This window comes from Paenibacillus phytorum (genome assembly GCF_013141715.1).
Taxonomy (GTDB): domain Bacteria; phylum Bacillota; class Bacilli; order Paenibacillales; family NBRC-103111; genus Paenibacillus_E; species Paenibacillus_E phytorum.
In genome coordinates, this window is sequence record NZ_WHOA01000098.1 from 1 (window position 1) to 57,671 (window position 57,671).

General features: G+C 43.4%; 57 protein-coding genes, 6 pseudogenes and 1 riboswitch (1 of these 64 running past the window's edge). Of the genes and pseudogenes, 13 read left to right on the forward strand and 50 right to left on the reverse strand.

Going from position 1 to position 57,671, the window contains the following annotated elements:
* Nucleotides 1–78 precede the first annotated feature (78 nt).
* On the reverse strand, nt 79–708 hold the full coding sequence (locus GC098_RS14795) for a class I SAM-dependent methyltransferase (RefSeq protein WP_171643917.1): 630 nt from the start codon (nt 706–708) through the stop codon (nt 79–81).
* 335 nt (nt 709–1,043) lie between these two features.
* Here GC098_RS14795 and GC098_RS14800 point away from each other — a divergent pair, with 335 nt between their 5' ends.
* Complete coding sequence (locus GC098_RS14800; protein WP_216625281.1) at nt 1,044–1,475, forward strand: SRPBCC family protein; 432 nt, start codon at nt 1,044–1,046, stop codon at nt 1,473–1,475.
* Nucleotides 1,476–1,747: 272 nt separating this feature from the next.
* Here the strand turns inward: GC098_RS14800 and GC098_RS14805 are convergent, their stop codons facing one another.
* Complete coding sequence (locus tag GC098_RS14805; RefSeq protein ID WP_171643919.1) at nt 1,748–1,894, reverse strand: hypothetical protein; 147 nt, start codon at nt 1,892–1,894, stop codon at nt 1,748–1,750.
* Nucleotides 1,895–1,910: 16 nt separating this feature from the next.
* Nucleotides 1,911–2,639, reverse strand: a complete 729-nt coding sequence (locus GC098_RS14810; RefSeq protein ID WP_171643920.1) for a MerR family transcriptional regulator — start codon at nt 2,637–2,639, stop codon at nt 1,911–1,913.
* 229 nt (nt 2,640–2,868) lie between these two features.
* Here GC098_RS14810 and GC098_RS14815 point away from each other — a divergent pair, with 229 nt between their 5' ends.
* Nucleotides 2,869–3,729 (forward strand): Hsp33 family molecular chaperone HslO, encoded by an 861-nt coding sequence (locus GC098_RS14815; RefSeq protein ID WP_216625282.1) that lies wholly within the window; start codon nt 2,869–2,871, stop codon nt 3,727–3,729.
* A gap of 303 nt (nt 3,730–4,032) precedes the next feature.
* Here the strand turns inward: GC098_RS14815 and GC098_RS14820 are convergent, their stop codons facing one another.
* The 9 genes and pseudogenes from GC098_RS14820 to GC098_RS14860 form a co-directional block, all read right to left on the reverse strand.
* Nucleotides 4,033–4,476 carry a cell wall hydrolase gene (locus tag GC098_RS14820; RefSeq protein ID WP_171643922.1) on the reverse strand — a complete coding sequence of 148 codons (444 nt, stop codon included), beginning with the start codon at nt 4,474–4,476 and terminating at the stop codon, nt 4,033–4,035.
* Nucleotides 4,477–4,648: 172 nt separating this feature from the next.
* Nucleotides 4,649–5,038 carry a YmaF family protein gene (locus tag GC098_RS14825; RefSeq protein ID WP_171643923.1) on the reverse strand — a complete coding sequence of 130 codons (390 nt, stop codon included), beginning with the start codon at nt 5,036–5,038 and terminating at the stop codon, nt 4,649–4,651.
* A 139-nt stretch (nt 5,039–5,177) separates the two neighbouring features.
* On the reverse strand, nt 5,178–5,678 hold the full coding sequence (locus GC098_RS14830) for a (2Fe-2S)-binding protein (RefSeq protein WP_171643924.1): 501 nt from the start codon (nt 5,676–5,678) through the stop codon (nt 5,178–5,180).
* Between the two features lie 3 nt (nt 5,679–5,681).
* Entirely contained in the window at nt 5,682–6,515 is an 834-nt protein-coding gene (locus GC098_RS14835) for an FAD binding domain-containing protein (protein WP_171643925.1), read from the reverse strand.
* Nucleotides 6,502–8,829, reverse strand: a complete 2,328-nt coding sequence (locus GC098_RS14840) for a xanthine dehydrogenase family protein molybdopterin-binding subunit (RefSeq protein WP_171643926.1) — start codon at nt 8,827–8,829, stop codon at nt 6,502–6,504. Before GC098_RS14840 ends, GC098_RS14835 begins: the two co-directional genes overlap by 14 nt.
* Nucleotides 8,830–9,079: 250 nt before the next feature.
* Nucleotides 9,080–10,111 (reverse strand): FUSC family protein, encoded by a 1,032-nt coding sequence (locus GC098_RS14845; protein ID WP_246358619.1) that lies wholly within the window; start codon nt 10,109–10,111, stop codon nt 9,080–9,082.
* Nucleotides 10,112–10,164: 53 nt separating this feature from the next.
* Nucleotides 10,165–11,728, reverse strand: a pseudogene (locus GC098_RS14850) (GMC family oxidoreductase).
* Nucleotides 11,729–11,818: 90 nt separating this feature from the next.
* On the reverse strand, nt 11,819–12,028 hold the full coding sequence (locus GC098_RS14855) for a hypothetical protein (RefSeq protein WP_171643927.1): 210 nt from the start codon (nt 12,026–12,028) through the stop codon (nt 11,819–11,821).
* Between the two features lie 4 nt (nt 12,029–12,032).
* The gene (locus GC098_RS14860) at nt 12,033–12,431 is read right to left on the reverse strand and encodes a hypothetical protein (protein WP_171643928.1); all 399 of its coding nucleotides are present in this window, start codon (nt 12,429–12,431) and stop codon (nt 12,033–12,035) included.
* A gap of 182 nt (nt 12,432–12,613) precedes the next feature.
* On the opposite strand from GC098_RS14860, the gene GC098_RS14865 reads away from it, so the two are divergent.
* Together GC098_RS14865 and GC098_RS14870 are read left to right on the forward strand one after the other, a co-directional pair.
* Entirely contained in the window at nt 12,614–13,732 is a 1,119-nt protein-coding gene (locus GC098_RS14865; protein ID WP_171643929.1) for a mandelate racemase/muconate lactonizing enzyme family protein, read from the forward strand.
* A 31-nt stretch (nt 13,733–13,763) separates the two neighbouring features.
* Nucleotides 13,764–13,910, forward strand: coding sequence for a hypothetical protein (locus tag GC098_RS14870; protein ID WP_171643930.1), 147 nt, complete (start codon nt 13,764–13,766; stop codon nt 13,908–13,910).
* 329 nt (nt 13,911–14,239) lie between these two features.
* Here GC098_RS14870 and GC098_RS14875 read toward each other — a convergent pair whose 3' ends face one another.
* From GC098_RS14875 to GC098_RS14895, 5 genes are all read right to left on the reverse strand, one after another.
* Nucleotides 14,240–14,590, reverse strand: a complete 351-nt coding sequence (locus GC098_RS14875; RefSeq protein WP_171643931.1) for a DoxX family protein — start codon at nt 14,588–14,590, stop codon at nt 14,240–14,242.
* A 22-nt stretch (nt 14,591–14,612) separates the two neighbouring features.
* On the reverse strand, nt 14,613–15,032 hold the full coding sequence (locus GC098_RS14880; protein WP_171643932.1) for an SRPBCC family protein: 420 nt from the start codon (nt 15,030–15,032) through the stop codon (nt 14,613–14,615).
* Nucleotides 15,029–15,358 carry an ArsR/SmtB family transcription factor gene (locus GC098_RS14885; RefSeq protein ID WP_171643933.1) on the reverse strand — a complete coding sequence of 110 codons (330 nt, stop codon included), beginning with the start codon at nt 15,356–15,358 and terminating at the stop codon, nt 15,029–15,031. Before GC098_RS14885 ends, GC098_RS14880 begins: the two co-directional genes overlap by 4 nt.
* 346 nt (nt 15,359–15,704) lie before the next feature.
* Nucleotides 15,705–15,851, reverse strand: a complete 147-nt coding sequence (locus GC098_RS14890; protein ID WP_171643934.1) for a hypothetical protein — start codon at nt 15,849–15,851, stop codon at nt 15,705–15,707.
* Nucleotides 15,852–16,090: 239 nt separating this feature from the next.
* On the reverse strand, nt 16,091–16,585 hold the full coding sequence (locus GC098_RS14895; protein WP_216625285.1) for a hypothetical protein: 495 nt from the start codon (nt 16,583–16,585) through the stop codon (nt 16,091–16,093).
* A gap of 100 nt (nt 16,586–16,685) precedes the next feature.
* A riboswitch (SAM riboswitch) is annotated at nt 16,686–16,815 on the reverse strand.
* Between the two features lie 579 nt (nt 16,816–17,394).
* On the opposite strand from GC098_RS14895, the gene GC098_RS14900 reads away from it, so the two are divergent.
* A complete protein-coding gene (locus tag GC098_RS14900; RefSeq protein WP_171643935.1) occupies nt 17,395–18,102 on the forward strand; it encodes a DNA alkylation repair protein in 708 nt (235 codons plus the stop codon).
* A gap of 602 nt (nt 18,103–18,704) precedes the next feature.
* On the opposite strand, the gene GC098_RS14905 is transcribed toward GC098_RS14900, so the two are convergent.
* Nucleotides 18,705–19,472: a sugar phosphate isomerase/epimerase family protein gene (locus GC098_RS14905; RefSeq protein WP_216625283.1), complete on the reverse strand. Its 768-nt coding sequence runs from the start codon at nt 19,470–19,472 to the stop codon at nt 18,705–18,707.
* Nucleotides 19,473–19,569: 97 nt separating this feature from the next.
* Nucleotides 19,570–19,866: a DUF2975 domain-containing protein gene (locus GC098_RS14910; protein WP_171643936.1), complete on the reverse strand. Its 297-nt coding sequence runs from the start codon at nt 19,864–19,866 to the stop codon at nt 19,570–19,572.
* Between GC098_RS14910 and GC098_RS14915 the strand changes: the two genes are divergently transcribed.
* On the forward strand, nt 19,865–21,319 hold the full coding sequence (locus tag GC098_RS14915) for an aminotransferase-like domain-containing protein (RefSeq protein WP_171643937.1): 1,455 nt from the start codon (nt 19,865–19,867) through the stop codon (nt 21,317–21,319). The two genes, GC098_RS14910 and GC098_RS14915, sit on opposite strands and share 2 nt — an antisense overlap.
* Nucleotides 21,320–21,463: 144 nt before the next feature.
* On the forward strand, nt 21,464–22,372 hold the full coding sequence (locus GC098_RS14920) for a DMT family transporter (protein WP_171643938.1): 909 nt from the start codon (nt 21,464–21,466) through the stop codon (nt 22,370–22,372).
* A 109-nt stretch (nt 22,373–22,481) separates the two neighbouring features.
* Here GC098_RS14920 and GC098_RS14925 read toward each other — a convergent pair whose 3' ends face one another.
* The 3 genes from GC098_RS14925 to GC098_RS14935 are packed head-to-tail and all read right to left on the reverse strand — an operon-like array spanning nt 22,482 to nt 24,198.
* Complete coding sequence (locus GC098_RS14925) at nt 22,482–23,303, reverse strand: alpha/beta fold hydrolase (RefSeq protein WP_171643939.1); 822 nt, start codon at nt 23,301–23,303, stop codon at nt 22,482–22,484.
* A gap of 54 nt (nt 23,304–23,357) precedes the next feature.
* Entirely contained in the window at nt 23,358–23,780 is a 423-nt protein-coding gene (locus GC098_RS14930) for a MarR family winged helix-turn-helix transcriptional regulator (RefSeq protein WP_171643940.1), read from the reverse strand.
* A gap of 31 nt (nt 23,781–23,811) precedes the next feature.
* Nucleotides 23,812–24,198 carry a phosphotransferase gene (locus GC098_RS14935; RefSeq protein WP_171643941.1) on the reverse strand — a complete coding sequence of 129 codons (387 nt, stop codon included), beginning with the start codon at nt 24,196–24,198 and terminating at the stop codon, nt 23,812–23,814.
* A 109-nt stretch (nt 24,199–24,307) separates the two neighbouring features.
* Between GC098_RS14935 and GC098_RS40025 the strand changes: the two are divergent.
* Nucleotides 24,308–24,970: pseudogene (locus GC098_RS40025) on the forward strand (DUF2278 family protein); the annotation flags it as partial.
* Nucleotides 24,971–25,006: 36 nt separating this feature from the next.
* Nucleotides 25,007–25,324: a lamin tail domain-containing protein gene (locus GC098_RS40030; RefSeq protein ID WP_312880136.1), complete on the forward strand. Its 318-nt coding sequence runs from the start codon at nt 25,007–25,009 to the stop codon at nt 25,322–25,324.
* Between the two features lie 68 nt (nt 25,325–25,392).
* Here the strand turns inward: GC098_RS40030 and GC098_RS14945 are convergent, their stop codons facing one another.
* Together GC098_RS14945 and GC098_RS14950 are read right to left on the reverse strand one after the other, a co-directional pair.
* The gene (locus GC098_RS14945) at nt 25,393–26,466 is read right to left on the reverse strand and encodes a YncE family protein (protein WP_171643943.1); all 1,074 of its coding nucleotides are present in this window, start codon (nt 26,464–26,466) and stop codon (nt 25,393–25,395) included.
* Nucleotides 26,467–26,795: 329 nt separating this feature from the next.
* The gene (locus GC098_RS14950) at nt 26,796–28,124 is read right to left on the reverse strand and encodes a PASTA domain-containing protein (protein WP_171643944.1); all 1,329 of its coding nucleotides are present in this window, start codon (nt 28,122–28,124) and stop codon (nt 26,796–26,798) included.
* A 289-nt stretch (nt 28,125–28,413) separates the two neighbouring features.
* Here GC098_RS14950 and GC098_RS14955 point away from each other — a divergent pair, with 289 nt between their 5' ends.
* On the forward strand, nt 28,414–29,877 hold the full coding sequence (locus GC098_RS14955; RefSeq protein WP_171643945.1) for an oligosaccharide flippase family protein: 1,464 nt from the start codon (nt 28,414–28,416) through the stop codon (nt 29,875–29,877).
* Nucleotides 29,878–30,044: 167 nt separating this feature from the next.
* Here the strand turns inward: GC098_RS14955 and GC098_RS14960 are convergent, their stop codons facing one another.
* From GC098_RS14960 to GC098_RS15035, 16 genes and pseudogenes are all read right to left on the reverse strand, one after another.
* The gene (locus GC098_RS14960; protein WP_171643972.1) at nt 30,045–31,013 is read right to left on the reverse strand and encodes an MraY family glycosyltransferase; all 969 of its coding nucleotides are present in this window, start codon (nt 31,011–31,013) and stop codon (nt 30,045–30,047) included.
* Nucleotides 31,014–31,029: 16 nt separating this feature from the next.
* Nucleotides 31,030–32,265, reverse strand: coding sequence for a hypothetical protein (locus GC098_RS14965; protein WP_171643946.1), 1,236 nt, complete (start codon nt 32,263–32,265; stop codon nt 31,030–31,032).
* A gap of 222 nt (nt 32,266–32,487) precedes the next feature.
* A complete protein-coding gene (locus GC098_RS14970) occupies nt 32,488–33,039 on the reverse strand; it encodes a GNAT family N-acetyltransferase (RefSeq protein ID WP_171643947.1) in 552 nt (183 codons plus the stop codon).
* Nucleotides 33,040–33,228: 189 nt separating this feature from the next.
* Nucleotides 33,229–34,308, reverse strand: coding sequence for a serine hydrolase domain-containing protein (locus GC098_RS14975; protein WP_171643948.1), 1,080 nt, complete (start codon nt 34,306–34,308; stop codon nt 33,229–33,231).
* 301 nt (nt 34,309–34,609) lie between these two features.
* Nucleotides 34,610–36,438: pseudogene (ltrA, locus tag GC098_RS14980) on the reverse strand (group II intron reverse transcriptase/maturase).
* A gap of 772 nt (nt 36,439–37,210) precedes the next feature.
* Nucleotides 37,211–37,594, reverse strand: a complete 384-nt coding sequence (locus tag GC098_RS14985; RefSeq protein ID WP_171643949.1) for a hypothetical protein — start codon at nt 37,592–37,594, stop codon at nt 37,211–37,213.
* 404 nt (nt 37,595–37,998) lie between these two features.
* On the reverse strand, nt 37,999–38,862 hold the full coding sequence (gene sigJ, locus GC098_RS14990; protein WP_171643950.1) for an RNA polymerase sigma factor SigJ: 864 nt from the start codon (nt 38,860–38,862) through the stop codon (nt 37,999–38,001).
* A 149-nt stretch (nt 38,863–39,011) separates the two neighbouring features.
* Nucleotides 39,012–39,416: a DUF6220 domain-containing protein gene (locus tag GC098_RS14995; RefSeq protein WP_171643951.1), complete on the reverse strand. Its 405-nt coding sequence runs from the start codon at nt 39,414–39,416 to the stop codon at nt 39,012–39,014.
* A 69-nt stretch (nt 39,417–39,485) separates the two neighbouring features.
* A pseudogene (locus GC098_RS15000) lies at nt 39,486–39,674 on the reverse strand (sigma factor); the annotation flags it as partial.
* A 58-nt stretch (nt 39,675–39,732) separates the two neighbouring features.
* The gene (locus GC098_RS15005) at nt 39,733–40,917 is read right to left on the reverse strand and encodes an NAD(P)/FAD-dependent oxidoreductase (RefSeq protein WP_171643952.1); all 1,185 of its coding nucleotides are present in this window, start codon (nt 40,915–40,917) and stop codon (nt 39,733–39,735) included.
* 235 nt (nt 40,918–41,152) lie between these two features.
* Nucleotides 41,153–41,500, reverse strand: coding sequence for a VOC family protein (locus GC098_RS15010; protein ID WP_047685110.1), 348 nt, complete (start codon nt 41,498–41,500; stop codon nt 41,153–41,155).
* A gap of 30 nt (nt 41,501–41,530) precedes the next feature.
* On the reverse strand, nt 41,531–41,788 hold the full coding sequence (locus GC098_RS15015) for a tyrosine-type recombinase/integrase (RefSeq protein WP_246358620.1): 258 nt from the start codon (nt 41,786–41,788) through the stop codon (nt 41,531–41,533).
* 681 nt (nt 41,789–42,469) lie between these two features.
* On the reverse strand, nt 42,470–44,005 hold the full coding sequence (locus GC098_RS15020; RefSeq protein WP_171643953.1) for a serine hydrolase domain-containing protein: 1,536 nt from the start codon (nt 44,003–44,005) through the stop codon (nt 42,470–42,472).
* 265 nt (nt 44,006–44,270) lie between these two features.
* Nucleotides 44,271–44,675, reverse strand: coding sequence for a DUF6223 family protein (locus tag GC098_RS15025; protein WP_171643954.1), 405 nt, complete (start codon nt 44,673–44,675; stop codon nt 44,271–44,273).
* A 3-nt stretch (nt 44,676–44,678) separates the two neighbouring features.
* On the reverse strand, nt 44,679–45,098 hold the full coding sequence (locus GC098_RS15030; protein ID WP_171643955.1) for a VOC family protein: 420 nt from the start codon (nt 45,096–45,098) through the stop codon (nt 44,679–44,681).
* Between the two features lie 340 nt (nt 45,099–45,438).
* Nucleotides 45,439–45,915 (reverse strand): DUF6220 domain-containing protein, encoded by a 477-nt coding sequence (locus GC098_RS15035; protein ID WP_171643956.1) that lies wholly within the window; start codon nt 45,913–45,915, stop codon nt 45,439–45,441.
* Nucleotides 45,916–46,380: 465 nt separating this feature from the next.
* On the opposite strand from GC098_RS15035, the gene GC098_RS15040 reads away from it, so the two are divergent.
* The 3 genes from GC098_RS15040 (at nt 46,381) to GC098_RS15050 (ending at nt 48,631) form a co-directional block, all read left to right on the forward strand.
* Nucleotides 46,381–47,067, forward strand: a complete 687-nt coding sequence (locus GC098_RS15040) for a response regulator transcription factor (protein WP_171643957.1) — start codon at nt 46,381–46,383, stop codon at nt 47,065–47,067.
* Entirely contained in the window at nt 47,064–48,182 is a 1,119-nt protein-coding gene (locus tag GC098_RS15045; protein WP_171643958.1) for a sensor histidine kinase, read from the forward strand. Before GC098_RS15040 ends, GC098_RS15045 begins: the two co-directional genes overlap by 4 nt.
* 182 nt (nt 48,183–48,364) lie before the next feature.
* The gene (locus GC098_RS15050) at nt 48,365–48,631 is read left to right on the forward strand and encodes a helix-turn-helix transcriptional regulator (protein ID WP_171643959.1); all 267 of its coding nucleotides are present in this window, start codon (nt 48,365–48,367) and stop codon (nt 48,629–48,631) included.
* 486 nt (nt 48,632–49,117) lie between these two features.
* Here GC098_RS15050 and GC098_RS15055 read toward each other — a convergent pair whose 3' ends face one another.
* The 10 genes and pseudogenes from GC098_RS15055 to GC098_RS15095 all read right to left on the reverse strand — a co-directional run.
* Nucleotides 49,118–49,297: a hypothetical protein gene (locus tag GC098_RS15055; protein WP_171643960.1), complete on the reverse strand. Its 180-nt coding sequence runs from the start codon at nt 49,295–49,297 to the stop codon at nt 49,118–49,120.
* 1,041 nt (nt 49,298–50,338) lie between these two features.
* Nucleotides 50,339–50,557, reverse strand: coding sequence for a hypothetical protein (locus tag GC098_RS15060; RefSeq protein WP_171643961.1), 219 nt, complete (start codon nt 50,555–50,557; stop codon nt 50,339–50,341).
* A gap of 387 nt (nt 50,558–50,944) precedes the next feature.
* Nucleotides 50,945–51,405, reverse strand: a pseudogene (locus GC098_RS15065) (IS6 family transposase); the annotation flags it as partial.
* Nucleotides 51,406–51,532: 127 nt separating this feature from the next.
* Nucleotides 51,533–51,778: pseudogene (locus tag GC098_RS15070) on the reverse strand (transposase domain-containing protein); the annotation flags it as partial.
* A gap of 112 nt (nt 51,779–51,890) precedes the next feature.
* Nucleotides 51,891–52,895: a serine hydrolase domain-containing protein gene (locus GC098_RS15075; protein WP_171643962.1), complete on the reverse strand. Its 1,005-nt coding sequence runs from the start codon at nt 52,893–52,895 to the stop codon at nt 51,891–51,893.
* Between the two features lie 146 nt (nt 52,896–53,041).
* Nucleotides 53,042–53,314: a protein tyrosine phosphatase gene (locus GC098_RS40035; RefSeq protein WP_376773883.1), complete on the reverse strand. Its 273-nt coding sequence runs from the start codon at nt 53,312–53,314 to the stop codon at nt 53,042–53,044.
* Nucleotides 53,315–53,630: 316 nt separating this feature from the next.
* Nucleotides 53,631–53,819 (reverse strand): hypothetical protein, encoded by a 189-nt coding sequence (locus tag GC098_RS15080; protein WP_171643963.1) that lies wholly within the window; start codon nt 53,817–53,819, stop codon nt 53,631–53,633.
* 169 nt (nt 53,820–53,988) lie between these two features.
* Nucleotides 53,989–54,354: a group I truncated hemoglobin gene (locus GC098_RS15085; RefSeq protein WP_171643964.1), complete on the reverse strand. Its 366-nt coding sequence runs from the start codon at nt 54,352–54,354 to the stop codon at nt 53,989–53,991.
* A gap of 261 nt (nt 54,355–54,615) precedes the next feature.
* Nucleotides 54,616–55,401 (reverse strand): DUF817 domain-containing protein, encoded by a 786-nt coding sequence (locus tag GC098_RS15090; RefSeq protein ID WP_171643965.1) that lies wholly within the window; start codon nt 55,399–55,401, stop codon nt 54,616–54,618.
* 351 nt (nt 55,402–55,752) lie between these two features.
* Nucleotides 55,753–57,671, reverse strand: the final stretch of a protein-coding gene (locus GC098_RS15095) for a discoidin domain-containing protein (protein WP_171643966.1). Its footprint extends 2,368 nt past the window's final position; the window shows 1,919 of its 4,287 coding nt (coding positions 2,369–4,287); its start codon lies beyond the right edge, outside the window — the gene reads right to left on this strand; it ends in the stop codon at nt 55,753–55,755.

Here is a 57,671-nt window from a genome sequence, read left to right on the forward strand (position 1 = left end):
ATTTTTTTTCGTACTCAGTGGGATACTTTTTTCTATAAGGCTATGTTTTAGAATAGTGTTGAAAATATATGATTATCTTTATAGTTTTTTCTTACATTTTACAATTATAAAATTTACTGGAGGCTTATTTTTCATATTCTTACTTGGCTCGTCAATTTCTGAAAACTCTACCAGTCCATATTTTTCAAATTCTTGTTTTATGGAGTCAGAATCATAAAAAAACATTTTTACGCCTTCCATTATCTCGAAATAGTCTTTATCCAATTGTTTGCCCTTTCCAAACATTGGGGCTTTTTTTGAAACAGTTGTAAAAATCATATATCCATTTGGCTTTAACTGATTATAGCAATCTTTAATAAACTTATCTCTCTCACGATTATTCAATAAGTGAATAAGTGCATAGCAAAATATACCGTCATAGAGTTTGTTATCAAAAGGCATGTCAGTTACTGAACCATGAAAAATACTAATATCAAGCCCGTTTTGCCTCGCCAAATCAATCGCTGTTTTTGAAATCTCAATACCTGTTACATTTATTCCATTGTCAATAAAAACCTTTGCATTTCTGCCATATCCAATACCTGGTACCAGTATGTCCTTAACATTCCTTTCAAGGAAAAAGTCCTTTGTCACGATTGCGGAGTCTGTAGGTTCAAATCCCCACATCGTTTGTTTTTCTATAAAACTTGATTCCCAGAATTCCGTCATATCTCTATCTCTCCTTTATGTCTTTTTATAATTGGGATGCTATCTTGCTTCCCCAATTCAGTTCTTCTATATTACATTCGGGCGACTAAAACCTAATTTTTTTATCAGAAAACGTATAATCATGGATATTGACAAGAATACTTCCTGCTGAGGCTTCTCGTAACCACTGCGGATTGATTGTTTAACATACCGATTGGTTTTATTTCAGCTGCCATTATTTTACCTCCTGTCGCATTTTTACGATACTTCTCTTTCCTCATGTTGTAATATTTCATATTGGAACGATTATATTGACCATTAAATTTAATAAAGAAAGGTTTGAGATTATGAGCAACATGTTATCCATTGACAAACAAAGAGGAATTGTTGCAGCAGCAGATACTGTTTGGAATGTCTTAACTGACCCTGATTTTATTAAACAATGGCTGGGAGTCACAATCAAGACTGATTGGAAGATTGGCCATCCGATTTCCTTTTCATTCAGTTGGGATGGCAAAGTTTTCGAAGATAAAGGACATCTATTGGAGTTGGAAGCTCCCAAAGTTTTCTCGTATGACTACTGGAGTGGTCTCTCCGGCACAGATGACACCCCTGAAAACTATTCAATCATCAAATTTACGTTATTAAACCAAGATAACATAACAATAATAAAATTAAAACACAGTAACTTTTGTACTTGGACTATGTACGAACATTCAGATAAGAACTGGGAAGAAACATTGGACAGTATAAAGAAAATTGCTGAAAGAGCATCTTTAATCAACTGACCCGCACTTGATCTTGAACTATCATGCCCGATAGCTTAACGAGGCTACCGATCATTCTCGCGGCAGCCTCGTTGTTGTTTTAATAAGCTTTCGTTATCGTTAGTTTAGCAACCAGCCCAAACTTGTACTTCTATGTACCTTTCCGATCCATTATTACCCTGAGGATTCCATTCTTGAGGTAATCCAAACTCATTTATTACCTGGTAAATCTCATTTAACGTATATACCTGACCTCGGTACTTCTTCCCATCCTGGTATAAGAATTTCATTCCTCAATTATATTCACTAATTTCAATATTCTGCCCATTTTTAGCGGTAGATTCAGACGCCATGCTCGTCGCTAACGCTCCTGCGAGCGGACTGAAGCCCTGACCTAAATAGTTTCCAGCGATGTGCTCTACCGCAGTAGTTAGTTGCACTGCCCAAATCCCTAGTTCAAATAAATGATACAGCTTTCTTAATATACTCGTAGAGCTCGCCATCAATTCCATGTTGTACTGCGTCTTCTGGATTCTCACTATAATACTGTTCTGCCGATTGTATAAACTCAGCATCTGCAGGAGCAAAGGAGTCTACTTCTTGCTTCCAACGTTCCGCTAAAGAAGCGACTTCAGGATCATCCGGAAGTTTGCCCATATTTTTATATTTACGGAATTCAGCAATGAGTCGCTTCCCTTCTGCAAAACTTTTCTCCAGCTCATTCTCGCCTAATGATTTGAACAGATTTTTTATTTCTTCTGCTTGCCCCGGCTTAAAATGTGGGCTCTGAATGATCCTCATCATTTGCATTGCCATCATAAACCGTTCGCTTGATACCGATTGCCCTGAATCTAACAGTTCAAATATATCATGCAAACGAACACGTAACTCTACCAGTATGCTTATTTGCTCGTTTAATCGGGAAAGCTGCATCTTCAGCATATCTGTTAGATTATAATCAGGGTTATTAATCATTACTTTGACTTCCTCTAGAGCAAACCCCAGCTGCTTAAGCGATATAATTTGATGCAACCTAGTAACATCAGCATCTGTATATAGGCGGTGCCCGGATTCGGTAACCCGGGATGGTGAGAACAATCCGATCTGATCATAATGATGCAGGCTTCGTATGGTTAGACCTGTTCGTTTTGCGATTTCTCCTATCTTCCAACTCCGATTCTCCATACAGATCCCTCCAATAACTTTAACTGCGTTGTATCCATGTACGCATTATTCTTAATAAAATTCATCAGGTTCAGAATAACAAGAATAACCATAAAGGCAGATCTTATAACAATCTTTGGATAGCACGTAAAAAAAACGCCTTGAACCTGACGTTACGTCAGGATTTATACTATAAAGTACCCTAGTAAAAACATCAACATAAGAAATCATGGAGAGGATTTTGATTCAAATGGATAATTACTTAATTAAAACATTAGCCTATAATAAACAAGCCCGCATCCTATTTGTGGAAAATACTGATCTGATCAGAGCTGTTTGCAATCATGATCAGATGAATAAACTCCTTAAAACCGCACTTGGCAAAACCGTATCCGTCGCAAGTATGCTAACAGGAATTCTAAAGGGCACTCAACGGATTAGTCTAAAAGTAAAAGCTAGCAATCATAATTATAAAATCTTTGCAGATGTCGATTCTATGGGAAACGTACGCGGTTATATTAGTGATGAATTATTAAACGCGCCTTCAGACTATTTGAACAATTTATCGATCGAACAGTTGATAGGTGCTAGAGGATGTATTCAGGTCACGACCGATATAGGAATGAACAACGTATTTACAGGTATCACAGATATGCCATACGGGAATATTGTTGATGATATGTCACATTATTTTAAACAAAGCGAACAGACTCCTTCATGGTTTTCAGTACACATAGTTTTCAATGAAAAAAACGAGATTGTGTTAAGCAGGGGAGTTATGGCCCAACTGCTTCCGGGCGCTCCGGTTCGTCTTATTCATAGAATAAGAAACGTAATATCAGATCATCAATCGTACTTGATAGATCCAGAAAACAGCAAGACTTTTAAAGAACTTCCTTACTCGATATTTGAAGACATCTACACTGTAGGCATTGAGCCCGTACGTTTGTTTTGTGGATGCTCTAAAGAGATCCTATATCCCATGCTATATGCCTTGGACAAGGAAGAACTGGCGAATGCCTATGAAAATAACAGTCTATTGGAGATTGTGTGCAATGTATGTGGAAAAAAACATACCTTTGATTCAAGTGATATTGCGAGCCTTATTTAAACAACGGTCAGCATTTAAGTGAACGTAGCCTGCTTGGGCTGCGTTTTGCGTTTTCAAGAGATATCGCTCATCCCCCCCCCCGTCCATCTCCTCTTAATGACAGAGATTTCTAGGGTAATCTGTAATTTTTTCTCAACGTGTGCATTATTCCACTAAACTGCCCGTTCGTAAATGAAAAAGCAGGTCGCCACGGCGACCTGCTTAAGTTGTTCCATGTATCTATCGTTTCTTGAAGCCATAGAACGGGACCATTCCCCTCCCATTTATGGAGTGATGACTTGAACTTGTATACGTTAATAAAAATTAAAACGTATTATATACATTTTGACATTCTTTCGCGGTTGGCTCATAAAAACAGTGCTTCTTGTATCGTCCTGCATGTGGCTGATTATACCAGGTCGGCGGACATGGCGCGGGATTTTCGAACGTTCCCGGTCGAAAATACCAGAGGGAAAATTTGCCCGGCCAAAGCCGCTCCCCATTCACAGCCCGCCGCGCCAGACGGCGTTCTCTCTCTCTTGCGTTTTGATAATACATGCCATGTTGCAGCGCTTCGAATGCATGCGGCTGGTTGATCATTTGGGGAATTGTCCGAAGTCCTTTAAAATCGGAGCAATTCGCTCGTATTCGGTTAATGCCAACATTTCCAACAAGCAGCATACCCGTTTCGCCTTCGCCCACAGCTTCGGCTCGAAGCAACCTTGCCAACATATCAATATCCTGTTCCCTGGCTTTTACAACTGCCAACGTCTCACCTCTTTAGACATATCATATTGTATGTGAAGCGGATGTGTTACTCTGGCATTTTGTTGTGACTTGTCGGAAGTGATCATTCTCCCTATTTGGCCATAGAATTGCTGCAACAACTTTTCGGAAATTGTCTATAAATGAATAGTTTAGTTTGCCCACTCCTGACAGCCTAACCAACTTCATTTCCTGTGGTTCCTTTATAATGATGAGTATGTGGATGCATGCCGCTTATAGTTGTAAATCCTTCAAAATAATGAACATGCCCTCCAGTGGGAAGATCGATTGCCGGGCCTGTTGCTCCTTCAATAATATGAGTGTGACCGTCATTCATGGAAGTAACAGTATGATAACGATGAAAGTGAGGGACGCCTGTCGGAGCTGGTTCAGTAAGGCCAACGTATTCGTGTACATGCCCATCGTTTAATGAAGTAATTCCTGAAAACATATGCCGATGCAAATATGGCCTGCCATCCCAAGAAGTAATATACAATCCATGCGAATGATCTGATAATGAGTCGTTTGAGTGAAATACAAAACCTGTTACAGGTATCTTTTCCATGTCTTAACTCCTTTATCTCAGTTTACTCAAACTATGAATGTTTAAAGGAATTTGACCTAGGTATCCACACAAGTGATGAAGTATTCTCAGAAAAAGTGGTTTTATTTTATAGTGATTTTTTCAAACCTCCATGCCTACTTCAATCCCCAAACGATTTTGGTTCTATACGACTATTAAAAGCAAAGATCGTTTTCATTACTTCATGAATTTCTACATAAGACGTGCACCTGCAAATGTTGGACTCAAGCCATAACTGAACCATTTCCTCGTTTGCATTTGGATGTAAATTCGCCAATCCATGACAGTTCATAATAAACCCGGGAGTGCAGTATCCGCATTGGAACGCCTGCTTTTGAACAAAGGCCTGTTGTACAGGAGAATGTTTCAATCCCTCAATCGTTGTTATATGCTGCCCTTCCGCTTCCACTGCGAGTATGAGGCAGGCTTTCATTGGGAGATCGTTAATCAATATTGTACAAGCGCCACAATCGCCATTGTCACAACCGGGTTTACTCCCTGTCAAACCGAGACCTTCTCGAAGCACATACAGCAGAGTATCTGCACCTCGTGCCTGTATAGTCTTTCTTTCTCCGTTAATTTGAAATTTCACTGGATACACACTGTTTTCCTGTAGTGACATACTTTACCTCCCTTCTAATTTTTTTACTGTTTCGAATAACGTATTCTTGAGTACAAACGTTCGATAATCGGCAGAGCCTTCCGTATTATTTAAAACCGGAGCCGGAAGGTTCCAGATTATTTGATCAATTCTCTCTGCTAAGGACAATCTTGAGTTGTTTAATATTTGTTCGATTTCATTAGATCGAAAAGGGAATGCGCAAACGCCGCTAAATGCTATGCGAATCTGTTTTTCCTTTTTTAACGCAGCCACGGTAACGAGAGGATAGCCTACATTACCAATTTGCCTTTTTTTGAAATGAATATATGGCAAAGATAAGTATTCACGATCTGTAATAGTTTGTAATAGAAATTCATTCTTCTCCAATCTCATTCGTTGTATAAAAGCATGATGAATATGAATCTCTTTTATCCCTTGTGGTCCTGCTATGACCATTCTACTATCTGCCAACAGCAGCGGGAGGACAGCCTCCCGATAATAGATTTCACCGCAAATGTTCCCTCCGAGCGTAATTTTATTCCGTGCCGTTTGATCCGCGACTCCCTGGGCAGCTGCTTTGAGTAGCGGGAACAGATTCGATGCGGATAAACTCGATAACGAGACACAAGATCCGATGACCAGACCATCTTTTTGTAATTCAGAAACGTTACTCTCTGGTATAGCCTTCAAATCGACAACTGCTCTTGGGTGAATGAAATTTCTACGGGCAAATGTAATAATTTCAGTTCCACCTGAAAAAAACAGAGGATTTTTCCCCTGCGTTTGCAGATACTGAAATAATTCCACGGCCTTTTGAACTGAAGTAGGTTTATAATATTCAAAATCAAAAGGAATCATGGACCGTCCTCCAGATCACTTCAGGCGTTAGAGGTAATTGATTAAGTCCTACGCCGATGGCAATCGACAAGCTGTTCGCCAATGCGGCAGGCATTCCAATCACACCATGTTCGCCGATTCCACGCAATCCGTAAGGCGCTTCTAAATGAGGAGTCTCGACAAAATCAACAAAGTACTCCGGCTGCTCTCCATAGCGAATCAACTTGTATGTCCGTAGCTGCGGATTTAATATGCTCCCACTATCATTACTAAGAAATACTTCCCGACTGGCTAGACTCAAGCCTATACTCATACCGCCGGTGATTTGGCTCCGGGCAAATTCTGGATTGATCACCTTACCAGCGTCGATGACAGTTGCCGCATTCATGATTTTATAGGTATACTCTCTCGTGTCCAATTCTACTTCAACTGCCTGCGCGCCTACCGTCCACTCAGGACCGGGGTTTCCTTTACCCGTATCCGGATCCAGTAACGTTAAATTTCGCATGGTGTAACTCCCGCGTCCGATTACCTGTCCACCTATCGTGTGGCCATCAGGGAATTTATATCCATTGGCGATTTTCTCAACTTCTATCCCGATGTCGGAACCATTTTTGAAGAATACTCTTCCCTTACCAACATCCAACTCGTCCGGAGAGCATTCTAGTACTTGAGATGCTATATCTTTTAGCTGTATGATGGCATCCTCAGCTGCTGCAAGAACGGCATTCCCAACTAAGAATGTGCTTCTACTTGCCACAGTTTTCCAATGTTGGGGATCAAATTCGGTATCCACACTCATGGAAATATGTATCATCTGATCATCCATGCGCAACCGTTCAGCTAATATTTGAGTAAGTGCTGTCCTCGTACCTTGACCGAATTCTACGGCTCCACATAACAGATTGATACTTCCGTCGGGATTAAACATAACAATAGCCCCTGCCCCAGCATCTGTCGGCGTACTTGAATTTTTCCAAAAACAGCTCACTCCTTTCGCCTTAATGAAGTGACCTTCTTGCTTTATTATGGGCGAGTTATCCCAAAGGATTAACGTTTTCAATTTTGCAATGCACATGGGCAAATTGCCCACGTTACTTCTGTCCAGAATGGTTTGTGTCGGCGTGGTATCCCCTATTCCGATAGCGTTTATGAAACGAAACTCTAAAGGATCCATATCCATTCGTTCCGCCAATAAATCCATGCATCTTTCCATCGCGAATGTTAGCTCCGGATGACCGAATCCGCGAAATGACGTAGCATATGGATGGTTTGTATACATACATAAAGAGTCGCAATGAACATTATCAATCCTATAGGGCCCCGTACAATCGCTGGCTCCCGCTTTACTCATCACTGCTCCCCGATCCGAATAGGCTCCACTATCATATAAATATAGTATTTCCGCTGCCATAAGTTTCCCTTCGTGCGTACAACCAAGTCTAATTTTAGCGTCTAGTCCAATATGAACGGGGGAGGAAATCATATCCTGTTCTCTGGAATTGACGAGTTTAACGGTTTTTCCTCCAACAGCACTGGAAGCCAAATAGGCGAGAAATTCCAACTGAATGGCGGCTTTTCCACCAAACGATCCTCCGACCAAAGGTGTATGAACGATAACTTTTTGAAGAGGAATGTGAAAAGAATGACTGATTGTTCTTCGGATGACATAGGGGGATTGTGATGCGGAAGAAATAATCACTTTTCCCTCAGGTGAAATTTCCGCAGTACAGCATCGTGTTTCCATAGCTGCATGGTCTGACTGTGGTAAGGTAACGTGAACATCCATGATATGATCACTATGGTTCCAACCTTCCTCCATATTCCCTTTACGTATTTTAGTTCGGTTAGCAATATTTGTTCCAGGCTCCGGGTAGACCTCTTCTTGGCGTTTGTAAGTGGCAAGATGCTCATGAAGGAGAGGAGCACCTTGTTGATAGGCTTCCATTGGGGAGTGGAGGACAGGTAAAAGTTCATAATTCACTTTGATTAGTAATGCTGCCATCTCAGCAGCGTATTCTTGTTCCGCGACGACAATTGCAACGGGTTCACCATAATATCTGACTTTATCAATTGCAATGGGGGGGCGGTCTTCTAAAGGTGAACCCGTTAGAATTGGATGATCTTTGCCTATAATGACTGCTTTCACACCTGGAACTTTTCTGGCCTCCGACGAATCAATGGATATGATTTTTGCATGGGCGTGAGGACTGACCGCTAATTTGGCGTGTAGTAATCCAATTTTCGAAAAGTCATCCGCATATTTGGCTGTTCCGGTTACCTTTTCCCAAGATTCCTTCCTAATCGTGCTTTTTCCAATTGATCGTTCGTTCATAGTCCCCTCCTCTAACTAATGAATATTTCACATTTTCTCCTATAGTCCATATATATTACAGATCTATTGACCATATTAATCCAGCCATAAATAAAAGACCTTATCAATCCTGTTACTGATCCTGTTCGCTCCACTTGCGTTTCAAAAAAATAATAAGCCAGATATTCCTTTGTGTAAGGAATATCTGGCCTTTAACGGGAGCTTTTCGTTAAACGTATTTCATTTTTTGCATATGTTTATCCTTCAGTCACTAATTGCTGAACTTTTGGAAATCTTGAATAATCTGGTTAGCATTATTATACAAAGCAAGAGGGTACTGATATTTCTCAAGAGTGAAAGGTGTTTTGATAATAGGGACAGGAGTACAAGAAGTGAGGTTGGAATTGGTTATGTTATCGAGATGTGAATTCCATTCTTTCACATGTAAGGCAATGGTGTATAAATGGTCCGCCCAAATCTTTTGATCCTCTGTAATCCAGTGCTCACTTTCGGACCAGTCAGTAAAAATCCGTATCATATCTGAGAGATTGGCAAAGCCCAGACGGAGTTGTAGCAAATGCTGAGTTTGCCGCTTTAAAGTATCACGTTTTACTGAAGCGAAAAGATTATAACAAAGACTTTGATTCGCCTTATCCATCTCGGTCGTAGCTTGATGCAGTTCTTGGAATAACTGTTGAATTTCTTTTTTCATGTCCCGTGATTCCGTCGAGGAGCAACCGGCTTCAACCCATTGAGCAGTCTTGAAAAAACACGTAGTTAAATGGTCCGCAAATTTGCTCATATGGCTTTTAACTTTATTAACGGAATCGGGTGGGAATAGTAGTATGTGGATTAGCAAAGCAACTGCAGCTCCGATAACAGTATCACGAATGCGATCAAAAGGATAAGTAGGCATCTTATTTTGAAAGTACATGACTAACAAAATGCTAAGAGCAACTTGACTCATCACGACATTATCTAACCTTAATAACTTGACAATTATGGATCCCAGTATGATCATCAGTCCAATATTCAAGCCAGTTAACCCCATATATGGAGCTAATGAGGCAGTGAAAGCAACGCCGACAATCGTACCTAGGATGCGCTGCCAAGCAAATTTGATGGATTGGCTAACCGTTGTCTGAATGCATAATATTACTGTAAGCGGGGCTAGGTATGGATGATTCGATCCAGCCCATCTAGCTAATTCCCATGAGAGTGCCGCTGCTAAAGCGGTTTTCCATACAAATCCTGTATCGCTAATAATAGATTTTATTTGAACGTTCATTTCAATTAAACCCATCTTTTAATTTAGTTTTTCCATTAACATTATCTGAACGTATACAAAAAGGACGGCTAAACCGACCTCGCCCTCAACAATTCAAACTGTTTTGCTTTCTCTTTAATGTATTCCGCAGTTCTCAGAGCAAGAGACATCACCGTATTCGTAGGATTCCCGGCGCCCGAAGTTACAAAAATACTCGCATCGCATATAAATAGGTTAGGAATGTCATGGGTTTGTCCAAAAGAATTGACCACTGAAGATTTCGGGTCATTCCCCATACGGCAGCCCCCCATCATATGAGCGGTGTCAGGAACGACGTATTCGACTTTCCCACCCGCCGCCTCGAGTATTGTACTCATATTACAGACCGCATGTTCAATGAGTTTCTGATCGTTATCACCATAACTGAATGTTACTTTTGCGCGCGGCAAACCGTACTCATCTTTTTCATCCACTAGCGTGACCCGGTTCATTGGACTCGGTAGTACTTCGCCTACCAAAGTAATTCTCCCGTAATAATTATAATTCAATAACGTCTCCCTGAGACGCTCCCCCCATACGGGTCCACCTTCCATTTGTGAAATGGCTTTGGAAAACTCGACCGGCCTCGATCCATGAGAATGAAGGGTATAACCACGAGTAAAGTTGTTTTTGGGATTAGTACGGTAAAAATCTTGAGTTGTAGCTAACACGGGTGTACCCTTATACATTCTGATTTCATCCTCAAATCTGGCATAGACGTCTTGAGAGCTGTGAACCATGATAGATTTCCCAACCCAACCGCTACTATTGGCTAGCCCATCCGGATACTGAGCATTTGCAGAGTTAAGAAGCAATCGGGGCGTTTCTACAACAAAGGCAGACAAAATCACGATTTTAGCTTTTTGCTCATAAGTTGTTCCCTCATGTACGAAGGCGACTCCTTTCGCTACCCCATCTTTTCCCATTAACACCTGCGTCACCATGCAATCGGCCAACACTTCTGCTCCAGCTTTGATTGCTTTAGGAATATGAACGATGAGTGTGCTGAATTTAGCGTCAGGCATACATCCTTGATTGCAGAAGCCTCGATTGATGCATGGAGGACGGCCTTCAAACGGTGCAGAAAGTATAGCAAGTGGTGCTACAGCAGAGCGGATCCCAAGCTTCTCACAACCGTTCATAAACATATAAGCGTTCGGACTTAGAGGCTCCCTTCCCCCATGGAAAATGCTTAGGCCCAGATACGGCAATTTCCTTTTCGGTTCTGGCATAGTAAGGCTCTAGATCCTCATAGCTTATCGGCCAATCATCCGCAACACCATCCATTGTCTTCGCTTTAAAATCTGCATCATGAAATCGTAAAAACACAGCCGTAAAGTGCACCGTCCCTCCGCCGATACCCCGACCGGAATTGTTGTGCCCCATCGTTAAAGGGTTATTTCCATCCACGATTCGAGTATCCTGCCATCCTAAGTTTTGCATAGACAGCTCATCACTTGCTAAATCTTTTTGAGTATCACGAAATGGACCCGCATCCAGGACGACCACACTCATTCCGGCTTCGCTCAATTCTTTGGCGAGCACGCCTCCGGCTGCCCCTGCCCCAACAATAACTATATCTACTTCTTCATTCATATATTTTCGTTTCATCATTGTTCCGGTTTCGCCTCCCATGGATCCAATTGTCCCAAATTAGTGCGTAAGTGTGATTGCACCCCCTGTTCGATTGCCTGAAGTCCTGACCTAATAGCTCTGGGGCCTCAGAGACGCCGGCTTTTCAACGCTCACCAAAAGTGAACTGATTCGTCTAACCATTTCAGCCTCGATGGCCGTAAGAAAATGAAAGCTTTTGTTCGATTTCAAACGGGAAGTTACAATCGTTTGGGTATGGTCATCCCACTCATCCAACTCATTCATGACATCGTAAAAGAGGTAGTAGCTTTGCTTTAGCATAGAATCACCTCACCTCCCAATACATTGCTATCAACCCGAGAACACTCATAGCGGAGAACAATAAAGGAAGCATAATTGGCGGGCCGATGAGAAAGTTGCGTAACGCCCATCCCCCAACCCGAACCCCTACTCCCCGAAAATGGAAATAGAAACCAACCAAGCCAAATAATACGCCCAACCACATTAGAACCAAAAACAAACTATGCAGCCAATCAGCATTATACCAGGTCAAAATCATGCCCGTTATAAAAAAAATGGGAGCTGAAATGACGGGCACCCACATTGATTTATGGTGAAAATTTTGCCGATAATGAAACATCGTCACTTGGATACCGAGAGCTAAAAATGCCAAACTGACGAACAGAATGAGAGTCCGATCAATGGACCATATGTGCCAATTCATGCTATACCTCGTTTCATAAACAATATATTCGCAACTAATTATTTCCTGCTTCTCGAAAAATTATTACATATATTAACAAAGGCTGTGTCTCTACGGACGTAACTTTAATTTATTGTATAATTATCCCTTTTTTAATAAATCATACTTGTACAACACATCATAATTTGAAAGGGTATAACTCCTTGCTGATTCGTAAAATCGAAACATTTCCACTCTTCTATCTTCTTCCCAAGCCATATGGGGATGCCAACGGTTTGAAAACGTATCGTACTTGTTATCTGATCCGGATAACGACTGACATAGGTGTCGAAGGTTGGGGAGAATGCGTTGATTGGCTGCCAACCTTACATAAAGGCTTTCAAGAACGAATAATTCCCTATCTGATCGGTAAGTCAGTAGCTGATAGGATTACCTTGGTCCGGACATTGAAAAAATGGCATTCTCGTTCGGCTGCTGCTGTTAGTATGGCATTAACAGAGATTATGGCCAAAACGTGCAGTTTATCTGTGTGTGACCTTTGGGGAGGCAAGTTTCGAGAGAAAGTGCCTATATATGCTTCGTTTCAGTCCTATTCAGAAGATGCAAATTGGCAAAAGCATTCCCTGAGAGCTATTGAGCAAGCAATCATTCAAGGATTTGACAAGATTAAGGTAAAGATAGGTGGAAAATCAATCCTCGAAGACCAACAGCATATCGAGATGGTTCAGACATTGTTACAAGGAAAGATCGATTTGGCGTTGGACGCCAATCAAAGCTATGACGTAACTGCTGCTTTACGCTGGCAGTCTCTGCTCGATACTTGGCCTAATCTTCTATGGTTTGAAGAGCCGCTGGAGATCGGACGCATTGCTGAATACGTATTGCTAAGAAAGCGTTTGTCTGCTCCGCTGGCCGGCGGTGAGAATATCGAAAAAGCAGCAGATTTTGTCCCTATTTTTCTCCAACAAGCTCTGGATTTTATCACTCCAGATCCTCTGCATGTGACTGGCATTGACGGTTACAGGGAAACATTAAGCCTTGCTAGAAGTTTTGGAATCCGCGTAACACCACATTCATATGATGGTGCATTATCTCGCCTATATGCCATTTTCGCTCATTCTTGTTTGGAGCCTTGGGGCAAGATGGAAAAAGACTCAATCGAACCTTTAGAATGGGACGTAATGGATAATCCTTTTGCAAAATTAATTCCAATTCAACCATCAAATAGTGAAATCTCTGTACCTTGTGGGAGTGGAATTGGGCTCGATATTGACATTGAGATGCTAGCTTTCTATCAATGGGACGGAAATAGTTATGGATAAATTCAAAAACAATTTGTGAGGAGAATAACGGATGCCAACAAAGTTATCGACGAGCCCTTCTACCCTTACAGTTGCAGAGGCGATTTTGGAACAACTTCGTCTATGGAATGTCAAACGGAATTATGGCGTAGTTGGGGATGCTGTTTCCTCCGCAGCTTCAAACTCGCTGTCCCTATAGGTATAAAACACAACCCACGGGTTCTCCTCTGGATCGGTCACCCAAATTTTATCCTGAACAGTATTGCAACAGGACGTGTTCATTTCATCGAAAGAACTGGTTTTGCTTAGTACTCGCCATGTTGACGCCTCATTTTGGGAAATGAAAAAGAGCCCTGCATAGTGGGCTCTCCTACATTTTGCTATAATAGATTTGCATACTCACCTTTGGTGGAAAATAGGCTCTTCGGAAAGGAATGTGAATACTTTCCAATCACTATTTGCGTTTGGAGGGTTTTGACATGTTCAGTACAATGGCGGCCCATTTGTTGCCTTTGATCCGCTTTTTCTTCATGCTACCTGGTGCACGACTACCAGAGTCGCTGCAATCAAAGTAATCACAAAGGCCGGTATCGCACTTCCAACAGGATGCTTGACTCTGAAATGTGAAAGGCATGCCACCAGCATCGTAATGCCAATCCAAATGCCAGCCCATACGGCTGCTACCGGATTCCAGTATCCGATAACAAGTCCGACTGCCCCAGCTAGTTGAACGAGCCCAGTAACAACTCGAAACCATTGCGGCAGTTTAATCGACTCGAACATTTCAACAAAATTTTTCGCACCAGCCAGCTTGCTTCCGCCGCCAAAGGCCATGGAGACGAGCAGAAAACTTTGTAAAATAACGAATATGATATTCATAAGGCTCTCCTTCCATTTACAACTAGGCCAATACCTTTTCAAGCTCGCCGCACCATTTACCCCAGCCATACCTAGCGCCTTCGAGACCTTGAGCATTGGCGAATCCGGTTTGTTCGAGATGAAGGTTAACCTTTCCGTCCCCTAAATCCTGCAGCGTCCAGGTGACCGTGTGATTCTCCCCTCCGCTGGCCCAAGTATAGGACACCCGGTTTGGTGCGTCCACGATAAGCACTTCGCCGTCAATAATGCCATCCCAATATTCGGACGGCTGAGTGCGAAACTGAAAACGGTGTCCTACGACGGGCTCAAAATCATTATCCATCGCCTGACCATTGTGGATGTTGACCACCCACTTGGCAAGCTTGCTTGAATCGGTTAAGGCGGACCAAAGCTTCTCGATCGATGTCGTGTACTGAAAATCCAAGGATAATACTAAACTCATTCTTCTTCCTCCTCTAATAGTTGGTGCAAGCGCAACATATTCGTACTCCAGAACTTGCCGTAGAAAGCCACCCAATCTTGAATTTCTCTGAGTGGAGAGGCGTTTAGCCTAAATCGCGTTTCTCTGCCGACTTTTCGGTCAAGTACCAGTCCGGCTTCTTTAAGGATTGTCAAATGCTTGGATACCGCTGTACGGCCCATTTGAAACTGTGCCGTTAATTCATGAAGCGGTATCTCCTCTGCCTCTGCTAACAGACGAATTAGTCGTCGCCTAGTCGGATCTGCAATCGCGTCAAAAACATCCCGCAATTGGTTGTTCTCGCTCATAACGCCCCCTCCTAAAAATCTTATTTTCTGCATTATAAATCAATTGATGTACGAAGGGACCGCCGTTTATTTCATCACCTCCTCATAATTGTTTCAAGTGAAACTTATTCAGGTTCCAAACTTTCCAAATGGCTAACTCCTAATTGGACACCATTTAGTGACACTTTTATTATAGGTCACCATTTGGTGTCGTGTCAACTATTGATTTTATGCCATTTGGCTCCTTGATTACATGTTAAAAAGCCTCAGTGCGATAATGCCCGAGGCAAGCTTCTTCACTATCGTTCCTCGTTAGCGACATAACAAAAATCTTTAAAATGGAAAATTAGTTAAAGGTTTATTTGTTTCAATCTGGATCTAAATGTTCTTCTAATATAACGAATATTTTTCCGTCATTGACTACAACCATATTTGCCCAATCTGCTGAAACAATACCGACAAATAAAGTAGAAGAAATTAAAAAAGAAAAAAATAAGCTTATTTTAAGTCGCATTTCACCCTCCCACAATTCTGCCCGTTGAGAAGGCTACCTTTCTACGCTGTCGGCAGCCTTCATTTGATCTTATTGAACTAAAGTTCTCCATCAGCTCATTATCGTTTTCCGTTCCGGTTTCGTTTTAATATCATTAATAACGTAATAATTACAAACTAAACAACCCTATCGCCTTGATCTGTCCGATGGTTCCGATGCTAATCAAGTCTTCCAAATCTTCACCTGGTTTGTCGATTTTTTTAGAAATAGACGTACGCTTGCGTATGGTCAAATAAGTATGCTCGATCCCAGAAGTATCTTTGATCCTTGTTATTTTTTGATGCCCGTCCAAGTTTTCCATTTAGATCCATTAATGCAGACTCAATTAATTCGGATCTTACGGGTCCCCATGCCTCTTGTTTTTTTCGAACATAGTTCAAGCTCTCAACCAAGGTCAAACCTTTTATTCGCTGAAAAGGAGCAGCCCACAAAACCGTATCACACTTCATGCTTTTACAAGGGATCGCAAATTCTCTTAACCCACATGCTCCCGTCTTTGTAGAGATAGCAATTAGCCCACAGACATAATCTGTGCTGTGTTCAATTAAGAGCTTTTTTGAAAGCTCACTGTCAAATCGAAAACATTCTATTTGGGTAATCTTACAATGCTGCAAACTTTCAAACGAAAGACCTATAACCGAATTATGGTTTAAAATCTCTTTGGCTGGCAGATTGTCAGGTATCGTGATCGCCATCATGTCCCTCCTATTACACTAGTTTAGTTTGTTAATGCAAACAAAAATGACCTTCCCTGGAATTAGAGAAAGGTCATAAAAATTCAAAGTCATATCCTCACTCTTATCTCCCAGATTCGCTTAAGTACAGCGTCTCCGCAAGAATTAGCACCGTGCATTCCTTGTTTAACAAAGGTTTGTCGGTTGCCGGGTTTCATCGGGCTAGTCCCTCCACCTGCTCTTGATAAGAAAATTCAGCATATTCAATTATTTCAATAATACTATAAAGTTCTCTGATGTCAAGGGATTTAACACTCCCTGATCAATCAGCAATAAATGATAAATCTTATGTGATTTTCGCCTCATCTTTGATGTTTAAAACTCTCGTTCTTCGTAGCGTAACGCTGCTGCATAGCTGCTACCCCAGTCTTTTTTCTGGTTTAAGCCATGAAACGTCATATCCCGACTTACTTATAATATCGAGTACGTCTTGGAATTCTATAATGTTTTCACCAGTCCAGCCATTTTCACATATAAGTATTCCTTTTCACCTACAATAATTTTTCTTGTCTTTTTCTTCATAATCTGAACACCTATTGAATTTGTTTTAGTTTTTCATACATAATTTATTCAAGATAATCACTACAGTATCCTGCTCGTTAGCACAATGACCTGGTCACAATCCGGTTGGGTGGTGCGGATATCTCCGACTGAATCTGCTTCCTGCTCAGATGGAAGTGCCATTATAAATACTTACAAAATCTGATATAGTCTTAATAGATAGCATAAACCTTAAGGGAAAACCTCCAATTAGAAGGAAGTGTTAAACAATGAATGTAGAAATGGTTATGCAGGAGCTTGAAGCTCTCGGCAAGGAACGAACCAAGAAAATGTACGTATCCAATGGCGCGCACGAACCGCTTTTTGGCGTGGCTACAGGCGGTATGAAGCCCATCGCCAAGAAAATTAAAATAAATCAACCTTTGGCTGAGCAGCTTTACACCACAGGGAACTACGACGCAATGTACTTTGCCGGCATAATTGCTGACCCAAATGCAATGACTGAAGCGGATTTTGAGCGTTGGATGGATGCGGCTTATTTTTATATGCTGTCCGATTATGTTGTAGCAGTAACCTTGGCAGAAGCAGATATTGCTCAAGAAGTTGCCGATAAATGGATCGCAAGCGGCGAAGAACTAAGAATGTCAGCGGGCTGGAGTTGTTACTGCTGGCTTTTGGGTAATCGCCCGGACGGTGAATTTTCCGAAAGCAAAATTGCCAATATGCTTGAAACTGTGAGAAATACGATTCACGATTCTCCCGAAAGAACTAAAATCGCTATGAATAATTTTATTTACACAGTGGGGGTATCCTATTTGCCGCTCCATGATAAGGCGGTCAAGACCGCAAAGGCAGTAGGCCTAGTAGAAGTCAAACGGGACAAGAAAAAAAGCAGTTTCCTACATGCTTCCGAAAATATTCAAAAGGGAGTAGATAAAGGACAACTTGGTTTCAAACGCAAACATGTAAGGTGTTAAACTATGGCTTCGCCACAAGAAACGATTTGGGCAGCCAAGTCATTCATGCTTCTCCCAGAAAATCCGATCCACCTGCCCGTAGCATTTCTTTCAGCTTATGGGGCTTTGTCAAGAATGTACCACCAGTAACCTCTTCGGAAACGAGAATAGACGTTTAAAGTAACATTGTCCTTTTCGTAGATGATATGGTCACCAAGTGTTTCCTTATGCCTCCAGCCCCGTTGAGTCAAAAAAACTGTGATTTGTTGTTCGAATGGTCCTCGTCTCCCAATTAATTTACTGGCATCTGATGTAAGGGGTACTAAACGTGCATTACCAGTCTCTATGGAAAGTATTGCCTTTGGTAAAGAGAAGGGGTACTCCTTTGCCAGTGCAAGTATTGTCAAGAAAATCGAAAAAATGATCAAGCCAGACCAAATGACTAACTTTCTCTTAGGCAAGTAATGTCCCCCCTCCCGATCTACCGGCAGCCTTGTTCTGGTCGTTTATTGACCTATAGTCACCGTAACTTCAACACAGGGGCAATTTAGAAAAAACTTTGACTACAGACATGCTGTAGTCGAAGTTTTACATATTTCAAATTATCTTACGCATAAGTTCATCTATGCTTTTAACCCTAATTTTGCAAGATTGACAAAGCTGATCTCCAAACTTTCGAAAGGATTGCGGTCATAACAGTCGTCCTGCTCGACCGCGGCCCACTCCACTCCGATCTCTTCGCATGCTTGAATAATCCCTTTGAAATTCATATTACCTTCGCCGACTTCCGAAAAACGCTGTTTCCGATCTGGTGTCACAATCATGTCCTTGAAATGAACAACTTTCATTCTTCCTTCCATCTTGCGAATCCACTCGATTGGATCGGCCCCACCAGCTTGCACCCAATAAACGTCCAGCTCGAAATTCACGCTATCTGGGTCCGACTCCTCAAATAAAATCTCCATGCCTGTTTTTCCGTCATATTTCGCGAACTCAAAGTCGTGGTTATGATAGATGAACTTTAACCCGGCACTTTGCAGCTGTCTCCCAAATTCCGAGGCTTGTTTTGCGAAAGTGGCGTAACCTTGGCTGTTTTCGCGAAATTCCGGCGGGAGGCCGCCTAAACCGACATATTTGCAATTCCATGCTTTATGCTTCTCGATGACGGTATCCATATCGTTCAACAGCTCGTTGTACCCGATGTGCGTCGCGCAGATCGTCAAGCCTTCCTGATCAGCAAGCGCTTTAAATTCTTGAATGTCGATCGGTCCGACACCGGAAGCTTGTACGGCCTGGTACCCCATTTGCTTTACTTTTTTCAAGCTTTCGCTGATGTCCTTTGGGGTTTTCAGAAAGCTGCGAAGAGTATACAATTGCGCGGCGATTTTCATTCATCTCACTCCATTCGTCAAATTTGAGTCATTTCATATATATCATGGAATGGGGCGCAGAGCCACAATAAATAAAATCATGAACTCTTACTGGAGCTTAAACGGAACATCTGTGCAGAGCTGAGGAAATTCGTTGTCTTTTCATCTTAAAAAGAAAAAGACAGGAATAATGAACACTTTCCGAGAAAGCTTTGTTCTTGTCAAAATAGCTTAAAAATCTTAACGCCTGATACAATGCAACGAAATACGCTATCGTCGTTACATACACCCCTGTTAAAACGGGATATGTCAAATAACCCGCTTCCGGAACCACACCCCGGCAAAAAATCCCGGGGCGTGGTTCTTTCTTTTCCCTCCCCAGCTGTGTCATCATGAATATAGGAGTGATGTACATGTTTAATGACTTCAAGATCACGGATGACCGACCGGTCTATATCCAGGTGAGAGATTACTTGAAACGTCTGATTATAAAAGGATCCCTGCAAGCCCATCAGAAGCTTCCCTCCACCCGCGAGCTCGGCTTGCTGCTCGCCGTCAGCCGCAACACCGTTATTTCCGCCTATGCCGAGCTGGAGGGGGACGGATTCGTCTATGCGGTTCAGGGGAAAGGCAGCTATGTTGCAGCAGTTTCCGCTCCCCCGGGCGCAGCCGCCCCATCTTACGAAATCGATTGGCAAACACGTATAAACGGATATGCGCGGCAAGCAGTAGAACTGGACCGGATGAAACGCGGCATTAGCGCAGACAAAAGCGTCATTTCCTTTACCAGCATTGCGCCCGACGAGAAGTTGTTCGATCTGGACAATGTAAAGCGCGCTTTTCTAGACCGAATAGCGATGGAGGGGGGCGTACTGCTGAATTACGGCTACGCGAAAGGTTATAAGCCGCTTATCGATTATTTGCTGAAATATATGGAGCAAAAGGGCGTCGATCTTAGCGGGAAAGATATGCTGATAACGAGCGGCTTCACGGAAGCGTTCGATATCGTTATGTCCGCCCTTCGCAGGAAAGACGGCGGATCAGTCATTTGCGAAAACCCGACCCATTACACCGCCATCAAAAACTTGAAACTGAACGGCTTCGACATTACTGGCATTCCGATGGAGCGTGACGGCATCAATCTGACCGAGCTAGAACGTGCATTGAAGGAACAGGCTTACGATTGCGCATATTTCATCCCGTCCTACCACAATCCTACTGGCATCGTAACGTCCCCTGAGAAAAGACTGGCGATCATGCAGCTCATGGCCCGTCACCGCATCCCGGTCATCGAAGACGGCTTCAACGAAGAATTGCGTTATTCGGGTTCGCATGTGTCCCCATTAATCGCAACGGCCGGACAGGGCAATGGAGTAGTTTATATCGGGAGCTTCTCCAAAGTGCTCTTCCCTGGCCTCCGGGTTGGCTGGGTTCTGGCGGACTGCCGGCTGATCGATAACCTGGAGAGCATCAAACGGGCTCGCAGCATTCACACCTCGACACTTGATCAATCGGTGCTCTTTCAATATCTCCATAACGGCAATCTGGAGAAATATTTGAAAAAAGCCCGTGCCGAATATAAACGAAAATACGAGTGGACGAAGCATTGCTGCGAAATGCACCTCCCTTATAAAAGACTATCGGGAGACGGAGGCCTGCATCTGTTTGTCGAATTCGATGAGTGTTTCGATACGACGGCGCTGCTTAACGCGTGTTCCAGCCAAGGGGTAATTTTTACGCCTGGCGATATGTTTTACACAGACGGCGGAGGAAGGCATACGATGCGGCTCGGATTCTCGAGAGTGCCGGATGATGATATCGGAAAAGGGATTGAAATTATCGGCCAGACGGCCAAACAACTTATGTGATAACTAGGTGTGCACATGAAAGTTGGCGTCATTATGGGAGGCGTAATCATCATGCAAAGGTGCATCATATGAATCTTTTCGTAGATGGTTACTTTAAAGTATCGAGTGCATTTTCGTATGAAATAAAATTTCGGGGTGATTGTAATGAAAAAAACGACAAGCGGCTGGATCAATGGTTTCCTAGGCGTACTCATCTTCAGCGGCTCGCTACCCGCAACACGCGTGGCTGTGGTGGATTTTGATCCGTTGTTCCTCACCGTATGCCGCGCCGCAATCGCTGGCGTGCTTGCGGGAGCGCTTCTCCTCGTCTTCCGGCAACAACGGCCTGCCCGAAGCGACATAGTTCCGCTATTGGTGGTAGCACTCGGCGTGGTAGTGGGTTTCCCGCTGCTGACAGCCTTGGCTCTTCAGTATGTCACATCCGCGCATGCCATTATCTTCATTGGACTTCTGCCGCTTGCGACGGCGATCTTCGGCGTACTGCGCGACAGTGAACGCCCCCAACCAACCTTTTGGATCTTCTCAGTTATAGGCAGCTCCCTTGTGGCAGGATTCGCCCTAACTCAGGGGTTTACATCTTCGCCGGTCGGCGATGCGTTCATGCTGGCTGCTATCATCGTGTGCGGTCTCGGTTATGCGGAAGGGGCGCGGCTGTCACGGAAGCTAGGGGGCTGGCAGGTGATCTCCTGGGCGCTCGTTCTGTCGCTTCCCGTTATGTCACTGCTCTCGTTTTATTACATGCCGGACTCGTGGGCAGGTATAGGTCGTTCCGCTCTCTTCAGCCTTGTTTATGTCTCCCTGTTCAGCATGCTCATCGGCTTTGTATTCTGGTATCGTGGTCTTGCCCAGGGCGGCATAGCGGCGGTCGGACAATTACAACTCCTCCAGCCTTTCTTCGGCCTGCTGCTTGCGTCTCTCGTATTGCACGAGTCAGTCAGTTGGTCTATCGTTGCAGTGAATATCGCCGTTGTACTGTGCGTGGCGGCCGCACGGCGGTTTGCAGCAAGAAAGTTTTCACCGTCAACTCCGATATCGCAGAGCAATGTTAAGTGAATTTGCATGAATTTAGTGGGTCTATGAGATTACATGGGCCTCCATATCCGTCCTCCGGATGTTGATTATACACTACTCTAAGGTGTGCTATCTTAGCCTAGCGTCAATTTTAAAATCTTTTTAACCAGTCCATGATTGTATCTACTGATTCCATATATCTCTGCCCTACGAGCACGCCGGTATGAGTTGTGTTCCAAAGCCCTTTATATGCAGCACGGAGGTGCTCCGCTGTCACCTTACCCCGGCGGTCGTCATCCTCACTGTTTACTGCTTTGATGACCAAGCACGGGCAAGAAATTGAACTGCTGTCTATTGATATACCCTTTGTTTCGATTGAAAAGGAAAAAGCGCTAAATGCCTTTGATGACTCCATTGTCAGATACTTTCTTTGAAATTCAATGTCATCTGCCGTTTCATCTATGCTTGTAAGCTCTTCACGGGCTGGGGCAGGCAATATGATGTCGGGTGTCATCTCGGCTAATTCTTTGTATGGTACTACTTCATAAACTTCTTTGCTTATGACTGAATCGATCAACACCAACCCTGAGATATCGACGGTTTCAGCCAACTTCTGGCTCAAGATCCCCCCCATGCTAAATCCGATAAGAATCGGTGAAACACCACAGTCAGCGATAACCTCTTTTATATCCTCCAAATAATCCTCGAAAGTTATCTTAGTCATATCCTTCAGCCTGCTTTTGTAGTGACTTCTCAAGTTCATGACATAGCATTTCCACCCTTCACTGATAAAGTGAGGAATGTATTTGCTCCACATCCAACTTCCTGAGTAGGCACCGTGTACAAAAAGTAAAGGAGGCCTTTTTTCAGTTGCTTTCGGGAGGTTTTCCCCCTCAAATATCTCTAAAAATAAATCGTTTTCCCCAATGTATTTCTCCGTATGATCGGGCAATTCTTTCGTAAAATCTTTCACGATTATTTCCTCCTCAACATTTAGTTTGATATCAAACTATTTATTTAAAAAAATTTAAAAGTTGTAATAAATCTTTTTTAAAACGTTAAGCAGATCTTCTTTTTCTTTTTCAGAGATGTTTAAGTAAAACACGTCTAACATTTCTTTAGATATTGATTCAAAGATCGGTTTCAGTTCACTCCCCTTATGGGTTAAAGCAACATAAACAACCCTCGTATCCTCTCTGTCCCTTTCCTTTGTCACATATCCGAGCCGGACCAACTTGTCAACAAGTGCTGTGACTGTAGATTTATCCTTATTAATCCCTTTTGAAATGTCCGCCATAGTGAGTCTGGGCTTCTTAAATAGCTCATAGATGATATCCCCATGCGAAGTGCCAATACCGTCTATCCCATACTTCACCATCTCTGCTACAATAAACCGATTAACTTTCTCTCTAATTTTGGAAATTAATGAAATGGCATCTCTACTTTTCATAACCACATTATAGTTTGATATCAAACCAATGTCAAATGTATTTAGTACGCTTCACACCACATGATTTAGAATTATGCTGCCCATTAGTGGAGCTAAGGCTGCTGAACGTCCCACGGCAGCCTTTGTCAATCGGCACATGCCCCCGGCTAAAGGATAACCCTATGAACCGGCCAAGATCCTCTCCAATTCCAGATAGGCTAGCGAACTGCCAATCGATCACGGCGAGCCTTCCTTTTTGTAAACGATCGGAATTCAACAGAATATTAAATTCATAAAAATCCTGATGCGCAAACGTTCTCGGCAGACGCTCTAGTGTTATCAGACAGTCGTTGATTGATCTTTCCAAGCTAAATTGTCTAGAATGGCCGCCAGTTTGATCGAATCCGCATTCGATATCGTGTTTTTGTATGTGTATCATGGTTTACAAAAAGTTACAACGAATAAAAAAAGGAATTATTCCCCTTATGTGGAAAGGTTAATTGAGAGAACAACGGACATTTTCGAGTCCGGATTAAAGGAGGAATATTATGCCTATCCATCCCTACGGATTGCTCAAATGCAAAGCACACGACCGGCGTCTCGGCACAAACGAGAACCCGCATTACCAGGTGCACGCTATCGCTAATAACGAACACTTCCGCATAGCGATCAATGTCAAGTCGCAGCTGAGCCCGTCCGAGCTGTTGTACTGTACGATTGAACATTTTCAGCATGTCACGACGGCCGAATTGTCTGCTATGCCATTTGGTTTTTCGCCGTTGGCAAGCAAGCCTGACGGAAAGGCACTCGATTATATTCGTAGCAATCTGTTCGATCGCCGCAACATGTTACCGCTTGCCTTCAATATACCAGGAAGAGACAACGATCTGAACGAGAAGCTTGACTTCTACATCAGACGCGCGATGGAAACAGATGATGCCGTTCTGTATGCATTCGGTGAAAGATGGGGTCCTGAACCCGGCAAGGCGGACAAAATTTTTGGATTCAAACCCGGCAACGGTATTCACGATATTCATATGAATCAAGGTAACAGCGGCACATTTACGAAAGACGACGGTGTCTACCAGGACGGAGGGCTGCTGATTCACTTCCCGTCGGAAGACAGGTGGATCGCCGTATTCCTCGCTTTTCAGTCCCAGTCATGGCACACCGACGATAATTCGGGACACGCAATCACTGGCCCTGTGGAGGAACCAGTACCTAATACCGACATAACGCCTGTTCAGGTGGAAGGCGGCAGCATTCGAATCGCAGGGGTCCTCGTGCAGACTGAAGACGGCAGTTACGAAACGGTCACACTGCTGAATGCTTCCAATCGGGCCGTAGACTTAACAGGGTGGGTAATCGCAAACAAGGCTAAGCAAAAGTACAAGATTCATGGCATCATCGAACCCGGACAGTTTATGTCCATCCCAGTTGCTGACCCTGCATTCTTCCGAGACAATGGTGATATTATTACTCTACTCGACCGTAGCGGCCTAAAAGTCGCCGGAGTCTCATATACGAAGAATCAAGTGAAACCAGGCTGGACGATACTCTTTTGAATTCATACAAATAGAAGAACCGCCTTCCAATTAATAGTTTGGAAGACGGCTCTTTATTTTTTGCGGACCTAATCCTGAATGACCGTAATATTAGTTTCCCCGCCTGAATAGATTCGGCTTGTTCGGGGGTTAAGCACCGTGGCACCTGATCTCTTGGTGAGGCGAAGAATTGCGATACGATTCAGAGTGCTGCCGTTATAGACATTAAGCGGAGCTGCTCCGGTCTCTCGAAACTCCGAAATGAATAAATGGTTCGTACGCGTGTTGATCAGCATATTTGTTGAAGAAGGAATAGTTAACGTTCTGATCACACGATCCAATCTGCCATCAATGACAAACATCCGCCCCTTTGTTGATATTTGTGCGCTTGATACATAGATTCGGTTCGTCACAGGGTTAAGTGTAATTTCACTTTGAAATCTGCCGAGCTGAATATTGTGTATTCGATTCGTTCGCAGTTCTAATACAGAACAGAATCGGCTTAGGTTGTTTGCAATATAAAGGCGGTTTGTCCTCGTATTTAAGGCCGGAGTTATGACTGGATTTCGCCCCACTTTGACAGATGTCAGAATGTTATTCGTACTTCCGTCAATAACTGATACTGTATCTTTGCTGGTGTTCGTCACATAAATTCGGTTCGTTCTTTCATCAATTGAAATTTCTGAAGGACGTCCAATAAAAGGGATTCTCTGTTGGATCTTGTTGGTACTCCCGTTCAGAACGGCAACGTCGGCCTTTTTAGACGATAAGGATATTGTCGCTATATAGATCAGATTTGTTCGGGAATTAAGCGCGATTTCATCGCAGCGTTCACCCACTTTAACTGTTGTGATGATCCGGTTCGTGCGGCCGTTAATAACGGAAACAGTACCATCAAAGAAGTTAACAAGATAAATACGGTTCGTTCTCGTATTGACTGCCATTTGGAAAGGCAATTGTCCCGTTTTCAATGTTGCTATGATTTTGTTTGTGTTCCCATCCAGAACACTCAAATCGTTGTCGCCATGTAAAAAGTACACGCGATTCGTCACCGGATTAACGACGATGTTGGAGACTGGGCTTTTTACAGGAATAGTTGCAATTATGCGGGGTATTTGCGTATTGACTCGAGGCTTCAAGACGTGCCAAGATTTTCGCTTCATTCTGTCTCCCCTTCCAGTAGGCCGATACTTCATTCAGTATATTCATACTGTTCTGAAAGGGAACTGTATAGCAACGTATCCACAAGAAGTCCGAGGCACAAGAAAGTCCGCCCAAATTTCGAGTTCTTGTTTCGTGGAGGAATGGACTTTAATGATATAGAAATTTGCAAAAGGGCTGCCCCCTCAAGCTTATGAACTTGCTTGGGAGCAGCCCTTATTTTTATAATTCTAACTTGCTAATACCCTGACATCTTTGGGCTAGATTTCAGCACCAAGCTTAAGTTAATTTTGCTATCAACTTTCTTCGTTTAGCAGCAACCGCCTCCTATTTATTTCCCTTTGCTCACCCAGAACGTGATGCGGTCGCCATTTTTGACGGCAGTTCCGGGAGTTAGGTCTTGCTTAAACACGACCCCCTTAACGGCGACATTCGACTCCAGAATAAACTGGTATCGAAGCCCGGAGGCAATTGCCATCTTCTCGGCATCCTCCCTTGCATGAGTGACCAAATCAGGAACGACGCCAGCCTTTGCTTGTACCTCGCCATCGACTGTCGGCTGAACATCGGCGTCAATAGGCATCCGAGTCGGCGCGCCCGTTTGAGCCGGCATCCCGGGTGTCGATGCTGCAGGCTTAGATGTCTCGTTACGATTCATTGATACCTCTGTAGAAGCGGGCGTCGGAATTGTCTGCGGCTTAGAGCCGTTCACAAGGTCCGGGTGCGGACGCAGTGACAGCCAGAGCAGTAGAACGAGCACACCGAAGATGGCCGTAGAAAGCAGACGCCACTTGCGCAGCTGGAACGATTCGCGGAACAGCTCGCTGAGTTTCGCCATTTTGCGGTTAGTAGTCGTACTTATGCGCGCCTGAAGCTCCCTGTACTCATTTACGGCGGATTTCCACTTCTGTCCGTTTGACGACTTCATATCGTTAACCGGTAATGCCGAAGTAAGAAGTTGCGTCTTCCTCTCGCCATTGATACCGAGCAGTACTTCCAGTTCCTGTTGAAAATCAGCAAGCGTGCATGTCCCTTCATACGCCTTGCAGGCCAAATCTACGGCACGTTCCCGAGTTATATTCGAGAAATCCGCAAACGACCGATTCAGATCGAATGAGTATGCACTAATAGAGGATGTCGGGATATCCGTTTTGGCACACAACTGGTACAGAAGTAGAGCCAGCCCAGGCACACCGCGTCGTCCGTTCTTCCCTTCCGTCCAATAATTCATGATCCGCAACCGGCCATTATCTTCAATCCATAGATTCTCCGCGTCAACCGAACATTCTAGCAGTCGATTGAGGCGAGTTTCTCGAATGCCCTTGGCCAGCTCGTACACATACGTGAGCGCCTTGTGACCTGTTATCTCCAAATCGCTCAGTCGATCGGACAAAGGACTTCCCGTTAACGCTTGAAGAATAACAAACAACGTTCCGTCTTCTGAACCTGCGTCCAGAATATGCATGAAATGCTCGTCGGACATCTGGGATGCTTTTCTCATCCATCGCAAGGATTCCTGATGCGCTGATTCGTCTGTCTCTTGGCAAGTATATAGAAGAACATCGCGTTTGAAGGTCAGATCCATCCCTCTTAACCACAACCCGTTCGCCATCCTCTTGATCGGTTGATTGAGCGTATAGCGGTTACCGATGATACCCATGGGCATCCCCCCCTTATACGCATAGTTATTCGCTTATCATCCATATTTTACGTCACTACTGGTTGTAATTCCCAAAAATCAGCAGATGTTGAGCTAACTGAATCCCCTGCCTTTTTTACTTACGTAATGCCCATATTTCTCTTACAGGAATTAGCAGCCCTTCATATGCAATGAATTTCTTTATTTTACTCCGTTTTCCTTCAAATTCTTGGTTTGTCATGCAATGAGGTGTTTGATACGCTTTGGATATCTCAGCGTTAGACCTAATCTATGGAAAAGGGGACGTCCCATGCGTACACAGCGTTTCAAATTAACAGATACACAGCGTTTTTTACTTCGAAATGTTTCCATCATCGGTCTCGGACTTTTTATCAATCAAATGTTGCAAACCGTAGGCAGTATCGTACTCGCCCGGGAGCTGGGCGACCCCGATCGGTTTGGCGAGGTCAACCTGTTGCTTCAAATCTTCGGGATGATCTCGCTTTTTCTCAATTTCGGCTTCAACTCTTCTTTAATTTATGCGTTTTCGCGAAAACCTCTGGAAGCGGTTCAAACGAATTTCCGTGTCGCCTTGACAGGCAGCACCCTTTTCAGCCTCCTTATCGGATTACTGCTATGCGCCTTAGCTCCGATATTAGCGAACTACTACCAATTGACAGAGCTTCGAGGGGCATTGATGCTGAGCTCGATCATGTTTATTTTCAACTCGATTCTAAACATTGGCGTTGCTTCCTTCTCAGGAAACCGCGATTTCGGAACGCAAGCCTTCTTTATGGTTATTACAACGGCACTGTCCACGATCGGTACGGTACTTGGCGTTCTTTTGCCGCGTGGGAGCATGAATTTACTGGAAAACATTTCACTTTGGATGGGCGTAGGGGCATTCCTGACAGCCTTTATTATTTGCATCAAAGTTGAACGTGTGCATAAACCTCGATGGTTCGGTCCTCTTCCGATTCAGGAGATCAAAAGCATGCTAGCATACGGGCTACCATCCTGGGCTGGCAATATTGCGAAGGCGTTTCAGCAGCCTTTTCTCGTCATGATGGTAGGCTCCAGCTCCGTATTGGCCGTAGGTTATTTAGCAAACGGTTTTCGTATTACCGGCTTTATCGGAATCATCACATGGGCGTTCATGATAGTCACACTGCCCTTTGTCGCAGAGAGCGCGCAGGATGTTGAAGAAAGCAAGAATCGCGGTACGAGTTGTATCCGTTACAACAACCTCTTGCTTTATCCGTTAACAGCAATCATTTGTTTATATCCAGATCAGATTAATGGATTTTTATTTGGTTCGGATTATTCAACAGACGATTCCGCTGCGTACATTCGCTTAATGGCGCTAGGCGTCCTCTTCTCTTCCGTTGGCCGTCTAGGCGGAAGTATTATGGCGGGTATTGGCAAGACGAAATCCTCCTTCTGGGTCATGATTGCCGCCGGGATTTTCGTCGTTATTTTTGTACCTCTGGTTGCTGCTAGCAACCCTGTACTCGCAGTTTGGATTTATACCGGAGGCTGGGCTGTTTCCGCCCTGACGATGATCGGATTTTATTACTATGAAAAGTTTGCGATTAACTGGTGGAAGGCTTATGGCGAGCCATTGCTGCCTACACTTGTGATGCTGGCGATTATGGAGGCCGGTCGATTTGCAAAAAGCTGGTTTCCCCTCTTCGTTTGCGTAGGACTTCTTGCTTTAATCAGCTTCACGATAAGGATTGAGAAAAATTCTAAACTTAGGTCAAATGCTGCGTAAGGTGCTCGTCAATTGTTGTAAAGTAAGTCTTGTCAAAGCGGCATTGAGATAAACTTCTTGTCACCACCGAATGATAAGAAGTTTATCTCATAAATAAAAAAATCCGCAATTTAAGCGGATTGTATGGATAATATCCTTGTCACCCGACACTCAATGAAGATGATAAGTTACACATGAAGTAACAGCAATATGATGGACGACAAGCTTAAGCAGCCACTAATCAAATAGAGGAACATGACAACCTGTTTCGGACTAAGTCCTGTACGAAGTAATCGGTAATGGGCCTGGCTTGCGTCGGCCTGATAGATTGGTTTGCCTTGTAATAAACGTTTGATGACAACAAATATATTATCAAAAATGGGTACACCAAGCGCCAAGAACGGGATAAAAAGGGACAAAACCGTTGCCTGTTTGAAGGCGCCATCCAGTGCAATTACACCCAGAATAAAGCCAAGAAATGTTGCCCCCGCATCCCCCATAAACACTTTGGCTGGTGGCTTATTATAGCGTAGGTAGGCGACGGTGACGCCAACAAGGATCATAGCCATCATGGCGGAGTCGGATTGACCTTTTGCCAACGCCACAACGAACAAAGTGACCGCGGATATCGCTGAAAGACCCCCGGCCAAACCATCCATCCCATCCGAGAAATTAATTACTGTCGTCACGCCGAATATCCATAGGATAGTTAAAATGAACTGCAGCCAATCCGAGAGCAGCACAAATTCTCCGCTTAACGGATTGTAAAATCCACTAAATGTGATCCCCGAGGCATACACCAGCACAGCCGAGGATACCTGAACAATGAACTTAGGTAAACTCGGAAAATCTTTACCGTTGGTTTTATACCAGTCATCCACGGTACCAATGATCAGCAACAGCACTGACCCAGCAACAATAGCCCCTGTCTGGAGCGTAAAGCCTTTTATAAATAACAATAAAGTAATGATGAAACCTATAAAAATAGCATAACTCGCTGTTAGCGGAATCGGTTCACGGTGTATTTTTCTTTCGACATCTTGCCTAGGTCTATCCACAAAGTTTAGACGAAACGCTAATTTACCCAGCGGGGGAATTAGTAAATAGACGATAAAAAATGATAGTGAAAATGCTGCTGCGTATGCGATAAATACCAACTCCAATGATCGATGATTATGAATGATCCGATATTTGATCTACTTTCATTGTAACCTTTTGGTAATTCGTCCAATCACCTTGTCCTACAATATCTATGAGGTATGGTGTTCCACCCCCTTCATCTCCCGCTTGATCCGGGGATTCAGGACCGTGTAGAAGTTGGGAAACATGCGCGGTCCCTAACAATTGATTGTCCTCTGAATAAAAGTTCAGTGTCAATTGGTACATATGCTTCCCAGGCAATTTCCCACTAATCCAGGCTCTCGCAATAGAGTAATCACCTGTGTAATAATGGCGAAGAATACCTACTAATACTTTTCCATCTGGATCGGTGAGATTAAAAAAAGGCGGTAGAGGTAATCCGAAGTACACTGGAAACGTATCCTGCAACGTTGCTACAACAGCTGAAGACAGGTCCACATTGACAGGCAGAAAAAGGGATGATTCCAGACTTTTCCCTGCTTTGGACCAAACAGCATAGGGCACTCTTGACACGGTTTTTCCTGACATATCCATAAACGTAAGCTTGCCGGAGACTGCAACATCACCCCGAGGCTTAGCTCTTCCACGTTCCCAAGCCTCTTTCTGAAGAACCAAATCTCCTTTGACAAAAGTTCGTTCACCCAACTTGACAACTTGAATGTTTTTAATCATCATCGTATCGTCATAATCAGGGCTCGTCGCAGTGGGTAATGAGAGTGTTTCTGCTATGCCATTGCTTACATTAGGTTGTAGCAACCATTGATCGCCTAACCAAGAGGTTTTTATTTGAATAGCGTAGAAACCGGAAGGCGAGACGAATTCAGCTTTAGCGTGCACGTTCTGTGGCGATAGGCTGGCTCCGTTCAAAGATTCGGAATAAGGCAGATTGTACAGCGGTGTTTCTTCCCCTAACTGAATATCTAAGTCCAGTGGCCGGATGACACCAAGTTTACGATTCTCCACATTAATCCACAAATCTCCTAGCCATGTCGTATGAATCTGAACCCACGTATAAGAAAGGGGTGAAGCGTAATTCTGATCCCCGTACTGTGTAGAGACCACCTCAACATCCTGAGGACTGAGCTCAGCCATCGGCTCTTGAAAATCGTACGTAGGTTCCGCATACAGCGGTGTAGTGTCCAAAAGACTAATCATCTTAGGCATTCCCTGAGGCAGGTTTATTTTGCTGCTTTGCATATCTGACGCCGCTAGGACGCCAGTAGACATATAAATCATGCACAGAACTAGGATCAACGCTATTTTTTTCAAAAAGCAAACCTCCTCATAATAGATCTACAAAGTTGACGTTTCATTTTTCCAAATGGTTCCAATCAAAAAAAAGGAGCCGCTTCAAAGCAGCTCCTCTACTATAGTTTCCTGTTATTTAGCATGCTTCCGATCATTTCAGTCATCCTGTTTGTTGCTATTGAATGTCCAACACAGTTTTATTGGAAAGCTATAACCCATAGATTAACAAGAGCTTGCCCTCCATTAATTCCACTCATTTTTTAAAAGTGAGAAACAGCGGTTATCGACGTAACTCCCATGAGAGTAAGAATATCCTCTAAGTACGCCGTCTTCATTAAAACCAATTTTTCTTAATAAATTTATAGAAGGGATAGCATCTACATTCGTAAATGCTTCTATTCGATACAGTCCCATTGTTTCAAAGCCGAAGGAAATTAAGCCTGTTAATATTTCAGTCATGTAGCCTTTTCGCCAATATTTTTTTCCCAAATCATAAGCTATTTCTCCACGTGAACCTCGTTGAATTTCCCAACCATTGTATCCACAAGTACCTATTAAGGTACTATCATCTTTTTTAATAATTCCCCATCGGATAGCTTTATTTTTAATAAATAGATTGTTCATAAAATTAATCAAATCCTCTGCTTGTTCAATACTTTTAAATGGGTCTTCGCCCATATCTTTTGTAACGTCTGCATCGGAAAAAATTTCGAATACCGCAGGTGCATCTTCAATTGACATCTGACGCAAAATAAATCGTTCAGTCTTTAATTCTGGAAACACTTCTAAATTCATATGAAACCAAACCCTCTCTATGACTTGAGTAATGAGATACAATGTCAGTTTAATGTATTGGGAAAAAATGGACAATGGAAATATTAATTATATTTAACTATGCTGCCTGTCACTTTAATAAACAAAAGAGGAGCTGCCGCACTGTGGCAGCTCCTTATTATCGTTATTCGTTAGTTCAATCTAAAAATTTTATAATCCTGGCCATTTATATGCTTGAGAAACTATTCGAATAACTTCACCGATTAATGCTTCCTCTTGCGGCTTACCCGGTTCAGAATTTGTCATAACGACTATCCCGCATTTTAGACGTGGATAGGTGACAAGCATGCACTGATAGCCGATTCCCCAACCTTTGGAAAGCATGTAATGTTCACCATTGACTTGAGATAGAAATACCCCTAATCCAACATATTGGGCACAGCCGTAACCTTCGAGCATTTTTCGGGCTGACTCTGGTGATAAAAGTGATGTAAGGTCACCACCCCAAGATTTAATGACTTCGATTACTATTAAAGCCATCTCGGATGGTGTTGTCCACAAGCCGGCACCAGACAGATTTGGATAATGTACTCTCGTACCGTTCACCACGTTCCCATGCTTATCATGTCCAGCTGTTAGTCTGGCTCCCTCGGCACTGCGTGGTTTCGAAAGACCATTCCAAAAAAATGTTTTCTGTAAACCTAAGGGAGCAAATACAAGTTTATCAATAGCAGAGCTGAAAGACTCACCCATTACATCCTCGATGATAAGTTCTAAGATTGTGAATCCAGTATCAGAGTAGTGAAATTCGCTGTCAGGTATATATTTGACTTCTACAGATTCTGAATTGTATTTCGTTTTCCCCAATAGCAAATCCTTAGGGGGGGGAAATGGAGACTGCTTCTGGTACACGTCAAAACTGCCCTCAAGGTCAACGAAACCTGACTGATGAGCCAACAAGCTACTTATCGTTACTTTCTTAGCATTCGTGTATTGGTTTTCAGGAATGTGCCAAGAGTTCAAATAAACGTTCGCATCTTCGTGTAAATCTAAAAGACCTTCTTGAACTAATTTAAGTACTCCGATAGAAGTGACCATTTTACTCATTGAGCATGCGTGAAATATACTGTCTGAATTCACTTTCTGAGGTTTACCCACCTCTTCGATCCCAAGGTTAATTGAGCATTCAAGCCGGTTCTCTTGAAATATAGTAAAGCCTACTCCTGGAACACAAAAGTAGGTCATACGCTCTTTAATCCTCTCTAATAAGTGATTATTATGTATATCCATATAAGACTCCCTCATAAAAAAAGAACGTATGTTTGTATTTATTACACCATAATTACCCAATATTATCAAGCGTTTTATTCCGTTATACTGCCCGTCTAGCTGAGAAGGCAGCCGAATGTTTGATTTCGGCCGCCTTCTCTTGATGCTATTGAACTAAAGGTAACAATAGGTAAGCATTTGATGTGATCTCCAGCTTTTCCCCTGCTCCACACGGAGCGTGCCAGTTTCCCGGCACTCCGCGTTCCATCTAATTGAATTTACTAAATCATAAGTTCCTCGTTACTCATTGATTTGGGATATGTTAAACTGGTTCTAAAGTATATTTTTCACGGTATTTGTTGATCTTGTTCATCATCAATTCCGTTAGACCCAGTCTATTCTTGAGTACGCCAATCGTCTCTTTATGTGTTTGGAGAATAAGTTATTCGACCTCTTTGTGGAGAATGCGTAAATTATTAAACTTGTCATTTCCACCTAAGTGCACGGGATATAGTGGTGGCAGTGAACATCGGACGCGAAGAGATACATCCCTGTAATTTCGCATTTCCCCATTTTCATGCTATACCGACTAATCCGATTATCCATATACTCAACACTCTGATTCGGGATGCTAGATTTCGTTAGTAAGTAAATTTCCTGACGTAAATCTGGTCGAAGCTTTTTGTATATTTGTTCTCTGCCTGTCGTGGTAAAGAGTGAAAGCCCTGTACTAAAGCCCATCGTATTCTTTGTTTTCACGTTGGCTAGAGGATATAAATAAACATCCGCTACTTTGAAAGTCCTGTAACCCAATCTGTAAAATTTACTGTAAGTTGGCGGTGGGTTTGCAGGATGCTCGTACTTCCCGATTTGTTTAAGACGATTGTACATGAAAGTTCGCAGATCGTAGGCAAGACGTGAAAACGCAACACTAACATGTGTTGCCCGATTGAAGTAATTGTGAATTCCTAAGACAAAGCTGTTAAACCGTGCGGCGGATAGAGCCGTTGGCGAAGACCTCATTTTGAGAATATGTTTCTTGGCTTCGCTTTTGATTTTCTGCCTTTTGCTCTCTTTAATTCCCGTATGCGCTACTCGCTTTTGACCCTTTTTTTTCGCTCTGATCGTAAACCTAAGGAATTCCGACTCTCGTTTTCGCAGGTTGATGATTTGCGATTTCTCTGGTGAGACGTCGAGTTTCAGCCGATCTTTGAGATACAGAACAACCGCATGATACCACCTCTGGGCCGACTTCCAATTGCGACAAATGATTTTGAAGTCATCGGCGTAACTCACCAGATAGCCTTCTTTCAGACTAGTCCGTATTTTCGCAGCCCATTCGCCAGTTCTTGATTTGAAAGGTTGTGTCAGCGGAAAGAGTTCCCATTGACCAGCCACCCAGTGATCGAGGTCATTCAGTACAATATTCGAGAGCAGTGTTGACAGCAAACCTCCCTGAGGCACGTCTTTTGAAGGTATTCCTTCCCCCTCGATTTCAGCTTTTAGCATCTTAGAGATGCATGCTAGAACCATTCTATCCTGAATACCCATATTCCAAAGTTGCTTCACGAGCAAGGTATGGTTGACGTTGTCGAAGAACCCCGATATGTCGATGTCGACTACAAAATGCATGGAAGCCTGATTGATGAGTAATTGGACTCTTGCCATGGCATGGTGTGTAGATCGAAGGGGTCTGAAACCGTAGCTATGCTTGTAAAATTGGGCTTCAGCTATGGGCTCAAGTACTTGCTTGAAGCACTGCTGAATAATGCGATCGAGGATACATGGAATGCCGAGCGGTCTCCATTTGCCATTATCTTTTTCAATAAGCTTCCGTCTGACTTTCTTAGGGCGGTAGTTTTTAAGGCCTGTTTTGGATTTCGCTTACTAATTCATTTTCGGAGCATTGTTCGATGTCTTTGATGGTTAACCCATCGGTTCCTGGTGTCCTTGATCCTTTGTTAGACTTCATCATGCGATAAGCTAGCAAGATTTTTTTTCTGGATGTGACGATCCCGTAGAGATGTGAGAAGGTTTCTTTGTTTGCTGCTCTTTCGTACAAATCCGTAAAAGATTCTGTCATGCCGTAATTCCCCAATTTCGTAGAGCTTGCACTGTGGCACCCTTCCTAATGAAGCGATGTCCCCACATTCCTACCCGATCGGTGCAATTCACGTATGGAAAATGATCGTTCTTTTCAATTAGACTTGGGGCTGTTCCTCCACCTCCATTACAGAGGATTCATCAGTCGTGCCCCTGCCCTCACAAGGATAAATTCATTTTGGCATGTGCCTTATTGCAACCGTTTCGGGTAACAGCCCTTCTTGCAACGTCCCTTACTTTCCAAGTCCCTTACAACCTAGCTATCTATTCTGAACTTAGGTGCTTCCTCTAAGCCTGTGAGATTGATGCCACCATTGTTTGGCATAGCGTATTTCATAGAGAAAATTTTTACTTTACGCCACTCACCCCATCGTTTGATGGTACATACGTTTCCGCATGCTCTAACTTTAGACCTGTACATTCGGAAGTTCGTCAGTTCGCTTCTGTGCGAGCATTCTAACCATATTCAGTTTTTCAGCCACGCGACATATCCGTTGGCACACCTTTTCCAATCGAATGGCTACAGCCTTCGTTCTGTCGAATCTACCTGAACTTCACACCGCATGTTCTGTTAAACATGACGCGTGCAAGAGTATTGGCGGGATGGTTTCAGGATACATGGTTCCATCATTCCCATCCTTGGTTGTAAAGTTAAAATTACTGCTGTAATCTCCTGCTTTTCACACTGTTTGGTGCTTATAGCAGAACTTGTCGTACTTCCTCGTTAGCTGAACGAGGAACATCAAGGCATATGTACATACAAATCGATGGATTTTATGAACATGAAAAAAGGAGCTGAGAACGCAGCTCCTTCGCTGTTCTAAAAAGGTTTTCTGTAAACTTTGATGATACGTGTACCGTTTCGGATAAGCCTTTGCGCCTGTGCTAGGTTGATCCGAACTAGGACGGAAATGTCGCTCGTCGCGTTTTCCACGTCGAATACCTTGAATATTCGTCCGTTAGCAAATAATACGCCTTTCAACTCGACTATCGTTGTGCGAGTCGGTTTCGGATCGGAGTCTTCAAATTTCGTACGCTTTACACCTGCACGAAGGAGTGCTGCTGCTTGTTGTGCGGTCGTTCGCACGCCAAATACCGGATCAATTTCAACTCCGGTTGTTTTCGCCTCCACCTCGACAATCAGAAAAAAACGATCGCCGATCTTAGCTATGCTATTTGCTCCGATAGTTATCGGTTGCGCCATGTTTCATCACCCCCTCGCACTACAATATGAGGGGATGTAACCGATGGCACATTATAGTCGACTAATTATTCATTCGTTCGTGGCGACATAAGTGTAAAAATACCCGACATGATGAACAATTCCATAAGTACTAAGAAGAAAGCTGCCTCGGGAGCTCCTTCGTGCTTCATTAAAGAATCAAATTTTTATAAATACAGTTTATATATTCACACCATCAATTCTCAACTTTTCCGCTCTCCTGCCCGTAACAGGCTGCCGATCTGTACCGGCAGCCTGCTCTCATGATGATATCGTCTCCGTTATTCCAATGATGTAATGTTCATCAAACTTAAAAGGAGACTTAGAACGCTTTTATCTTAGTTTCCCGGATCCTTATCATGATGGAAAAATCTGCAGTTGACTACCTAAACCCGGGTTAGCTTATCCGGGTTTCGTACGACGTAGATTCTGTCAAACTTTCCGCGCCGCAGTTGTAAAAATAGAGCGGCCACGGTTTCGTCTCCGGAACGGAGTACGATACCAGCCTCACCGTTCAAAGGGACAACCTCGAAGTGAAGACTTCCCTGATAATAGGGCTTTATAAACTCGAATGTGCCTAGTAGGAATCGGACCACGAGATCGCGCGTTTGTACCGGACGCTTGAACGCGTTTACTTTTCCACCTCCGTCGGAGACGAGCATGACGTCTTCGGTCAGCAGAGACAGCACATGATCGACGTTACCTTGCTCGAGGGATGTGAGAAACCGGCTAACCCATTCCAATTCGACCGTTTCGGCCGCGACCTGCTCCTCCTCGGATATTCCCATCTTGCTTCTTGCCCTGCTCATCAGCTTGCGGCAATTCGCCTCTTGCTTGCCGAGCAGTTCGGCTATTTCGGGATAATCGAAGCCCAGCGCCTCACGCAGGACGAAAACCGTCCGCTCCGTCGGCTTCAGCCGCTCCAACAATACGAGCATGGCGTAAGACAGCTGATCGCGGCGGATGACCGCCGCCTCGAGCGTATCCGCCTCCGGCGTCCGAATCGGTTCGGGGAGCCACGGACCGACGTACACTTCCCTGCTCTTCCGCGCCGACTTCTGCAGATCGAGGCAGCGATTGGTTACCATTTTGCACAAATACGCCTTAGGCTCCTCCAAACGTTCGAGATGTACGTCGCAGGCCTTAAAAAACACGTCCTGCACCGCATCTTCCGCGTCTGCCGCAGAACCTGTCAACTGATAAGCCAGTGTGAACAGCAGCGCTCTATATTGATCGTACAGTTCCTCCATTCGCCGTATCACCTTTTCCGAGTTGTTAGAAATATGACAATATTGGTCGCTTTGTTTCTATCGAAGCATACCGGCGTAATCCCATGCCAGCTTTTTCATTTAAGCCTTTACTTTAGGTTTCAATAAGGATTATATTTTTATAATTTATATCATACCCTCCACCGATCGCGTAAAACAATAGATGAAGCTTTTATTGCTACTTTAACCGAAAAAAAGAATAGCAAAGCTGCAAAAAGAGGATGCAATGCGGCCGCTGCTTGACCGAATATCATATGCGCAGTCCAATATTGAAGTGCGATGAATGCCAATAAACCAAACGGCCACCAGCGCAAACCGTTATTTAGCTTGCCAATCAAACCGATAAGCAGCATACCGAAGGGGATGAACTGAAACATGTGCACGAAAGTGGCATGTTTGTCCCAATATGCCGTATCACCAAATATGGCCAAACCTGCTAAAACAAACTGAATCATGATAGAAGCCACAAATAACCAAGCCAATATTGCATATACCCAATAGGCTAGGAACGAATACGTCGTTTTTTTTGTCTCCATAATCACTCACTCCTTGTCTATTATAAGTTGAACTAGCTTCTTTCCTATCACATATCGTGTTCTTCCGCGCAGATCGAGGCAGCGATTGGTTACCATTTTGCACAAATACGCCTTAGGCTCCTCCAAACGTTCAAGATGTACGTCGCAGGCCTAAAAAAACACATCCTGCACCGCATCTTCCGCGTCTGCCGCAGAGCCTGTCAACTGATAAGCCAGCGTGAACAGGAGCGCTTTATATTGATCGTACAGTTCTTCCAATCGCCGTCTCACCTTTTCCGGGGTTGTTAGAAATATGGCAATCTTGGTCTCTTTGTTTCTATCGAAGACTACTGGCCCAATCCCATGCCAGCTTCTTGATTTTCCACGCAAGCTTCCCCGTTATGATCATATCAAGTCCCCATTTTCGTACCCACATCAACCCGCGATTTTGCCCCAGGCCGATTGCGAAGGCATCCATCACCGTTTTGTGAACCGGCGCGGAACGGCCCTCCAGATCGGCCATCACGATTTTTCCCAGTCTTAACGCCTGCGGCCCAGCTTCTTTGCACGTCATCTGATCCGCCTTACCGGTACTCGGATCGACGATTCTCGCACAGTCGCCAATGCTGTATACGCCCGGCATCCCTTGGATGCGATAACATTCATCCACCAGTACCCGGCCATCAGGAGTTAGCGGCAAGCCCATACCCCGAAGGACCGGATTCGGTGTCAGGCCAATCGTCCATATACATAGGCCAACCGCCAGACGATCGCCATTGCTCAACTTCACCACTCCTGCTTCCTCTCGCATCAGCTTACGATTGTGAAGCACTTTCACTCCACATTCGCTGAGCACCTGATCCAACTTCCGCCCAACTTTCTCCGGCCCTTCCCGAAACAGCCGTTCCTGTGCATTCAGCAAATAAACGTAGGCATCGGACGAATTCAGCCCTAGCTCCGATGCTTCCTTCCTTATGGCGAGCGCCAGCTCGGCGGACGTCTCGATGCCACTGATGCCCGCTCCCGCAACCGCGATTGTCATCAGTCGCTTTCGTTCCTCAGGGTTCGTCTCGACGGCAGCCTTCTGCAGATTGGCACGCCAGCGCTCACGGATGTCTGCCGCGGCTTGCGGGTCTGTCAAGGCGATGCCTCCCTGATCGGGATCCGGTCGCCGAACGATGCTGCCGACCGCCACGACTAAAAGGTCATAACGAAATCGGGCAGCATTTCTTTGCGCATCCGTATATCGAATCCGTTTTCCCTCACTATCCACGGATGTAACCGTACCTTGCACGAATTCGACTCCTTCTGAAAAATAATGCGCCCAGGGAACTATAATCTCTTCCTCTCCCGCGGCCGGCCGGAACAACATCACTTTGCGCACATGACCCGGCTGCTTGTCGAACAGAACAAACCGTATCCGCCGTCCGTTCGCCGTGCCCCGGGTCATTTCCTGTATTTTCTTGAGGGCTGCAAGCCCTGCATGGCCGCCTCCGATGATTACGCATGTCAAGTCATTCATCGTTCCTCAGCTCCTTTTACATTTTGCACATATAACGATGTAAGGCTCTGATTTGTGACACCTGAAACGAACGAAAAAAAAAATTTACATGGGCCCGTTAAAATCAGCCGTTCTTTCGTGCCAGTTTGTTGAGTAAATCTGCTCGTTAACGTAATGGAGGCTGCCGATCGTGCTAGCAGCCTCCAGATATTATTGTGCTATCGTTCTGCGTCAATAGCAAATGAATTACAACTCGTTATTTCTCCCAAAGCTCAACCAGTCGACCTTCAGGATCTTCAATCCAAATAAACTTTCCAAATTCACTAATCTCTTTTTTCTTTGCAAGAGGTACACCAATATGTTCAAGATGCTTAATAGTCTCGTTTAGATTATGTACTTGGAAATTTAACATCACTTGTTGTTCTGTTGGAAAATAACTGTCATTCTCGGTAAAGAAAGAAAAGATAGTCTCATTTCCTAATTGGGGTTTTATCACAGTCCCATTCCAATTTTCTATTTCAATCTTCAATACTTCACTGTACCATTTTTTTATAACTTCAAGATTCTTCGTTCTCCAAAATATTCCTCCGAAACCTTTTATCATCGTATCTAAAAATGAAATTTCCTAAAAATATCAGCGATATAATTCTCTTCTACGCTCTCCGCGCAGCTGCGCATAAATCTGTGTAGTAGATGCTTTTTCATGCCCAAGCATACCCTGAATAAATTCTAGCGGTGCACCGTTATCTAGCAATTGACAGGCATAGGTGCGACGGAATCGATGAGGATATACATTGGCACTAATTTTCCCGCGTTGTGCTAGCTTTTTTAAAGACCAACGTATTGTTGGAATCGTCAATCGACGGATCGGATTCGTTTCGGTAACAAACAATGCTTTACAGGTATCTTCACGGCTCTCTAGGTATCTTTTTAACGGTTGTGGTGCAAGAATTAAAAAAGATAGCAATTTCCCAATAAATTGTAATTAACTATGCCATAATACCAAATATTTTATTAAGCCATTCCACTGCAGAGAGGACAGACGAATTATTTTCGGCCTGCCCTTTCCTAATCATATGCATAGCCTCGATTCCCTTTAACGTCTGTTGTGGGCGGAAGCCTATTTGTGCTTGTATCGAGAAAGGTTTTTGTGGACTTTGAAAATCACTCTTCGTACCTTTTAACATTAAATTATTGTAGTACTTGTTCTTAAAATAACTCAGAAATACCTAAAAATGAAGTTCCTCTAAACTATATCCACAAACAAACATCTTCTTATTGGTTCCTGACAACTGGTGTGGTTGGTCGATTATCTGCTGCGAACCAACCGACTTTACGAACCCAGAGAGGTGATCCGACAACACGGGTGACATAGACCTCTAACCAACCACCTATTTCCTAGATACTTAGGAATATCTGAAAACCTAGATAGGGCGGGTTTAGTTTGGGTTTGCCTTTTTCCGTCACCCCCTGAAAAGAGTTCGGTTCATTCAAAATCGTTGAATTTAAGGGCTTGACATCGTACCGCTGCTCTATTATAAAGTGAAATTTCCTCCTGTTTTCTCACTTATTCTCAGCATTTCAACTTTGATGCTTTTTCATGCCAAATCGTCCGAACCAACCGAATAATTTCCATGCTTCCTTTCAGCGCCATGAGTACAGTCATCATCTTCAGCCAAAGGATTACGTCCGGCTGATAGATTGTTGCAATATGCCATACTGGCACAACTTGAGTCATACTCAACATCAGGACAATAAACAGACCTGCAAAATCCAGAACAATTCTTGATATAACTTTGATAGATATTTCAGATCGGACAGAATTGTCAGGACTCCACGGCCCAAGGCAGCGCTTCGCAGTTCGAGCGATCGTGTATAATAACCATGCGCTGAGCATGAATAATAATCCATTTACAAGCAAGTATTTCTGCGAAATGCTTAGACCAGATCCTCCAATCGGTTGTTCATTCAGTAAGTTTATGATCCCGGAGGCGATGTGGGTAGTTGTAATGATGTGAGTTTTGGGCCAAGCGGCATCGATCGCGTCAAGTACGTTAGCGAACACGATAACTCCCAATTGTTGTTCCGGAACAATATAAGTTTGGGCTTGGAAGCCTATCGAGCCACCCGGATGACCGATCACTGGTAAACCGTTAATGTTATCTATCATCCACCCCATTGCGTACGTTCCAGGAACAGGTTCGGTTTGCATTAGTCGTATGCCTTCCGAAGAGAGCAAGGAGTTATTTTCAAATCGGCCGCCATTCATCTGGGAAATCAAGTAATGGCTCATGTCCTTCGCACTGGAATAGAGATAGCCCGCCGGCACATCCCCTGGAATATAAACATAGGGGCCTTCGTAGGCAACGTTGAACCCGAATATCCGACGGTAGGGCGTAGCCATTCCGTGTACAACTGCTTCATCGAGCGTAACGAAGCTGTTATTCATGGATAGAGGGCTGAAAATATGCTCTTTCACATAGTCGCCATAGGACTGGCCGGATACTTGTTGCACAATATAGCCAAGCAGTACATAATTTGCGTTCGAATACCGGAAGGATTGTTCGTTTTGATTGGTTTGCTGTAAAAACTTTTCCGCATAAGACATTGCGTTTTTCTCCAGCGCATCTTGATCGTAGCTACTTGACAGCGTGTTGCTAAAAGTTGACATTTGGGAGAACCCACTTGTTTGGTTAAGCAATTGACGCACAGTAATGGACTCTGCACCGTTATACTTGGTGGGAATATAGCGCTGTATAGGCGCATCCAAGTCAATTTTTCCTGTTTCGGCAAGTTGCAGAACGGCCATAGCGGTAATCGCCTTGCCGATCGAACCTAATCCGAAAGGTGTTTCAGGCGTTACAGGACGACCCGATGAATCGGCTTGACCATATCCCTTAAGGTAAAGGATGCGATCTCCCTTTACAATCCCAAGAGCCAACCCCGGAAGTTGTTGCCGTTCCATTTCGCGAGCAATATACGCATCCACTTCGGAGAAGACTGAAGTTTCAAATCGCTCTTCTTGCATGCTTTCATCACTCAGCGCTGAACCGAATAAGGGAAAGATGAACAGACCACACAAGATTATTGCCATAATTCTCATTCTCATTCCATTCCACCCCTAGTTTTTTTTCTGTAAACTATCCAAAGATTGTTCAGATTCGCTTTTAGGGGAAATGTTGAATGTCAATTTCATCTTTATGAGTATCGATGTAGACCAACGAATCAAAGAAAACGGGCAAAAGATCCTCGTCGATATCTTCTCTAATTTATTACTTCCATTCCCTAATTTTCTCAAAATCAAGCCGGCCCCTGCGCCCACCGGAACACGCCCATGAAGGACAGAAACTACAACTTAGGGCACCATGGTCGGGTCAGCCGGTACGGCGGGAGCGGGCCAGAGTTATCCCAGCGAGGATCATGCTAGTCAGCCCCAACACTATGGCAAAGATGGCCCCGGCTCGCCCGTCACCGGTGCCGAGTCCACCAGGGAATATGGTCACATGCACCCCAGCGTAGGCTATGACGATCAGCCCCACCACCATGGCCACGATAGCCCCACGTCGCCCGCTGCCGGTGCCGAAACGACCGGCGGAGCGGGTCAGAGAAAGACCAGCGAGGATCGCGCTCATCAGCCCCAACACCGCGTCCATCGTGGCCCAGAGTCGCCCAGGGGTTAATCCGTATCCGACATTACCGTTGGTCACTTCAGCAGAGGCAATAGTTGGCACAAGTAGTAATGAACAAAATATTACGAATGAAACTAGCTTCATTTTCATTTGTTAATTCCTCCTCTTTGTTGTTTTTTGGATGGTTGTAGTTTTGCTTGCAGGCTCGAAGAGTTCGATAGGATTACCTGATGGGTCATCTAGTAAGATCTGCTTACCACCAAAACCTGTGACAATATCATTGCGAAAGCGTAGGCCCGCTTTACGCAGGGTCTCGACAAAGCCGCCCAGGTCATCGACCTCGATTTGAATCCGATTCCAGCCACCGGGTTCCGGTTTTCGCCCATCCGGCATGGCTTGAGCGGCTCCACCTTGACCATTTTTGGCATTCACAAGAAGATTCAAGTCACCTCGCTGCAAAACGGCAAAACTGGGTGCAGGATGTGCTTTGACAATGAAGTCAAGATGCTGTGTGTAGAATGCGATAGTCGCATCTACATCGTCGACAATGTAACGTACCCTGATAGGGGCCATTCTTTATCCTCCTTTATTCGCTTTTCTGGCGTATACGTTCCAACTATCCGAACACTCGTCCGTAAGCTATAACTGTGCAGAACTCAGCCAATTCAAAAGTTCTTTGCTGTCTTTAGTCATTGTCTTGGTAAAATAATAAAGTGAACAAGGATACCGGATATTCCATATAGAACAATTACAATGATTCGAAACCAATGAGTTCTATTCTCATAATCATGCGCAACCAGATGCAGCGATACTCCAGACGCGATAAGGAATAGAAAGACCAATAGATAGTCGGATAGATTAGGGTGGCATCTTTTCTCTCCATCCATGTTGAAGATTGTGATCAAAACTCAATTCAACCGCTTTGGTCCGCAGATTCTTGCTTTTTTTCTTTTTTGAGGTCATCGGTCTTTCTTACGAGGGACACAGTTCCAAAAAACAACATCAGAGCGAGTACCGGATGAAGAGCAGATAAATATCCAATTCCAGACGGTAATTTGGCGCTGACCGCTATCAAAATGATGATGCCGAACAAACCCGCACTACGCAGTCGAAGAGAAAGCGGCAGCCGAGCGATGAAAGAAATCACGAGTATCAGGATCGAAACAATGATCAGCAATCTGGCAAAGCCTGTATGGCTGGCCCATTGGGCCGAATCCCAAAACAGTGCGAGACCAGCAAGAAACACCTGGATCAAAATGCAAATGGCAAATATCCTTACCATTGCCTTAAACACCATACGCGCTCTAACCACGAGCGGTGAAACATTGGTTATTTCCACCGCGCGATCCCCGGCTTCAGGTTCACTGCGGTTTACGGATTGGTTGCTCATCTTTGAATCCTCGCTTTCGTTTTTTTTCTAGATGCTTTTAGTTGTTCCGAAGTGAATTGCTCCATCTTCTTTATTATCTTTGACTACTGCTCCGGTGTGAAATATTCCCATGCGTTCATCCATCAAGCTTTAAATTGCGTTGCTCTACACTTTGTTTCCGATGTCTTCTATAGCTTCTATAACGAACTAGCGCTATCGTGCTTTCATCATACTCTACGGAATTGATGGATAAATCCACCACCCCCTTTAGCGCTGAGTTCAAACAGCGCTCTCTCAATCGACATCGCATATAATTCAGCTCATTTCTTGTTCTTCGCGGCTATTTCTCTTGTTTCACAGTCAGTTTAAACAATAAATGTCGAGAACTTATGCAGATCCTCCTCTTTTTGTGTGGATCTCTTCAAGAACATGTTAAATCACGGTATAATTTTCGGTAACAGACTAAACTGGAAAGAAGTGATTGGAATGGAACCGAAATTGTTGCTTGTGGAGGATGAACCGGGCATGCTTGAGGAGATGCACACCTATCTGCAACGTGAAGGGTTTCGGGTATTGACCGCCCGTACCGGCAAGGAAGCGCTCACGATTGCCCGGTCTGAACGGCCTGATCTCGTCGTACTTGATTGGATGCTTCCCGAGAAAAGCGGCATCGACGTATGCCGCGAAATCAGGCAAACCTCGCATTGCGGTATTATTATGGTCACGGCCCGATCGGATGAATCGGATAAAATCGTCGGTCTGGAAATCGGCGCGGACGATTATTTGACGAAGCCGTTCAGCTTGCGTGAGCTCGCTTCGCGCATCCGAGCTTTACTTCGCCGCTTGCGCGGACCTGAAGACAGGTCGATGTTCTTGGAAAGAGACAACCTGATCATTTCCGAGGCCAAATGTCAGGTATTCAAGGACGGCCAGGAAATCCAACTGACACCGACGGAATTCAAAATTTTGTACACGTTGGCTACGCGTCCCGGAATCGTTTTCAGCCGCCTGCAATTATTAACAACCGCACTAGAGGACGAATATATGGGATACGAAAGAACAATGGATTCCCATATCCGGAATCTTCGCCGCAAGCTTGGAGACGATCCGGCCAATCCTCGTTATATTCAAACGGTATACGGTTTCGGTTACCGATTCGGTGAACAATCATGACGTTGACGGTACGCCAAAAAATATTTGTCTACATGGGACTGCTCGTTCTTATTATCGGTGGCGCTCATGCCGTAACCAAACAGGCTTACATGGAATCTTTGTTCGATCAATTTCGTAAGGAAGAAATCGGTGCATCTTATTTGAACACACCGCCCGGGGAACAAATCGAAATCTTGAAGACTTACGTTTCAGGTAAGATGCAGCAATTTTGGCTTGGAAATTTGGTCTTTTTCGTAGCAATCGGGCTGTTCTTCAGTTTATGGATTTCGGGGATGCTGACGATCCCGCTTAGAAAGCTCGTTGCCGCTATCGAACGCGTTGCGCAGGGGGATCTGGACGTAAACGTTCCTGTACAATCAAGAGACGAATACGGTAAAGTAATCCAGACATTCAACGATATGACGCTTCGCCTCCGGGAAGCTGAGGACGCCCGCAGGCGATTGGTAGCTGATGTCGCTCATGAGCTTCGAACTCCGCTGTCAATCATGCAGCTAAAATTAGAAAATGCTCAACAGACCGGTCAATACGTCCCTCCGGAAATGCTGCTTAGACTCCATGACGAAGTGATCCGCTTAGGCCTGCTTGTGGAAGATCTTCATGTCTTGTCGTTAGCTGAGGCGGGCCGGTTGGCATTGGATTGCAAACCACTCGATCTGTCGGCAAGACTTGAACAAGTCGTTGATGATGTGAAAATGGAGGCTGAGGAGAACGGACTGGAAATGCGCTTCTCTTCGAACACGAGGCCGGTAACGGTGATGGCCGACGCGAGACGGATCACGCAGGTGTTCATCAATTTGTTGACGAATGCAATCCGCTACACGCCGGAAGGCGGAAAAATTTCGGTTGAAATTGAAGACAAGGTCCTGGATCGGAATGCAGTCTATACATGTGTCTCAGTGATAGACACCGGCATTGGTATTCCAGCCGAAGAGCTGGCCCACCTATTCGATCGTTTTTATCGCGTGGAAAAGGCCCGTTCGCGGCATGCAGGCGGAACGGGGCTCGGATTATCGATCGCTCATCATTTTGTCAGAGCCCACGGCGGGTTCATCCGTGTCGTGAGTGAGCCTGATCAAGGTACGACATTTACCGTTTATTTGCCTTTGGGTAAATGATATTTAAAAAAGGCTCTTTTCTAAAATATTGTTGCTTCAAATATGTATTTTTAAATGAGCATTTTGCATTAATCTGAGCCCATGAGTAGCAAGGATTTTCGAGCATAAAAGGGACTTCACCTCGACTTATAGAAATTTTCGAGTGACCAAACCAGAAAACATCCAGAGGAAGTGAAGTCACTTTGTATATCCTCCAAGAAAGTCTATTTTCCTTTGACGAGCTGCAAAAACTTGGCATAGCACTTCAAGTTGAACGATCAGCGTATCGGATCGATATGGGATCCGATCCTTTGGATCATCAAAATGAAACCTCCTCAGCAGTTACACGTGAAGTGGTGGCATATATCAAGGATAATTATAATAAAGATCTCTCTTTGCAGTCCGTTGCGGACTTCGTTGCCATATCCCCTGCCCATTTGTGCAGATTAATAAAAAAAGAAAACCTGTAAAAAGTTTACAGATCTTGTACTGGAACAAAGAATAGAACATGCTAAAGAGCTGCTCACGGATGTTCGTTACAAAAACGTATGAAGTGGCAGAAATCATCGGCATGTTATATTAAAATTTCAGTATTAGATTCAAGCAACTGTTGGATTAACTCCATCAGAATATAAAAATAAGGGTTAAGAGCGTCTAAAAAAGAAAAGCCAAGGAGATTAGGTACTGAACCGGAATCTCACTCGGCTGTATTCATGATTAGTTTTGGGACAACAAATAAGTAAGTAATCAGTCGATTGGCATGAAATATGCTTACCGATATAAGCGATCTCAGCATTACCGATTTTCCAGCGAGGTCCAATTTTGCAGTAAGAGAAACGGGTACAACAGTGATGGCATTCCGGCAACTACCAAACAATAGGAATCGTTCGGCAGTTAAGCACCTCTGCAAAAAACATTCCATCCTTTTTCAAGAAGAGAATATTATTGCATGTATACTATTCTCCAGAGTTAATTCCCACCAACCTCTTCTCCCGATGCCGACCAACTCGTACAATTCGCGAGCGCGATTGATAAATCAATCCGTTACCTCGGACTTTGTTCATATCATCTTGATGTTTAGATATCTCAAACGATTTTCCTTCTTTCATAGAATCCTCCAATTTCTGGTTGTTCAATTCAAGAATGATGGATAAAAGAACCCCTTCGCTCCACTACCATTACAGCAGATTCATCACTACTATGGGTTCAGACTTCTCCTGTTCCTTGTAAGAGCCTGCATCATGCTCCTGTAACCTCTACGCCGACGATCATCTAGCCAGTAATCAGGTTTCCGCTAGACCTTGTCCCAGTGACCGCTTAAAATCTCTGGTTTTGATCGCACTTCGTCTTAACGACGTTTCATCAGTTCTTCACTTTCGTCACCTGACCAATTCATTTTGGCTTTTTCCAATTGCGCTCAGCACCACAACTTTTGATTGCAGCACCCAATGGCGGTTTAAAATCTGCACCTGAATGCCAATCCTGAGGGGCCTTCCCTCATCTCTTACAAAGCATGAAAAGTTGCTTGTGCCCTCCTTTCGTTGCAACTTTTCTTCAGGACACACTAAGCGTCAAACAGCCCCCACCTTGTTATCAAGTTGAGGGCTGTTCTATGTCGTAATCAAGATTTGGATGACAATTCAATTAGTAAACGTGCTTACGAGAATCAATTCCATCGAAAATATGCCGGCTACCTTGTTGGCAGTCGGCGTTTTATATCTCCTTATCCCTTATCACCATGTACGATGAATAACTTTCCAATCTGCAATCCCGCTCCTTTTCTATAAATGCTATTTGGGATTTAGATAACAACTGGCGCCGATCATGTTTTTCTCTATCGTGAATAATGCTGTACCTTATCTGAGAATTAAAGAAGAAAGAGATCAAGTTGTTCTACGTTATACGCGACTGGTTTAATAGTAGTTTCATTCCGATTTATATCGATTGCCTGTGAGGAAAGAGATACATTAATATCGTCGACTACCTCATTCTCATCACCATCATCAACTCTGGCACTAATTAGTGATAATAAATAGCTTTGAGAACATTCGCTGCAGGTGTATTGATAACCCCTCTTTAATGAGAGTGCTAAAGCAATTCGCATTTCAAGACTTAGATTATTAGATTGAGCGCATTGACCGCATAAAAATTTTTGCAGAATAGACACCTCCGCAGCTTTAATTTATTAACTCAGAACAATAAGTGAAAATCATTGTCATAACTTCCCGTTCATAATCGCTCCTCACATAGAAGCAATGCCGTTTCCAATCCGCCAGTAGCACTGCGCCATCCATCTGACCATTCTTTGCTTGCAGATAGGCAGCTTCTACCTGCTGTATTGTCGGAACTCGCTGGTGCTTGCGATGGAATCCTATTATTTTTGATATATCTTTCATATTAAATGTCGTCATTAATAAGCAAGTATACTTCCCGTAAAATAACAAGAATCCACGGTAAAAATGTTACTTTACAAAGTAAGTTATCAATGATTGCCGTAGGTAACGATAATGCATATTCGGTATAAAGTGTGTACGGCAAAATGATTTCAAGCCCAAATCCTACCGCAAATCCTCGTGAAACCTTCCCTGCCCCGCCTGGAGATCGTAGTAATTTTAAATAATTGAATTTAATTAATCTTTTTAATCTTTGAATATGAGTATATTTTTCCCCAATTAGTTCACCCCACTTCTTTAAGTGTAGCAGATTCCATAGTATTAGCCAAAATGTTGCCCGATAATAACGAGATGTTACAAAGCGTTTCTATTTCTACCACTCCCATTAACTTCCTCGTCCTTCAATTGCTGAACTGCGGTAGGATATGCTGGGTTTATATCGACGGTGATCACGCGCGGTGATTGATTATGAGATAAAGTCAACGCCTTAATGAAGAATCGTTTGGCCGCAGGAGCATCTCGATTTTCAGACAGCATGAAATCAATTATGTTTCCGTTTAAAATCTACTGCTCTATAAAGATATTCCCACTGTCCTTTGACTTTTATGTTTCATCATCGTGGAATGAATCGTTTGTTGGCTTCAAATAGGGACGAATACGCTATCTAATTCCGGTCCAAACTCATGAACCCATCGCATGATCGTTGTATGAGCGATATGTAAACCCCGTTCTTCCATCATTTCTACTAAATCACGATAATTTAAACTATATTTCAAATACCATCTTACCCTTAACAAGATAACCTCTGATTCATACTGCTTCCACTTAAACAAATCTAATTCCTTTTCCAAAGTAAATGCCCCACTCCCATGACTTCATTTCAATGTAAGCGTCAAATAGCCCCCACCTTGTCATGAAGATGAGGGCCAGAATAAGCTGAAATCAGGATTTAAAAACGTGACAGGTCAGCGGAAGCAACTATGACCATGGCAGTAGGCTGTCTAGCGCTTCTGTTTTTTTTGGATCTGGAAGCTGCGGGAGTTGTTCAAACATGTACATTAAATATTTAAATGGGTTTAGGTTATTTTCCTTCGCCGTTTCAATCACGTTGTAGAAGATTGCGCTTGCCTTTGCACCGCGAGGCGTGTTGGCAAACAGCCAATTTTTCCTTCCAATTACAAACGGTTTAATTGCCTGCTCACTACGGTTGTTGTCGATTTCCAGACAGAGGGAGGAATGTTTAGGTGAGCGAAAGGCTGCTGATCGTGCCAGCAGCCTCGCATTGTTGTTGATTGAACAAACGTTCCTCGTTAGTTTAAAAGTCTTACTTCGAAATTTATTGTGATGATACACATTTGCAAACAATGTTTCCGAAGGTTTGTATGTCTTTTATATAGTCATAGCGAGGAGGATTACGCTCGGTTTGGTTCAACATTCTTACTGCCACAACATTGTACTCAGGAATAACCAAGACGGTATTTCCGTATAAACCAAGTGACTGATAAGCATTTTGGGGGAGTTGGTGTCCTAATTCGGATAAAGGTCGAGACTTGTCCTGGATCCACCAAAAAAATCCATTACGTGGTAATGTCTCATTAAGGTTTAAAGGTGAAGCTATAGAACTGACTTGTTCGAATATTGAGCTAGGAACAAATTGTGTTCCATTAACATTTCCTTTTGTTAAATGAATATAACCCCAATAGGCTAATTCCCTTGTACTAACAAAAAGATTAGCATCATTGCCTTGATTATCCTTATAGGTATCATCAAGCCAAACTAATTTTTCTGATTTCTCTTTAATCCAACCTGTTTCAGTAAATCCAAAGGGTAAAAATAGTCTTTCTTCCATTACCATTGCGAGAGTTTGGCCAAATACCTTTTGAACAATTTTTAATAGCAAATTAACACCTGTGTTGTTATACTGCCAATCAGTCCCTGGGGGAAAAATCCTTTTATTCAGATTATCACTACCTTGGAGACCATGAGTATGCGTTATCAAATGGCGTATTTTAGTATCTTTTAAGACAAGTTCGTCCAAATCATCTAAATAATCAGTAACATAGTCATCTAAATTTTTGATTCTCCCCTCGTAAAGAGCGAGGCTAACGGCGAAACCTAAGTATGTTTTTCGGACTGATGCGACATTAAACCTAGATAGGGCATCTACCATTCGACTGCCTTCTGAATTGTCGTGATACCCCGAATACCATTCATTTACGACACAATCATTTTGAATAATATAAGTGGATGCGGCCGATGCAGAAATCAGATTTCTTATCTTTAAGACGTATTCATTTAGTTCACAAAACGCATTATTCGAAGTATCAACTAGCATTTGCATCGATATTCTCCCATCCATCCAAGACTATGCGGTCGACTTATACAAGATTTTATCTCCTTATCATTCCAGTTGCTTCAATAAGAAAAATGCTGAATACGAGGTGACACATCCGTTTTCCAAGTACAGACTCCATTTGCCAAGAATCATCACTCTGGGACTTCTATATAGTCCGATACTCTAGTTTTTAATATTTCAATTAGTTCTTCATCCATATAAACATAATCATCAGGTATATCTAGGTTCCAGATCGACTTATCATTAAGTATTGATCCAAATTTTTGTTTGAGTCGGCTAAAATGCTTTTTTTCCATTACAAATATTAGATCTGCCCAACCAATGTGTCCACTGGTTACCTTAATCCTAGCACCATCTTCTGTCCCAGCAGACCTCACATCATAACCATTATATTTATGAAATATTTTTTCGGCTGTTGGGCTTCGCCTACAAACAGAATTTTCATGATATCATCCCCTTATCAAATCCACTGTTTTTTACCACTCTATGGTTTATAATACACGATAATTAAACTGTTAGTTGCATCAAAGGTTGCGTTAACTGCCCTTGAGTTTAATAACTTTCTCTCCGATGAAGCTACTGTTCATGATTCGCTATATCCAAAGTAGTAATACCAAAAGGCCCAAACTCCCCATTTTACCTTTTTATCGAATTCATTCTTCGATCAAGGAAAGAAATGGCTCATAGGGCCTTATTATCGTTAATTTCATCTCATATTAGTTATGGATTTCTAAGAAAGCGAGTTTTATTATTGTATTCTTCACCTCGTTTAAGGATAGACGAAGGATGTGATTTTCGATCACCAGCCACCATGTTCAACATATCATAGCTTTTCGCAGAGAAAACATCCCAAATCCTTGAAATATACATATCCAAAGCAATAAATGCACCAAATATAGATACAATCATTATGCAAAAGATCACCATAAAAAGATTCCTCCCTTTGTGATACGCCAGATCTGTTTCAGTTATCTATATAAACAGAATAGCACAGGTAAGGAAATATAAGTAAAGTTCTTTATTAAACTATTGTTCTGCGTTAGCGCAATGTACTTCTACCTATAATACGGTTTTCCGATTACTTATGGAGTATGTCATCTTTCAACGAAGATACATGCGTTAAGACTTGGTCAATATCAGATTCACTAACACCAAAGTGTGCAAGAGCATCATGTAAGTGTTTGGCAATCGCATTGAAGTGTTTTTCTTGCAGATTCATTCCTGTATGTGCTTTAGCCATCGACAGCCCAGTATATTGATTCGGTCCACCTAATGCAAAGCTAATAAACTTGGTCTGATGTTTATGCTGTTTCTCCATGTCAGTGTTCTTGAAGAAATGATTAACTGTATCATCAGCCAAGACCAATCCATAAAAGTAGTCAACCACTTTGCTTATTGCTTCCTCTCCACCGACCTTTTCATAAAGCGTCGTAGCACTCTTCATATATATCCTTCCTTTTCCAATAGAATGTTTGTTGTTGGTTAGATTGTCCATTTTTAGAATAAATATTACCAATCAGAACCAAAATTATCTAATTTGTCGAAAACAAAAGGCAGCCAACCCACAAGTGATCGACCGCCTTCTCAATTTGTTTTGAACTATAGTTTTCCCTTAGTACAATGAATTAACTTTCCCATGAACGTTAGTATCTTCGGAGTATGCTTATTTTTATGCTGATGATGGAGCCACGCGTATTTACAAATCTTAGCAGGTAAATGAATCGTTCATTGTTCGACTAGCTTTAACATTTTTAAGTTGGGCAACGATGATGACGCTAATGATTACAAGAAGGAACCATGAGCTGATCTTGCTGAAACTAACCAGTTGCCAGGTTTGGTGCTGATCAGGGTATTTCCAAGCATCAAAAAATGTGGCTATATTTTCTGCTAACCAAATGAAAAAACCTACAATGAAAAAAGCGAGAGTTAAGGGCATTCGATAAGTTATAGTCCGCACCCGATAGATGATCCGTGTTTTCCAGAAGATAATAAACACAAGTGCCGTCAACCACCAACGAAAATCGGGAATAAAATGATGTGTGAAAAAGTTGAAATAGATGGCTCCTCCTAACAGCACCGAGTACCTAAGCCCTGGCCAGCCGGTCATGTCCATCCGCAGTCTCCGCCACACCTGACACATAAAGCTTGCTACACTTGCATACATAAATCCGCTATAGAGCGGGACACCGAGCAACTTCGTATACCCAGGCTCAGGATATGACCATGATCCCATCCATACCTTATATAACTCCAGCAACAATCCAATAAAGTGAAATATACAGATTACTTTGATTTCATCACGTGTCTCTAATCCGCTGCGGTACATGAAGTATTGCACTCCAAGCAGTATAAGTAGAATGGCATCATAACGATGAATGAAAGGTACCGCTATTACGTTAGATAGAGCTAAAGTTCCAAAGATCGCAACAGGAAATATGCAGCTCATCGACTGATGATAGCCAAAATGCAGTAGTTGAATGATTGGTTTCAATTATGCTTATCTCCTGTCCATGCCCATTTGTCTTAGCTCAAGAATAAAGGCAAAATTCCTATTTAAAAAGAGAATTTTTTTCGTTTAATATTTCTTATTTTTGGTTACTCGACATTGTCTAGAAAAAAATCTAATTTCGATGAAAGGAGGTACACGCATGGTTGAGTAAACTAATATGCAAGACAACTCCGAAAAAATAAATGAAGTGTGTTGTTAACTGCGACACCGAGCAAGATCAGGAAAAACATTCCGATCGAAGAAGAATATATTGATGAACCTTAGAAGAGCCGCTTTCTCGAATTATCGGAAAGAGGCTCTTATCTCTTCTAAATGTACTTTCGATCGGTGTTCTTATTGGCTATCGTGATCCTGATCGCTTTCATTACCTAACCATGTTTGGATTAAGGAGTTTGCATCGGCCACCAAGGCTGTTTTTGCACCTTCGGAAATAAAATCCTTCTTGGACGATTTGTTTATTTTCTTCACAAAATCTTTCATCGCTTCGGCGGCATTTTTAAACTTGTCTTTATTTGCATGCTTCTGGGCATTCTTCAAACTCTCGGAAAGCTTATCCTTGAGAGATCCGCTTAAATCACCGGAAGCAAAATAATAGTCCAACAGCCGCTCCATTGAAGTGATACTTGTTTTAACAACAATATGAGTCACTAACTGCGATACGTTACCAGCCTGATCCGTCACTGCGATTTGAATCACATGGGTTCCCAACTGGCCTGCAAAATGCAGTGACGTGCCGTCATCAGTATACGGATTACCGTCCACGGTAATCGTTTGATTGGCAACGTCCGACATCGTGTCGGAAGCGTGCAACTCCAATGTGATCGTCTCGCTATCCTGAAATTCGGTCCCTTCAGATAGAGGGGAGCCATTAACGGATACGTCTATCGTCGGTGCCGTTTGATCGACTTTTATCGTGATGGACTTCGCAGCTTCCACGTTGCCAGCTTTATCCGCAGATCGATACTGCACCTCGTAAGTCCCGTCGGCACTAGGGTTGAACGGGGCTGTGTAAGGCTGCCAGCTCCCCCCTCCGTTCAAGCTGAAATCCATCCTTGCAATACCGGAAAGTTCGTCTTGGGCGGATAACGTCACGGTTAAAGGATGGATATGCCAGCCGTTCTTTCCGCTTGGATGATCAGGCGTTGTGGATGCTGTCGTTACCGGAGGCGTCATATCGGTTTCCCGGTCTATCGATTCCTGCAACTGAGTAATCAATAGCTGAAGCGTGCTTGTAGAACTGTCGTAGGCATAAGGAAAATTGTTTAACAAGTTTTGCAATTGGTTTCTCAGGCCGCTGTCTCCTTTTCCCAATTCAAGCAAGCTTTCCGTCTGTTTGATCAATCCCAAGTAGCTGCCCAAAAGCCCAGGACCATATACCTCAAATTCAAAAATGGAATATCCGTACTGCGTACCTCTTTCAATTCCTTGGAACTTCACATATCTGGCCTTTCTGGTGTCAAACGTAATCGTCTCGACTCCACCATGACCATCGATCATACCGTCGCTGGATTTAACATTCATCCATTGTTCGCCATCGCCGGAAACGAATATTTTGTACTTCTTGGCAAAAGCATTCTCCCATTTGATGACGACATTGTTGACATCTTGTTGTCCACCAAGATCAACTGTGAACCAGGTATCGTCAGTAAAAGTACTCGACCATCTTGTACCCACATTACCATCCACAGCCTGATCCGCAGATAAATGAGGGGCTTCTGCTGCCGATGAATCCGCATGCTTGTTTAATGCCAAATTGATACCGTCAAAACTGGTAGCTTTATTAAGAATTATCAAATTATCGATGATACCTTTAAAAGAATGCGTTGCGCTTCCAATCTTTGCAATCGGTAAAACCATCGTATCAATATGTGGTGACGAACCATTCGTTACCCATAATTTTTCAACGTACTCGTTTCCATTTACATAAAGGGATACGCCTTTATTGTCTCCTGACAGCAGCAAGTGCGTCCATTTCCCTGCCGGAACTTTGTATTGAAAGGAGCTGTTATAGTGTTCTTTGGAAAATCCTAATTTTCCCGTATTGCCTTGCTCCAGCTTCAATTGTCCGACGGGAGATTCCATAAGCACTGCATCATCAGGATTGTCTGCATCCGGTTTGACCCACATGGAAGCGGTCCAGCCGAACCCTAAGGATTCGAGTGGCGTTTCGATGTAGCTTTCTCCCCCGCCGAACCGCACGCCCTTCCCGTACTTCCCGTCTGTAACCGATACATGCTTGCCGATTCCATCGA

What these genes read in the sequence shown, in the direction of transcription:
- GC098_RS14795 (WP_171643917.1), bottom strand. Translation starts at nt 708, where the DNA reads ATGACGGAATTCTGGGAATCAAGTTTTATAGAAAAACAAACGATGTGG.
- GC098_RS14800 (WP_216625281.1), top strand. Translation starts at nt 1,044, where the DNA reads ATGTTATCCATTGACAAACAAAGAGGAATTGTTGCAGCAGCAGATACT.
- GC098_RS14810 (WP_171643920.1), bottom strand. Translation starts at nt 2,639, where the DNA reads ATGGAGAATCGGAGTTGGAAGATAGGAGAAATCGCAAAACGAACAGGT.
- GC098_RS14815 (WP_216625282.1), top strand. Translation starts at nt 2,869, where the DNA reads ATGGATAATTACTTAATTAAAACATTAGCCTATAATAAACAAGCCCGC.
- GC098_RS14825 (WP_171643923.1), bottom strand. Translation starts at nt 5,038, where the DNA reads ATGGAAAAGATACCTGTAACAGGTTTTGTATTTCACTCAAACGACTCA.
- GC098_RS14830 (WP_171643924.1), bottom strand. Translation starts at nt 5,678, where the DNA reads ATGTCACTACAGGAAAACAGTGTGTATCCAGTGAAATTTCAAATTAAC.
- GC098_RS14835 (WP_171643925.1), bottom strand. Translation starts at nt 6,515, where the DNA reads ATGATTCCTTTTGATTTTGAATATTATAAACCTACTTCAGTTCAAAAG.
- GC098_RS14840 (WP_171643926.1), bottom strand. Translation starts at nt 8,829, where the DNA reads ATGAACGAACGATCAATTGGAAAAAGCACGATTAGGAAGGAATCTTGG.
- GC098_RS14845 (WP_246358619.1), bottom strand. Translation starts at nt 10,111, where the DNA reads ATGGGTTTAATTGAAATGAACGTTCAAATAAAATCTATTATTAGCGAT.
- GC098_RS14855 (WP_171643927.1), bottom strand. Translation starts at nt 12,028, where the DNA reads ATGCTAAAGCAAAGCTACTACCTCTTTTACGATGTCATGAATGAGTTG.
- GC098_RS14860 (WP_171643928.1), bottom strand. Translation starts at nt 12,431, where the DNA reads ATGAATTGGCACATATGGTCCATTGATCGGACTCTCATTCTGTTCGTC.
- GC098_RS14870 (WP_171643930.1), top strand. Translation starts at nt 13,764, where the DNA reads ATGCCAACAAAGTTATCGACGAGCCCTTCTACCCTTACAGTTGCAGAG.
- GC098_RS14875 (WP_171643931.1), bottom strand. Translation starts at nt 14,590, where the DNA reads ATGAATATCATATTCGTTATTTTACAAAGTTTTCTGCTCGTCTCCATG.
- GC098_RS14880 (WP_171643932.1), bottom strand. Translation starts at nt 15,032, where the DNA reads ATGAGTTTAGTATTATCCTTGGATTTTCAGTACACGACATCGATCGAG.
- GC098_RS14885 (WP_171643933.1), bottom strand. Translation starts at nt 15,358, where the DNA reads ATGAGCGAGAACAACCAATTGCGGGATGTTTTTGACGCGATTGCAGAT.
- GC098_RS14890 (WP_171643934.1), bottom strand. Translation starts at nt 15,851, where the DNA reads ATGCGACTTAAAATAAGCTTATTTTTTTCTTTTTTAATTTCTTCTACT.
- GC098_RS14895 (WP_216625285.1), bottom strand. Translation starts at nt 16,585, where the DNA reads ATGGCGATCACGATACCTGACAATCTGCCAGCCAAAGAGATTTTAAAC.
- GC098_RS14900 (WP_171643935.1), top strand. Translation starts at nt 17,395, where the DNA reads ATGAATGTAGAAATGGTTATGCAGGAGCTTGAAGCTCTCGGCAAGGAA.
- GC098_RS14905 (WP_216625283.1), bottom strand. Translation starts at nt 19,472, where the DNA reads ATGAAAATCGCCGCGCAATTGTATACTCTTCGCAGCTTTCTGAAAACC.
- GC098_RS14915 (WP_171643937.1), top strand. Translation starts at nt 19,865, where the DNA reads ATGTTTAATGACTTCAAGATCACGGATGACCGACCGGTCTATATCCAG.
- GC098_RS14910 (WP_171643936.1), bottom strand. Translation starts at nt 19,866, where the DNA reads ATGTACATCACTCCTATATTCATGATGACACAGCTGGGGAGGGAAAAG.
- GC098_RS14920 (WP_171643938.1), top strand. Translation starts at nt 21,464, where the DNA reads ATGAAAAAAACGACAAGCGGCTGGATCAATGGTTTCCTAGGCGTACTC.
- GC098_RS14930 (WP_171643940.1), bottom strand. Translation starts at nt 23,780, where the DNA reads ATGAAAAGTAGAGATGCCATTTCATTAATTTCCAAAATTAGAGAGAAA.
- GC098_RS14935 (WP_171643941.1), bottom strand. Translation starts at nt 24,198, where the DNA reads ATGATACACATACAAAAACACGATATCGAATGCGGATTCGATCAAACT.
- GC098_RS14945 (WP_171643943.1), bottom strand. Translation starts at nt 26,466, where the DNA reads ATGAAGCGAAAATCTTGGCACGTCTTGAAGCCTCGAGTCAATACGCAA.
- GC098_RS14950 (WP_171643944.1), bottom strand. Translation starts at nt 28,124, where the DNA reads ATGGGTATCATCGGTAACCGCTATACGCTCAATCAACCGATCAAGAGG.
- GC098_RS14955 (WP_171643945.1), top strand. Translation starts at nt 28,414, where the DNA reads ATGCGTACACAGCGTTTCAAATTAACAGATACACAGCGTTTTTTACTT.
- GC098_RS14970 (WP_171643947.1), bottom strand. Translation starts at nt 33,039, where the DNA reads ATGAATTTAGAAGTGTTTCCAGAATTAAAGACTGAACGATTTATTTTG.
- GC098_RS14975 (WP_171643948.1), bottom strand. Translation starts at nt 34,308, where the DNA reads ATGGATATACATAATAATCACTTATTAGAGAGGATTAAAGAGCGTATG.
- GC098_RS14985 (WP_171643949.1), bottom strand. Translation starts at nt 37,594, where the DNA reads ATGGCGCAACCGATAACTATCGGAGCAAATAGCATAGCTAAGATCGGC.
- sigJ (WP_171643950.1), bottom strand. Translation starts at nt 38,862, where the DNA reads ATGGAGGAACTGTACGATCAATATAGAGCGCTGCTGTTCACACTGGCT.
- GC098_RS14995 (WP_171643951.1), bottom strand. Translation starts at nt 39,416, where the DNA reads ATGGAGACAAAAAAAACGACGTATTCGTTCCTAGCCTATTGGGTATAT.
- GC098_RS15005 (WP_171643952.1), bottom strand. Translation starts at nt 40,917, where the DNA reads ATGAATGACTTGACATGCGTAATCATCGGAGGCGGCCATGCAGGGCTT.
- GC098_RS15010 (WP_047685110.1), bottom strand. Translation starts at nt 41,500, where the DNA reads ATGATAAAAGGTTTCGGAGGAATATTTTGGAGAACGAAGAATCTTGAA.
- GC098_RS15020 (WP_171643953.1), bottom strand. Translation starts at nt 44,005, where the DNA reads ATGAGAATGAGAATTATGGCAATAATCTTGTGTGGTCTGTTCATCTTT.
- GC098_RS15025 (WP_171643954.1), bottom strand. Translation starts at nt 44,675, where the DNA reads ATGAAAATGAAGCTAGTTTCATTCGTAATATTTTGTTCATTACTACTT.
- GC098_RS15030 (WP_171643955.1), bottom strand. Translation starts at nt 45,098, where the DNA reads ATGGCCCCTATCAGGGTACGTTACATTGTCGACGATGTAGATGCGACT.
- GC098_RS15035 (WP_171643956.1), bottom strand. Translation starts at nt 45,915, where the DNA reads ATGAGCAACCAATCCGTAAACCGCAGTGAACCTGAAGCCGGGGATCGC.
- GC098_RS15040 (WP_171643957.1), top strand. Translation starts at nt 46,381, where the DNA reads ATGGAACCGAAATTGTTGCTTGTGGAGGATGAACCGGGCATGCTTGAG.
- GC098_RS15045 (WP_171643958.1), top strand. Translation starts at nt 47,064, where the DNA reads ATGACGTTGACGGTACGCCAAAAAATATTTGTCTACATGGGACTGCTC.
- GC098_RS15060 (WP_171643961.1), bottom strand. Translation starts at nt 50,557, where the DNA reads ATGAAAGATATATCAAAAATAATAGGATTCCATCGCAAGCACCAGCGA.
- GC098_RS15075 (WP_171643962.1), bottom strand. Translation starts at nt 52,895, where the DNA reads ATGCAAATGCTAGTTGATACTTCGAATAATGCGTTTTGTGAACTAAAT.
- GC098_RS15080 (WP_171643963.1), bottom strand. Translation starts at nt 53,819, where the DNA reads ATGATTGTATCTATATTTGGTGCATTTATTGCTTTGGATATGTATATT.
- GC098_RS15085 (WP_171643964.1), bottom strand. Translation starts at nt 54,354, where the DNA reads ATGAAGAGTGCTACGACGCTTTATGAAAAGGTCGGTGGAGAGGAAGCA.